This is a genomic window from Olleya sp. KJ81-1 (assembly GCF_055808135.1).
Genome location: NZ_CM147854.1, coordinates 2776723 through 2834393, shown reverse-complemented (window position 1 = coordinate 2834393; position 57671 = coordinate 2776723). Strand labels below are relative to the sequence as shown.

The following is a 57671-nucleotide window of genomic DNA, read 5'->3' as shown; positions in this document are numbered from 1 at the left end:
TGCGTCCAGAACTCCAGAACGTATTTTTGAATCTCCAGTTACTGTGGAGCGATTTGGATTAAAAGAAATTAAAAACACTGCATCTGCAGATTTTTATGATGGTTTAGAAAACCTAAAAGGTGTAGATGTTAACACTAACAGTTTAACCTTCAAATCTGTAAATACGCGTGGTTTTGCAACTTTTGCAAATACACGATTTATGCAATTAGTTGATGGTATGGACAACTCTACTCCTGCTTTAAACTTCCCTATTGGTAACTTAGTAGGTATGACAGAAACTGATGTATTAAGTGTAGAGTTATTACCTGGTGCATCATCTGCCTTATATGGTGCAAATGCATTTAATGGTATTTTATTTATGAGAAGTAAAAACCCATTTGATCATGAAGGTATTAGTGCTTCTTTTAAAAGAGGTATAACATCTCAAGAAGTTGCAGGTGACAATCCGTATACTGACTTAAGTGTAAGAATGGCACACAAGTTTAGCGATAAATTTGCTGCAAAAATTAACTTTGGTTACTTAAAAGGTACAGATTGGCAAGCGACTAGTGAAGTTGATAAACTTGACCCAACTAGAACAAGATCAAACACAAATTATGACGGAATAAATGTCTATGGTGATGAAGTTTCAACTAACATTAGAGCTGCATCAGGTCTAGGTGTTATACCAGATGTTGTAGTAAGTAGAACAGGTTATAATGAAAGAGACTTAACACAATATAACGCCGAAAGTGTAAAAGCTGATTGGGGTTTATATTACCGTCCAATTGAAGGTAACAGTTTAGAGTTTTCATATGTTGGTAAAGTAGGAACAGGTACCACTATTTATCAAGGAACAAACAGATATAATATTGATGGTTTTTTCCAACAACAACACAAACTAGAAGTAAGAAACGACAACTTTTTTGTTAGAGCTTATGAAGTGTCTGACAAAGCAGGAGATTCTTATGACATGGTGTTTACAGGAATTAACATAAACAGAGCTTGGAAAAGCGACGAAGACTGGTTTGGAGATTATATAGCGACTTATGCTGGGATTGAACTTGGTGGTAACCCATTAGGATTAACAGACCAACAAAAACATGATGCAGCAAGAGCAGCAGCAGACACAGGAAGATACGAACCAGGATCACCACAATTTAAAAGTGCATTTAACAAAAGTATAAATGATCCAAATTTAGCTACTGGGTCTAAATTTCAAGATGCATCAAAATATTTTCATAGTGATGCAAATTACAACTTTAGCCACTTAGTGGATATTGCAGATATACAAGTTGGTGGTTCTTATAGAAAATACACACTAAATTCTGGCGGTACAATATACACTGATGGACAAAGCCCAATTGAATATTCTGAATTTGGAGTATATTCTCAAATACAGAAAGATATTGAATTATCAGAAGAAATGGAGCTTAAATTAACCTTATCAGGTCGTTATGACAAATCAGAATTATTTGATGGTTTCTTCTCTCCAAGATTATCAGCTGGTTTAACTTTAAACAGAAATCATAATATTAGAGCTTCTGTACAAACAGGATTTAGAAACCCGACAACTCAAGATTTATTTATTGGATTAGATGCTGGTAGAGCAATTTTAGTAGGTTCTGCTCCTGATAACTTAAATAGATATACTAGAGATTTTAATGTTAGTTTTGAAGGTCAAACCATGTTTGGACAACCTAGTACAGTTACTCAAACAGGTGCGGCTGCATACAACAACTCATATTCAGCAAGTTCTGTTACAGCTTTTGCTGCTGCAGGAAACCCAGCTTTATTAACAGTTGCTAACCCTGAAATTATTAAACCGGAAAAAGTAACTTCTCTTGAAGTTGGTTATAGAGGAAAATACGAAAGTGTAATAGTAGATATTAGCGCTTATTACAACAAGTATGAAGACTTTATTTCTCAAGAAGTTGTAATAGCTCCTTTTTACGGAACCGTAAGTAATGGAGGACTTGGTGATGGAGGACTTTCTGCTCAAGCAATTGCTAATGGAGATTATCAAGCTTATAGTGCTTACACAAACTCTGATGCAGATGTTAACTCTTATGGAGCATCTATTGGACTTTCTACTAAAGTACTAAATGGATTTGACCTAGGAGGAAGTTATACTTTTACTAAACAAGATTTTGATCAAGCTGCTAACCCAGATTTCCAAACTAGCTTTAATACACCAGAACACAAATTTAAAGCAACTTTTGGTCATACAGATTTATTTGAAAACTTTGGATTTAACATCGCATATAGGTTTAGTGATGATTATTTCTGGGAAGCAACATTTGGAAATGGTATAGTACCAGAATTTCATGTATTAGATGCGCAAATTAATTATGAAGTACCTAGCATAAAATCAGTTATCAAAGTAGGAGCTACAAATCTTACAGGTAACGAGTACTTTACTGCTTTTGGTACAGGATTTATTGGATCTATGTATTATGCATCAATAACTATTAATAACTAATAATAATGAAGACTTTAAAAAACATAAAATACATTGGACTTATTGCTATTGCAATTGGCTTCACATCTTGTAATGATGAATCAGATTATGAAGAGTTTTTAGATGTACAACCAGACACAGGTGTTGTATTACCAACCCTAACTAATGGTTCTGTAGATTTTTCAAAATACGTCGCTTTAGGCGCATCATTTACTTCTGGATACACTGATGGCGCTTTATTTAAAGCAGCTCAAGAAAATTCATTTCCAAACACATTATCTAAACAATTTGTTAAGGTAAATGGTACTGCTATAACGCTACCATTAATGAATGATAATATTGGAGGTCTTGTATTTGGATCAACAGTTGTGGCTAATCCAAGATTATTTTTTAATGGATCTGGACCACAAGTTTTACCTGCTACACCAACAACAGATATTACAACTAGTTTAGCTGCAGATGGTAGCATCTTTACTAATGTAGGTGTTCCTGGAGCTAAAAGTACACATATAGATTTTAATGGATACGCTACTGCAAACCCTTACTTTGGTCGTATGGCTACAAGTTCAACAATTTCAATGTTAGAATATGCAATAGCACAAAACCCAACATTTTTTACACTGTCTGAAATTGGTGGTAATGATGTTTTAGGTTATGCAACTACAGGTGGAGATGGATCAGACCCTATCACACCTACTGCAACTTTTGATGTAGTTTTTACTGATATGGTTAATCAATTAACTGCTGTTTGTCCTAACGGAGTTGTAACTAATGTGCCATACATAACCGACTTACCACACTTTACAACTGTACCGCATAACCCATTAGATCCTACAAACCCTAGCTTTGGACCACAAATACCATTATTAAACTCAATATTTGGAGCTTTAAACCCAATATTTAATGCAGTAGATCCAGCTAGAGCAATTGTATTTTCTGAAACATCAGCAAGTCCTGTTGTTATTAAAGATGAAAGTTTAGCAGATATTTCTGGAATCATAATTCAACAATTAAATGCAAGTCCAACCTTCCCAGGTTTTATAGCACAATTTGGTTTACCTGCATCCGCAGCACCATTAGTAGCAAATTTATTAGGTGCTACTTATGGACAATCAAGACAGGCTACTGAAGCTGATTTATTGGTATTACCTAGCTCTTCAATTATAGGAACAGTTAATACTGCCAATGTTGCAACTTTAATGGGACAGGGTTTACCACAAGCCTTAGCAGGACAATTCTCTGTAGAAGGTGTTAGTTTACCTTTGGCAGACAAATGGGTAGTATTACCATCAGAACAAGCTGAAATCAAAACTGCAACAGATGCCTACAACGCAACTATTGCAAGTGTAGCAAACTCTAAAGGTTTAGCTTTAGTAGATTTAAACGCTATTTTAAGTCAAGCCTCTGTAATGGGAGTAGAATTTGATGATTACAACTTATCAACAAGTCTAGTTACTGGTGGTTTAGTAAGTTTAGATGGTGTACATTTAACAGCAAGAGGATACGCTTTAATGGCTAATAAATTTTTAGAAGCTATAGATGCAACTTACGGATCAAACTTTGTAGCTTCAGGTAATGTTGCTAAAGCAGAAGACTTTGGTGTAACATATTCTCCAGCACTACAATAAAAACAAAAATTATATAATTTATAAACACCTGTTATTCTGTGTTAAGATAGCAGGTGTTTTTTTATAGATAAAAAAGGAAATCCTCCTTTTTTTTAAATTAAAACACCTATCTTTGCACGCGAAAACAGAAGGTGTTTTCTTTCAATTAAATACCATAATATTAAATAGATAAGTAATGTCAAAAGTTACAGGTAAAGTTGCTCAAATAGTAGGTCCAGTTATCGATGTAGAATTCGCTGCTGGTTCTGAACTACCAAAAATTTACGATTCATTAGAAATTATCAAGACTGATGGTTCAAAATTAGTATTAGAAGTACAATCTCACATTGGTGAAGACACTGTACGTACAATCGCTATGGATTCTTCAGATGGTCTTAGTAGAGGGACAGAAGTTATTGCTACTGGTGCTCCAATACAAATGCCAATTGGTGGAGATGTTTACGGACGTCTATTTAACGTGATTGGAGATGCAATTGATGGTTTAGGAGAACTACCTAAAGCAGGAGATGCAGGATTACCAATACACAGATCTGCTCCAAAATTTGAAGATTTATCAACATCTACGGAAGTATTATTTACAGGTATTAAAGTAATTGACTTAATTGAGCCTTACGCAAAAGGAGGTAAAATTGGATTATTTGGTGGTGCAGGAGTTGGAAAAACAGTATTAATCCAAGAGTTAATTAACAATATTGCAAAAGGACACGGTGGATTATCTGTTTTTGCAGGAGTTGGAGAAAGAACACGTGAAGGTAACGATTTACTTCGTGAGATGTTAGAGTCAGGAATTATCAAGTATGGTGATGACTTTATGCATTCTATGGAAGAAGGTGGATGGGATCTTCAAAAAGTGGATAAAAATATAATGAAAGAGTCTAAGGCTACTTTCGTATTTGGACAAATGAATGAGCCACCTGGAGCTCGTGCTCGTGTAGCACTTTCAGGATTAACAATAGCAGAATACTTCCGTGATGGAGCTGGAGAAGGACAAGGAAAAGATGTACTTTTCTTCGTAGATAATATCTTCCGTTTTACACAAGCTGGATCTGAGGTGTCTGCATTATTAGGTCGTATGCCTTCTGCTGTAGGTTACCAACCAACATTAGCAACAGAAATGGGTGCAATGCAAGAGCGTATTACATCAACTAAAAGAGGTTCTATTACATCTGTACAAGCGGTATATGTACCTGCGGATGATTTAACGGATCCTGCACCAGCAACAACGTTTGCTCACTTAGATGCTACAACAGTATTATCTCGTAAAATTGCAGAGCTTGGTATTTATCCAGCAGTAGATCCATTAGATTCTACTTCTAGAATTTTAACAGCAGACATTTTAGGTGATGAGCACTACAACTGTGCACAACGTGTTAAAGAGTTATTACAACGTTATAAAGAATTGCAAGATATTATCGCCATTTTAGGTATGGAGGAATTATCTGAAGAGGATAAAATGGCTGTAGGTAGAGCAAGACGTGTACAACGTTTCTTATCTCAACCATTCCACGTAGCTGAACAATTTACAGGTCTTAAAGGTGTTTTAGTAGACATTAAAGAAACTATTAAAGGATTTAATATGATTATGGATGGTGGTTTAGATCACTTACCAGAAGCTGCATTTAACCTTAAAGGATCTATTGAAGAAGCTATCGAAGCAGGAGAAAAAATGCTTGCTGAAGCTTAATCTAAAAAATTAAAAACATGCATTTAGAAATTGTATCACCAGAAGCAACATTATTTAAAGGAGAAGTAACTAGCGTTACTGTTCCTGGAGTAAATGGTGACTTTGAGATGTTAAACAATCACGCACCAGTGGTGTCTTTATTAAAAGAAGGAACCGTTAAAATAGCTGGTAATATTGTACTAGATAAAGAAGTAGCAGATCGCTTTACAACAGGTGATAAAAACACAACTTTATTAAAAATAAACTCTGGTACACTTGAAATGAATGGAAACAAAGTAATAATATTGGCTGACTAATATTATTAAATCATAATAAAAAACGCGAAACATATGTTTCGCGTTTTTTTTGTTTTATAGCTAATATAAAAATTATACCTTTTTAATCACATTTGTAACTATTCCCCAAATTAAAAAATTATTATCCTCTGTAATTTTAATAATTGGATAATTGGGATTTTCTGGTTGCAACCACACTTCATCTTTAGAGACTCTTAAACGTTTTACTGTAAATTCACCATCTAAAAAACAAACTGCAATTTTATTGTTAGAAGGCTCTAAACTACGATCAATAACCAATAAATCGTTATCATCTAATCCAGCTCCTATCATAGATTGACCACTTACTTTAGCATAAAAAGTAGCCTCTTTATTTTTTACAAGTACTTCGTCTAATGATAAACGATGCTCCTTAAAATCCTCTGCAGGAGAAGGAAAACCTGCCGAAATTCCAGTATCAAAAAATTGTCCGGCTGCATTGTCTACAGCATCTGGTGTAAAGAAGGTTAAGCTTCCTGATTTATGTGCTATCATAGTTTTGTTTACTAAGGTATTATTTTTAACTATACTATTTAACGACTATAATATCGTTTATATTGGTTGTGTATTTTGGCGATAGTCTATCTTGGCGCATTTTCCAGGTATGCTTTAAATCTTGATTTGCTATTTTTACTTTATTATTTTTATACTTAGCATTAATGCTATCAATAGACTTCATTAGTGGTTGATGTTTTGGATTTTCTTGATCAAACAAATGTAGTTGATGATTATCCATTGGCACTAACCCTGTAACAATAACACCTGCTTTTTTGTACTGTATGCCTTTTTTAAAGATAGACATTAATGCACTGATGGCGCAATTACTTATAATTAAAGACGAGTTAGTGGGATAAGTCAAATTTATACTTGTACTAATGCGATGCTGTTCTAATTCTTTTTTATGCTTATCACTTTTTAACATAACTATTATTACGTAACAACTAGAGCCTTGTTTTCTTAATTTTTCGGCACAACTAACTGCAAAGGTCGCAACACGTTCTTTAATATATTCTATATCCGAATAACTATAATCAAAGCTACGTGTAGTTGCAATCATCTTTTTTTGGGTAACTATTTCATCTAACTTTAAAGTTGGAATCCCTTGTAAATCTCGTTTTAACTTAGACTCCACAACCGAAAAGTTTTTTTGAACCCAAGCGTCAGACAATTGTGTAAAATCGTAAGCAGTGCTGCAATCTTTTGCTAATAATTGCTTAGACAACTGCCTTCCCAATCCCCAAACATCCTCAATAGGCAGCCATTTTAAAGCTTTCAGACGACTTTCGTCACTATCTATAACGTGAACACCTTTAGTTTGATAAGGATACTTTCTAGCAATCTTATTAGCGACTTTACTTAAAGCTTTAGTTGGTGCAATACCGACACATGTTGGTATACCTGTCCATTTTAAAATTCGTGATTTTATCTCTAATCCATACTTAGTAAAATCGTAATTATCAAATCCTTGAAAGTATAAAAAGGATTCGTCTATACTATACACTTCAATATCTGGTGAATATTGCTTTAAAATAGACATAACACGACTACTCATATCACCATACAATGGATAATTTGAGGATAAAACGGTAACGTTATTAGCTTTACAAAAGGATTCCCATTTAAAAATTGGTGCTCCCATTGGCAAACCCAACGCTTTAGCCTCATCACTACGTGAGATAACACAACCATCGTTATTACTTAAAATAGCGACTGGCTTACCTATTAAATTAGGGTTAAAAACACGCTCGCAGGAGGCATAGAAATTATTACAATCTACTAATGCAAACATATGTGTAAAATTAAGTAAAATGTTTGAATAATTGTAAACTAAAACTTTGTGAAATGTTAAAGTTTTATTGAACTTAATATGCTAATAGTATTTCAAATATTCAATTAGTCCTCTACAAACTCTAATATATCTGCAGGTTGGCAATCTAAAGCTTTACATATAGCTTCTAAGGTAGAAAAGCGTATGGCTTTAGCTTTACCTGTTTTAAGTATGGATAGATTAGCTGTGGTTATACCAACAATTTCAGCCAACTCGTTACTTTTCATGTTTCGATTTTCTAGCATTATGTCAAGATTTACTATTATGGACATAGGCTATATAGTTAAATCGTTTTCTTGTTGTAATTGGTTACCAGATTTTAATAAGCTTGCTAAAACTAATAGTGATAATCCAATTAGAAAAAATGCGAAATCAAATTCTAATCGAGGATTCATAGATAGATCTAAGCCACCAGACAATCTTTTACCATCTATTAAAGTTTGTGTACTTATACGCCCATAATAAGACCCTAATAAATAGCTAATTAACAAACTTAGAGATTCTGAAAAAATAAACACTACACCTAAATACTTAACCTTCTTATTAAGGTTATGCGTAAAAGTCAGTGATTTATTAAGGCTGTAAAATATTCTTTCCATGAAAAAAAGCATTATAATTAAACTAATTATTCCACTATAAGCTTTTAATATCTGTTCTAAAATAATTATGGGATTATCAGATTTAGCAACAATGAAACCATCAGAATAAAAAATAGATTCTTTTGTGGTAAAATGCTCTATTTCATCATCATAATAAAAACTTAAAATAGTTTTTGTCCCTTTATTAATATCATCCGGAAGTTTATCTACATATTCCGGATTACTACTTCTCCATTTCATACCATTTTCATTAGTATGCTCCTTTATATTTAAGCTTATTTCATTATTAAAAATAGGATTATAAACTCTGTTATTAATTTTTACAGGAGTATAATAGCCTTTTGAATGATGACTCCCAACTCTAAAACTACCTACTTTTCCGTTATCCGTAAATAACTCAAACCCTATATTTACTAAAAATAAAAGAGATACAATTACTAACAAACCTGCAAATAATCGATGTAGTATATAAACTAAAATTTTATTTCTTCTCATAATTATATGGTTAAGTCATTTTCTTGTTTTGCAAACTTAGCTACCTTAAACACTTCGCTTAGTACCATAAAAAATAAACCAAAACAAAGCATAATTAAAAAAGAACTAAAACCAATTTCAAGCTCTAATTTCTGTTTGTACAAAATTTTATAAATAAAAGTTGGAACACCTTGTAAAAAAGCAGCGACCACTAACCAAATACCAATGTTATTTAGATTATAGATAACTACATTGTCAAACAAATTAATTTTACTAAAGTACCTCAAGACCTTTTTAAATAAAAATACACAATACATTAAAATTAAATAAGAACACATTAAGGTAATTAATATAGCTTTACTTAACCTATCAAAACTCTTAATTTCAATGCCATTCATTTTTATAGGAAATCCATCCAAACTATTATCAAATATTACAAACCCAATAAAAATAAGTAACACAGGAATTAATGGAAGTGAAACTATCCAAAAAAAGTCTACTATGGCTTTTAAAATACTTAATTTTCTCATAGTTATTATCGTTTAACAATAACAAATATATTAAAATTATCGAAAAACAATAATTATTTTCTTTAATTTCATTTTAAAAATGAAACAACACGTCGTATATTTAACAAAAACATCAAATCAATAGTCTATGTCTCAAACCTTTAAAACTATAGCTAAATTTCAATATACAGCTGAAGCCCAAATAATAAAAGGACGATTAGAATCTGAGGGTATTGAAGTCTTTTTAAGTGACAATATTACTATTGACACAGACCCATTGGTTAGCAATGCAATAGGTGGTGTTAAATTAAAAGTTTTGGCTACAGATGCTATGCAAGCACAGCACATATTAGAGAGTATTAATAAATACTCTATTGATGATGAAGGCAAAGCAATACACTGTCCAAATTGTAATAGTACTGAGGTTGCGATGTTTTCTACCATTAAAGATCTTAAATCTTTTTTCGCATTTATATTCGGGTTTATCTCTGGCACACTTCCCTTCTACTCTAAAGACAAATACAGATGTGCTAATTGTAACACGGAATTTGATGTAAAATAAATTATTGTTAAAATGAAATACACCATAGACTACATTAAAAAAGTACCAATATGGAAAACCATCCTTGGTATTACAACTGCAATACTGTGTTTGTACATTGTATTTTCAGGACTTATTTATGGCATTGTACCTATAGCATTTAGCATTTTATTATTACAAACGGAGGGCTGTCAAATAGATTTAAAATCTAATACCTACAGAAAAACTTACTCCATTTTAGGTCTTAACTTTGGTAAATGGCTACCGCTTCCAAAAATAGATTATGTTTCTGTGTTTTCAACTAGCTTAACTACAGCGGTTTGGGTTAGTGCAGCATCCACAAACATTACAGAAAAAATTTATGCTATCAATCTTTTTTGCACAAATAATAAAAAAATTGAAGCTAGCACTACACAAAATAAAAAAGAAGCCTTTAACCTTGCCTTACTACTTGCAGAAGCCTTAAACGCCAACATGCTTGATGCAACCAAAGCAGGCGACTTTAAGTGGATGGATAAAAAGCAGTACAAAGATCATGGTACAATAGTTTATACAGATTAATTAACCGATGGATGCTTTAGCGCCTGAAAACAACGCTTTAAAATATTAACAATGGTTTCAATTTCAGTCTCGTTTAAATGCCCAAAACCCAAACGTATAGCACAAACAGTTTTACTTTGATACAATATGGTTTTTGGCAAAAATAAATCGTACGTTTTTGCTTTTTCAGCTAATTTTATAAGTGATATACGAGGCTTAAAATTTATCCAAACCGCTAAACCTCCTGTAGGAACTTGCCAAGTAGCATCATCTTTAAACTGAGTCATTAAACAAGCACATAAATAATCACGTCGTTGCTTGTAAATAGTTATGTTTTTTTTAATTAACCTATGTATTTCGCCTTCAGATATTAATTCTGTCAGGATTTGCTTCTGAATTAAATCGCCTTGTTTGTCCAGAATTTGTAGGTAATTTTTAGCTTCATTTATAATGTTTTCTGGAGCCACTACAAACCCTATTTGAAAACTAGGAAAAAAAGACTGCCCTAAACGCCCTAAGTATATAACCACACCTTCTAAATCTGCACTAGCCATAGGTAACATTGCTGATCCTTCAAACTGAAAGTCGTAATCAAAATCATCTTCAATTATAGCAAAATTATAGGCTTTAGCTAATTGCAATAATTTTAAACGTCGCTCTGCTGTCAATGTCACTGTTGTTGGATATTGTCTATGTGCACACACATACACACATCTAATACTATTTTTAGTAAAGTTTTTTTCGATAAAATCCACATCAATACCATGTGCATCTACAGGAATAGTAATTAAATTTGCACCTGCTTGCTGAAAAATCATATTAGATTTATAATGACTTAAATTACCAACAAGCACAACATCTTTTTGCTGTATTAATAGTTGAGAAATGATATATAAACTCATTTCTGTACTACGTGTACTTACAATATTATTAGGCTTGATATAAAAACCTCGCGTCGCGTTTAGATAATTACACAGCTGAATATTAAAAGTAGTGTAGGATTGCTCTTGGGTTTGATTCCATTTAGATATTAAGGAAGTGCGCTTCATGGAAGCACTATACCATTTAGAAAATTGATAAGTTGGATGCAATCTTAAATCAGGTTGCCCATCGTTAACCACATAATTACTAACTGAAAACTCTTCAGTTGACGCCAAATTAAAAGACGACTGAAACCTAAATCCAGCAACCTCTGGATACGTTTTTAATTGCTCCACACCTTGCAAAACACCTTTTATAGTTGCAGTCTTACGTTCTGGCATTAAAACAAAAGTACCTTTATTGGCTATAATATCCACCCAACCTTGTGAGGCTAACTCGTCATAAACAGCAACAGCAGTGTTTCTATTTATACTAAATAAGTTACTAAATTTTCGTGTTCCTGGTAATGCTGTTCCTTCTTGTAAATAACCACGTTGGATAGCATTTATCATTTGTTGTGCTATCTGAATATAAATCGAAGTGTTTGGCGATTTTTCAAAATGAATTAACGTTTGTAATATATCTTCAACCGGACTACTCATTGTTTTAAAACTGGACTACTTTAGTGATCCGGAAAGTTACGAATTTTGCACTGCAAAAAATGCGAATATATTTTATTATGAAATTTACTTACTTATTTACTTTAATTGGGCTATTATCTTTAACATCTTATGCTCAAGATTTAGAGCAACAACAGCAATTAGACTCGGTTATAATTACATCCTCTAGAATTGAGCTTCCTTTTAAGGAAAACTCAAGAACTATTACTGTTATTTCGTCTTCTGACATAAAAAATAGTGCAGCAACCAATGTTGCAGATCTATTACAACAAGTTGCAGGAGTAGACATTAGACGTCGTGGGACTGCTGGTAGTCAAGCCGATTTATATATTAGAGGTGGTGGTTTTGACCAAACATTATTATTAATTGATGGTATAAAAATGGACGATGCACAAACTGGTCACCATACCATGAACGCAGCCTTACCTATTGAGGTTATTGAACGTATCGAGATTATAAAAGGTCCTGCTGCTAGAGTATTTGGTCAAAACGCATTTACAGGAGCAATAAATATTGTAACTAAAACTAATTTAAACAATTCGGTTTCGGCAAATTTAGAAACTGGTTCTTTTGGTCAATTAAATGCTGGTGTTACTGTTGGCACAGAATTAGACAACTCGTCACACATTATTCACGTTGGTAAAATGACATCTGAGGGTTACCGAAACAACTCAGACTACGACAATACTAACTACTTTATAAAAAGTGTATTTAACAAAAAAGCACAAGCTATAGAGATGATTACAACTTTTTCTGACCGTAAATTTGGAGCAGAAAACTTTTACACGACCAATCCAGCTTTTAATGAATATGAAGAAACTAAAAACAGTTTAATTGGATTTACAACAGCTTTTAATACAGAAAAACTTAAAATTAAACCTCGTATTTATTGGAAACGTAACGAAGATTTATTTTTACTAAAACGTGAGGATCCTTCATTTTTTAGAAACCTTCACATTACTGACAAAATGGGAGCAGAAGTAAATGCAGCTTATACATCAACAGCTGGTGTTACTGGTTTTGGTGTTGATGTTTCTAAAATATATATTAGAAGTAATAATTTAGGGAATCGTAATCGATTTATGACTAACCTATTTTTAGAACACCAATTTAAATTACTAGAGGACAAACTAGATATCACTCCAGGAATTGCAGTAACTTACTTTTCAGATTTTAAATTTCATGCCTTTCCTGGATTAGATCTTGGCTACCAAGTTAACGACAATATAAAATTTTACGGAAACATTGGTTATACTTACCGCATCCCAACCTATACAGACCTATTTTATAATGATTTCAGAACCTCTGGAAATGCTAATTTAGAGCCTGAAGAAGCGTTTGCACAAGAGCTTGGTATAAAATACAACACTAAAAATTTTTCCGGAACGATCGCTTTATTTAACAGAGATGCAAAAAACCTTATAGATTTTATTAGACCTAATGCTACTGAAACTATTTATACAGCGACCAATATTGCAGAAGTTAACACTAAAGGGTTAGAAGTAGATGCGTCTTACAATTTTAAAATCACAGATTTTAATCAATCCTTAGCTGTTGGATACACCTTTTTAGAAGATAATATTTTAGATCAAAATAAAGAATTATCACGTTATTCTTTAAACACTTTAAAACATCATTTTACCACACGTTTAAGCACGCAATTATTTAAAAATGTTAGACAAAACATAGTCTATAAACATGCCGAACGTACAACAGGACAAAGCTATAATGTTTGGGATGCCTCTTTAATTTTAACCGTTAAACAATTAGAGTTTACAGCTACTGCAAGTAATATTTTTGATGCAGATTATATCGAAACTGGTTTTACACCAATGCCTCCAAGTAACGTGTTATTTGGTATGCGTTTTAACTTTAACTAAAGTGTAACACAAACATTTACACTTTTTTTGGTAACGTTTTATTAACTTTGAACCCTAATTTTAAAAATTTGAGTTTAAACCTTCAAGACATACCAAGAGTTAAAACAATAACAAAACAGGAATTTATTAAAAACTATTTTAAGCCTCAAAAACCTGTTGTTATTGAGCAGTTTATAACAGATTGGCCTGCATATTCTAAATGGAATTTAGAGTATATTAAAACAGTTGCTGGAGACAAAACAGTCCCTTTATATGACGACAGACCAGTTGACCATAAAGATGGGTTTAATGAGCCACACGCTAAAATGAAAATGAGTGACTATGTTGATTTGCTTAAACGCGAGCCAACAAAATTTAGAATATTTTTATGGAATATTTTAAAAGAAGTCCCTCAGCTTCAAAAGGATTTTAGCTTTCCAGACTTTGGTTTAAGACTAATGAAGGGATTACCTATGCTTTTTTTGGAGGTCGCGACAGCTACACCTTCATGCATTATGATATAGATTTAGCAAATATTTTTCACTTTCATTTTGAAGGCGAAAAACAAGTTATTTTATTTGATCAACAACAAAACAAGCATTTATATAAAGTCCCATTTGCTTTAATTACACGAGAAGATATAGATTTTTCTAATCCAGATTTTGCAAAATGGCCTGCTTTAAAAAACGCTAAAGGTTGGCAATGTCAATTAAACCATGGTGAAGTTTTATACATGCCAGAAGGCTATTGGCATTACATGCGCTACATAACACCAGGTTTTTCTATGAGCCTACGTGCAATAGCCAGAAATCCAAAAAATTTAAGTAAAGCAGTATACAATGTCTTTATAATGCGTAATTTTGACAACTTAATGCGACGTATTAAAGGTCAAAAATGGATTAATTGGAAAAACAATAAAGCCATTGTTAATACAAACAAAAACTTTAAAGCAAATTAAAATGAAAAGAGGATTACTATTATTAGCTGTATTACTAACTATAGGATTAGTAAACGCTCAGTCTTTTGAAGGAAAAGGCGATCAAAAATTACAAATCGGAGCAAACTTTCAGGATAACGTTAACGGTATTACTGTAACTTACGACTATGGTTTAGGCGAAAACATATCTGTTGGAGTAGTAACTGGTTACGCATTAAACTTAAATAATGGTTTAAGTGCAGATTTTGAAGATCGAGTAGAGATTGAAGGTCGTTTTAATGCTAACTTAGGTAGCGTTTTAAACATCAGTGATAATTTTGATTTATATCCTGGTATTAGCTTAAGTTTAAAAAACTTTGGTGGACATTTAGGAATGCGTTACTTTTTCTCTAGTGGTTTTGGAATATTTTCAGAATTTGGAACAACGTTTGCCAAATACAATTCGGATATTTTAACTCCTGCTGAAAAAATTCATAATCAATTTACGGTAAATGTTGGTGCTGTTTTCAACTTATAGCACTTAAAATTACATCATAAAAAAACCTTTTAGTGTCATACATTAAAAGGTTTTTTTATGTCCTATTTTATCAATTCATTGGCTTTATCATATACCAAATGACTCTCCCAACCACGATACAATAAATAGTCAATAAGCTTCTTCTTTTTCTTGTATTTGTCGGTCTCTTTTAAAGTTTGTGCTTTTTTTTCGGCTAAATCATTAAAAACTTCGATGTACTCCGCTTCTTCAATTTCTCTAAACGCTTGATTTACATTATATTTGGATATATCCTTTTTCTTTAATTCGAGTAATAGCCGACGACGACCCCATTTTTTGATTCTAAACTTACCTCGAACAAAAGATTTAGCAAAACGTTCTTCATTAAGAAAATTATGGTCCATAAGGTGTACAATTATAATATCTGTTGCTTCAGGTATCATATGCATACTTTTTAGTTTTTGTCTAACCTCTTGGTGACAACGTTCTTGATACGCACAATAATGCTCTAGCTTTTTTTTAGCTTCGTCTACAGTAAAAGTATTAGTAGTGTTCATGTGCTAAAAATAACATTATAATAATATTTAAAGATATATTTAATTTATTTTTGAATAGTAGCTTTATAAGCTTATATACTACAACATTGAATCTCTTAACCTATGAAAAACATAAAATTACTTTGTTTACTCCTACTTGGCTCTGTAACTTTTGGATATGGACAATCTGAAGTAATAATTAGTCAATATATAGAAACAAACTCTGGTACAACTCCAAAAGGTATTGAGATTTTTAACGTCTCAGGCGCTCCAATAACTTTCTCTGGAGCTAATAATTTACAGGTTTATCAAGGAACTAATGGAGGAGCTTGTGGAGCAATAGCTGCAACAAATACAATAACTGGAACACTAGGAGTTGATGAGGTTTGGGTTATTGGTTCAACTGATCTAACTGATTATGCAACTGCTAATGGGACTGACCTAGCTGGTATAACGACTTATAACTTTAATTTTAATGGTGATGATGCTCTACAATTATATCTTGGTGGTGTTTTACAAGATGAGTTTGGAACATGTGGCTCAGATCCTGGAACATCTTGGACTGGTAGTGGTGTAGACACAAGCAATAATAACTTACAAATAAAGAATGGTTTCTGTGATGGTGATATTGATGGTTGGACAGATCCAAGTGTCCGCTTCGACGAAATAGCTAATGGATCAACAATGACTGGTTTTGGAAATGCTCCTGCTAGTTGTGCTACAGCTACACCAACAATAACACTAAACCCAACAACATTAACAAACTTAGACTATGTTATTGCAGCTGGTCCTTCAGCTGAACAAACGTTTACAGTAGAAGGTACGCTTCTTACAACAGATCTTGTTTTAACTGCACCTACAAATTTTGAAATTTCTACAACTTCTGGAGCTGGTTTTGGCACTACAGTTAATTTAACACCAGCTGTTGGTACAGTAACATCTACAACAATTTACACACGATTATCTGCTGGTTTGACAGTTAACACGTATTCTGGTAACATTACAGCTACAAGTACAGGTGCAACTACACAAAATGTAGCTGTCAATGGAGACGTTTTAACTCCTTTAGCAGAGGTAGTTATTACTGAATTATCTTATAACTCCTCTGGAGTTGATGATGAGTGGATAGAAATATGTAATTTGTCTGGAATCGCACAAGATTTAAGCAGCTATATTGTAGATAACGGAAGTGTATTGTTTACTTTTCCTGCTGCTACAAGTATTGCAGCTGATACGTGTATTACTGTATCATTAGGAAGTAATGGAGATGGATCATATAATAATGATTGCCCTTTCATGCCAGATTATGGTATAGGTGCTTCGACAAATAATACAAATAATCTTAATAATACTAGTGAGACTATTGTCCTATACGCTGCAAATGGAACATCTATTGTTGACTCAGTAGTGTTTAACAGTACTGATGGAGCAAATGGTAATGGCTCAACATTACATGTTATTGATGCTACTCTAGATAACTCTAATACTGGTAGTAATTGGCAAGAAGTTGCAACAGGTGGTTCACCTGGAGCAAACACTTTAATTTCTCCTTGTTCTATTCCAGAATTACAACTAGTTGACACCTCTAATACAGACCAAGCTTGTGGTTACTCTATAGCTTTTGGATCGCAAGCCACAGGATTTAATACAGATATTACTTTTGATATTGATAATGATGGTACTTTAGATTTAGATATCGCTTCCTTAGTACTAAGTGGTACAGACGCAACTAGCTTTAGTATTGTCACACCTGCAACACCTTTTACTGTTACAGCAGGTAGTACACAAACTGTAACTGTTAGATTTACGCCTACGACCATAGGTGTTAAAAACGCTACACTTACAATAAATAACAATGATGCAGATGAAGGTACTTGTACTATTTTACTACAAGGTACTGGTACTACACCAGAACAAGAGATTAATGTAGAAGGTGATCTAGGAGCCTTTCCAGATATTGCTAATGGAGATATTACACCAAGCAGCTTAGACAATACATTATTTGCTGCTCAAAACATAGGAAACTCTCAAACTAAGTCTTACAGAATTCAAAACATTGGAACAGCTAATTTAGATATTGCCAACATAACTGTTGGAGGAATTAATCCAGGTGATTTTACCATAAGTTTAAATCCTTCACCTTTTACGGTAACACCAAGTCAAAATCCACCAGGTCTATTTGAAATAACATTTTCGCCTATAGCTTCTGGAACCAGAACTGCTACCATTACAATAACTAATAACGATTTAGACGAGAATCCTTTTACGTTTACAGTACAAGGTAATGGATTATGCAATCCTGGAAGCATAACAATAGTACCAACATCTGGTCCAGAAAACACTATTGTAACAATAACAGGTACAAATTTAACAACAGCAACAGCAACCGTAAGCGGACTAGCTGCTACAGTTAATAATCTATCTGCGACCACAATGGAGGTTACAATTCCTACAGGAGCAACATCAGGAATTATTGAAATCACAGATGATTTAGGTTGTCCTGCAAGTACACCATTTACATTAATTGATAATTCTGGAAGCTGTGGTAGTACTACAGGATTAATGATGACTGAAGTCTATGATAATTCATCAGGATCTTTAGGTTATATTGAAATTTTTAACGGAACAGGAGCTACTGTCGATTTAACCTTATATGAAATTAATCGTTTTGCAGATATAGCTTCTGCCTCCTCTACTCATTCCTACACCTTTCCTGCTTCAGGAACAGGAAGCACAATAGCTGATGGTCAAGTATTAGTAGGAAAGATAAGTACAGACACAGGAAGCGCACATGATTTTATCTTTGGTGGCTCTACAGCAGGATTTAATGACGACGATAGACTTGAACTTACATTAGTAGCAACAGGGGTTGTTGTAGATGACTTCCATGACACTCTAGTTGGCGCTCCAGGCTATGTCTATAGAAGAAACACTGACGTAGTTAGCCCAAATACAGCATTTGATGCTACAGAATGGACAACAGCAACATCAGGTGACACAAGCAACTTAGGTACGTTTGTAATACTTGCTAATACACCTACAATAACCTTACAGCCTCTAGACATAAATAATTGTAACGACGCTATTGTATTTACTACAGCAGCAACACCTGGAAACTCAGGAACGTTAACATATCAATGGTATTATAACGATACGGTTTCTAATGGATGGACTAGTGTAATTAGTTCATCTTTTGCTCCAGGAACAGTCACTGGAGAAACCTCAACCACATTATCAATCGCAGGAGCAGACCTACAAGGTTACCAATTTTATTGCGAGGTGACTGAAGATGCATCTTGCAGTACTGCCACAAATGCAGCACGTATAAACGTAGGCACAACAACTTGGACTTTAGGCGCTTGGGACAATGGTACTCCAGACTTAAACACCAAAGTAATCATAAACGATAGTTATGATACTGCAACCTTTGGTAGTTTTAGCGCATGTTCTTTAACTATTAATAGCAATCCTTCTGGAACAGAATTTAGATTAACCGTAAATAATAACACTTACGTGGAAATTGAAAATGACGTTGTTGTTGACGGAGAATTATATGTCGAAACACAAGGAAACTTTGTTCAAAATAACGATGCAGCAACATTTACGCTAAATACTGATGGATTATCTTTAGTTAACAAACGTACTACACCACTTAATAGTATTTATGAATACACTTATTGGAGTTCGCCAGTTGAAAATACTACCATTGGACAAGGTTTAGCTTTTGCTAATCCAAGTCGACGCTATGTATTTAATGCTGTTAACTTTTTAGATAATCTAACTGAAATCAATAACACCAATACTTTTACTCCTGGACCAGACGGAATTGATGACGATGGAAATGATTGGGCATTAATACCAGGAAGCACAGTAATGACTCCTGGTGTTGGATACATATCTATGCATTCGCCAATTGGTTTTTCTGTCGGCTCACAATACACTTACACTTTTGAAGGCGCATTTAATACCGGAATTATTACTAGCCCAATTGCTTATAATGGAGCAAATGGAGATGAAGACTGGAATTTAATTGGTAACCCTTATCCATCTGCAATAGATGCTAATGCATTTTTAACTAATAACGCTGCTTCTATACAAGGTGTCGCTTATTTATGGTCACACAATACACCTGCAAATGCAAATGCAAGCGGAAATCAAGGCGCAAATTTTAATAGTAGTGATTACGCCATCATTACAACTGGAAGTGGTAACACAGCAGGAGGAGATGGTATTATACCAACCAGCTATATACCATCTGGTCAAGCCTTTTTTGTACAAGGAGTTGCTAACAGTAGTGTAACGTTTAATAATAGTTTACGTACTGCGGATGCCACAAGTAATGAGCAGTTTTTTAGATCTAGTAATACATTAAGCAACAGACTTTGGGTAAACCTAACCTCAGACACAGGTGTGTTTCATCAAATACTAGTAGCTTATGTAAATGGTGCAACAGATGGAAAAGACAGTAAAGCCTATGACGCTAACAAAACACTTTATAATAATAATGCTGCCGAAATTTTTACTTCAGTTCCTGGTGATTCTGATAAACTAGCAATACAAGGTAAAGCTCCAGAGAGCTTAACTATAGACGAAGTTATACCTGTAGGATTTAATACAAATATTACAACAGCAACGGTATACACGTTCTCAATAGCACAACTAGAAGGAGACTTTTTATCCAACAACACCGTTTATTTAAAAGACAACTTATTGTCAAGTCTTCATAACTTATCAAATAGCGACTATAATTTCACATCAGAGACAGGCACCTTTAATGATAGGTTTGAAATTGTGTTTAAAGACTCAAGCCTTTCCATTGACGAAGAAACAAGTGTAACACAAAATATTTCGATAATCGAAAACAAAAATAACGATATAACATTTAGCTTAACAAGTCAAAACTTAACCATAAAGTCTATTAAAATATATGATGTTTTAGGTCGATTATTATATGATTTAAAAGGAAACTCTAATACCGAAACTTATAACCTTTCAAACCTAAGTCAAGCTTCCTACATCGCACATATACAATTAAGTGATGGCCAATTAATTTCTAAAAAAGCTATCAAACAGTAATTACAACTTACACTTTATCATAGAAAAAAGAACTTCAACTAATAAAGTTGGAGTTTTTTGTTCTAAAAAAGTTTACAAACTATATTTAGCTTGCTATAATCTTTTTAAAAAACCCTCAATGCAAGTTAAATCTTTACATTTAATAGTATGCTTACTTACCGTTTCATTCTGTTTATCACAAACTAAAATCGCCGAATTAAATTTTGAAACTCCTGGAGGCTACACAACTAATATTACCGAATTTACAGACAATGTTCGCGACTACTTTTTAAGAACAGACGGAACAGACTTTAACCATGGTCCAAATGGAGTCTTATTTAATAATTTACAAGGAGGCTTTTACTTTGCAGCACAAGACACAGATGGTGAAGGTGCACCTTTACCTGCTAGACTGTTTATTGAAAATATAGACATAAGTAATTATACAAACTTAGAATTTAGAGTACACTTAGCGGAAGACGACCAAACTACTAACGGTGGAACTAGAACAGAACATTGGGATAATGGTGATAATGTAAGATTTACATACGAAATTGATAATAGCGGAACCAGCTCCAATTTATTATGGATAGAAAATGATAATGGTGGCGCAAACAGAGCGCCTTTAATAGATACTGATTTTGACGGTATTGGTGATGGTGTAGCAATTACAGATACTTTTACACAACATACTAGATCCATTACCGGAACTGGTAACCTTTTGGATATTGCTATTAGATTTAGACTTAATCAAGGTCAAGAGGATATAGCTATAGATAACATTGAGATTTGGGGAACTCAAAATTGCACCTCAACTGTAACTTGGGATGGCACAAATTGGCTACCAACAACTCCAAACAGATCTACCACTGCTATTTTGGCTAGCAACTACAACACTAGTACTGTTGGTCAACCTAGTTTTACTGCTTGTAGCCTAGTTATAAATCCTGGAGTTAATCTTACCGTTTCATCTAACGAGTATGTCCAAATTATTACAGATGTAACAAATAATGGTCGTATAGCTATTCAAAATACAGGCTCTTTTGTACAAGTAGACAACTCTGCAACTTATGATGATACAGGCAGTTCCTTTTTTACAACAGATAATGCAGCTGTAGTAGAGAGAAATACGTCCTTTATTAATCAATGGTATGAATACACCTATTGGAGTTCTCCTGTTGCTAACGAAACTTTTGGCAACGCCTTGTTTCAATCTAGTCAATATAGACGATTTGAATTTAACGCAGCAAACTTTGTTGACTCACAATACGAAACAAATAATGATAACACCTTAGTTAATGGTCCTGGAGTAGATGACATCGATGACAATGGAGATGTTTGGTTTTTAAAAGGATCTAGCGATTTAATGGCTCCTGGCGTTGGCTATACTGCTACACATTCTCAAGACGCTTTCATTTTTGGAGCTGGTAGTTATAGCTATTCATTTAGAGGTACTTTAAATAATGGAAATATAACGGTTCCTGTTGAGAGAAATGATACCGAAACAAATGACACCAACTGGAATTTAATAGGAAATCCATATCCTTCTGCTATTGATGTTGATTTATTTTTTGCAGAAAACAATTACCTATCTAATCCAACCAATGGTAAACTTGATGGCGAATTATATTTATGGTCACACGCAACAGCTCCTGATGGTACAGCTAATGGTAATCAAGCCTTAAATTTTTCGTTTAGTGACTATGCTAGAATTAATGGAACAGCAGAACTTACTGGTGGAGACGGAATAACACCTACTAGACACATACCTTCTGGTCAAGGTTTTTTTGTAACATATTCAGACAATCCTGCATCTACAACTGGTACTGTTACTTTTAATAATGCCATGCGTGTTACAAATAATAACACTCAGTTTTTTAGAGCATCCAATACAAATTCAGCTACAGCTACAATTACAAATAACAAATTATGGTTAAATATGACAACAGATACAGGTTTGTTTAACCAAACAGTTATTGGTTATGTTCCTGGTGCAACTGCTGCCAATGATGGAGCATATTACGATGCTAAAAAAAATGGTGCAACCATTGCTGATTTTTCATTTTACTCAGTATTACCAAGTGACTCAAAAAAATTAGCAATTCAAGGTAAATCACCAAGCGATTTAGATTTAAACGAAACTATAAATCTAGGTTTTTTCAATAACATTAATACACCAACAATTTATACTATATCTATTAATCAGTTTCAAGGTGAATTTTTATCAAACAACACGATTTACTTAAAAGATAATCTTACTAACACTTATCAAGATTTAAATGCAGGAGATTATTCATTTACTGCAGAAACAGGTGAATTTAATAATAGATTTGAAATTGTATTTAATCAACCTAGTTTATCTGTTAACGAAACACTTATTATATCTGAGAATTTAGTTATTTACGAAGACCAGAATGATACTGTGACGTTTTCATTAAACAACAAAGACCTGACCATAAAATCTATAAAAATTTATGATATGTTGGGTAGATTGTTATTCAATTTAAAAGGAGAAAATAACACCGAAACTTACAACCTTACTAATCTTAATCCAACTGCTTATATTGCACAAATTGAATTAAGTAATGGCATAATACTTAGTAAAAAAGCTTTAAAAAAATAAACTATAAAAAAACCTCAATATTTACATTGAGGTTTTTTTTGTTATAATGTGTATTGTAAGGAGACTATCAGGTTCCTACCTGGAGCCGCAATCCCTGAAGAATACGTTTTGTAGCGTTGATCTGTAATATTCTCTAAAGCAGCAGACACCACTACAGTATCACCAATTTCGTATTGCGTTCTTAAATTTAAAGTGTACCAAGATGGTGAGTAAGGCTTACCGTTTTGATCCAATGCGTATATGTAATCTTTTTCAGCTTCTGAAGGTGCTATTTGGTCAAATGACAACGCATTGTTATAATTAACAAAACCGTCTACTTTAACTTTATTTTTTTGCCATACTAAATGTGTGTTTCCAAAATTAGGCACAACATGTCTAACTGGTACTTCTACACCATCTGTTTCCTCTGTACCACCAATAATATTGTATTGGGATGTTAATTTAAAAGCATCCGAAAAATTAACTTGTGCTCCAACTTCAAAACCATATATCCAAGATTTAGAAGCATTTTGCATAGATTGCACATTACTTAACTCGCCATCATAGATAATCTGTGATTCACCATTTAAAGTACCATCTCTTCTAACCAAAGCATTATCCAAATAAGTATAATATGTTGCCATATCAAAAATAACCACTTTGTCAAAATTCAACTTTAAACCTAACTCTCCACTATAGGCATATTCTGGGTCTAAATCATCATTTGGTACTACAACAGATCCTGGTTCTGAGTCAAATACCTTTCCTGTATCATCAACATTTGGTGCTCTAAAAGCAGAGGACAAGTTAAATTTCCATTGTAATGTCTCATTAGGCACAAACGTTACACCTGCAGTCCCTGTTAAAGCATTTGCGGTATTATTAGATTCTGAAAATGGTAAATCTAAAAACTGGTTATTATCTGTAAAATCTACCTTTTGGATTACTGTATTATATCTTAAACCTGTCTGAAAAACAAACTTTTTAGTTGGTCTAAATTTGTAGCTAGCATAAAGAGCTGTACTTTGCCAAGTGGCACCATCTGGATAACGAGACACTGTGTTTAAAGTAGTATTATTCTCTACGTTTTCAGTAAAACCAATTGATCCTACTTTATTGTATACATATTCAAAACCATAAAATATTTTTGATGTCGTGCTTAGTTCTTTTTCAAAATCTATATTAAACGAAACCGCATCCACAGACTCTTCTCTAACATTTCTATCAGTATCCTGAAAATCTCTATCCATTCGACTTTCTTGAAAATTTTGATACGCTAAAGTTGTTTTTATGTTGTCATAAAACGTTGCATTACTGCTTCTTTTTGTAACGCTTAAATTAGACATAAACCATTTTTGTGGTCCATAATTCCATTCTGCAGATCTTAAATCATCACCTCTATAACGTATCAACCTATCATATCTTGAGTAATCAGAGGTTGTGGTATAGAACAATCCTAAATCAAAATCTAAATCATCGTTAGCTTTATAACTAACCTTTTGCATAACATTAATTTGATCATAACCTGTTGTTTTTTGAATTTTGGGATTATCATTAGGTACTACAACATCTTGATTATTATTTGTCACTACAAACTCTGGTCTTAGATATTCTGAAGGACCATGACTACCCATTCTTAAATCTCCAAAATCCGTATAGCTAACATTAGTTAAAAACGCCCAATTTTTCAGACCAAAATTTAAATCAATATGTCCCGTTTTTTCTTTACTAGCAGTGGCATAACGCATCAATACATTGCTTTTTACGTTAAGCGTATCTGTATAAGAAAACTCAGGTTTTTTAGTATAAAAACTCATTACACCACCAATTGCATCACTACCATAAATAATAGAACCTGCACCTAAAGTTACCTCTGTATTTTGAATAGATAAAGGATCTATAGAAATAACATTTTGAAGATTTCCACCTCTAAAAATAGCGTTATTCATTCTTACTCCATCCACAGTAATTAGTAATCTGTTGGTAGAAAAACCTCTAATCATTGGACTACCACCTCCTAATTGACTTTTTTGTATATATACTTGACCTGTTCCCTCTAATAAATCTGCACTAGTCTGAGGATTAGTAAAGCTTATATCCTTGGCATTTATGGTAGCTATTGTTTTAGGAATCTCCCTTTTTGTTTGTCCAAAATTTGAGGTAGAAATAACAATTTCGTCCAAACCTTGTTCATTAGACTCAAGGAAGACTTTACTATTAGAAATATTACTTTTTTTAACTTGATGTATTGTGTGTGAAATATGCTGAAAGAATAGCACCTCTGAAGCATTAAAATTGCTTAAATCAGCCATACCATCTATATTAGTAATTTGACTTTTGGATTGACTTTTATTGTAAATAGCTACGCCTGCAATGGGTTGATTAGAGTCTATATCAATCACTGTAATTGATTGAGCAGACAAGGAAAGTGTAAAAAAAGTTATTAGAAATAAACTTAATAATAATTTCATATTTTTAATTAAAAACATCATTGAGGATTTGTAAAGATTTTGGTTTTTTAAAGTTGCCTAAATGTAGTTCAAAATAGACTAAAATTATAGTTAAAAATGATTGCCTCTGTTTTGCACTAATTTTAATGGTTTTTATATCATCAAATGTCATGCCTAACAACTGTTTTAATAGTGTTAAATTTTCGCCAGTAATGGCATATTTAGAATTGTTTTCATGCTGAAACTCGCCATCCATTAAATTAAAATATGAACCTGTATCAATCTCTGTTTGATCTGGATAAAAACCAAGATACTTAGTTAAATCCAAAAGAAATAATAGATGAAAATTTGAATAACTATCATTAGCATCTAACCACTGTAATGTGATTTGTATATATCTATAAAGTGCATCATTTTGTTCTTCTTCTTGTAATGCCTGAGCTAAGATTTCTGCCAAAAACATTACAATTGCACTTTTTAATATATTTGTATGAAGTGAAGTATACAAAAAATCTGTTTTTACATCTTTTATATATTGCAGCGACCTATTAGACTTGTAGTCTGTGTTTAATTGGAGTTGAGATAACGATTGAAAGTAAGCTACTTTTTTATTTCCTTTTTTGGAGGATAAAACCCCTTTAAGCAAGTAACTAACCGCACCTTGATTTTGAGTATAACACTTAACAATTAAGTCGTTATCTTTAAATCTAAGTTTTGAGAGAACAATAGCGTTTGTTGTTGTTAACATTATCTAACCACCATCACTTTTAACACTTTAGTTTCAAAGGTATCTAAATCGTTTAGCATGATTAGATAAACACCAGATGCCACAATATTACCTCCTAAATTTTTACCATTCCATAGTGCTGTACCACCATCTATTTCAAGGTTATAACCTTTAAATCTAGAGTTTGTTCTAGACTCTGCTTCTGCTACCAAATTGCCTTCAATATCAACAATTTTAATATTTACGTTTTCTGATATGTCTCTAATTTTAACCTTCTCGGTTAGGATATTAAAATTAGGTCGTACTGGATTTGGGTATACGTAAGCATCTTCTAAGGTGCTTTTAGGTTTAGAGGCATCTGACTGAAAGGACACCATACCTTTGTCTGTAGCTATATATATAATACCGTTTACACTATCAATATCTACATCTAAAACATCGTTTGTAGGTAAAGGTGAATTATCTTTTGTAAAATGAAAGATGGTTTCTTGACCGTCTGACGAAAAATAATACAAACCTGTATCCAAAGTAGCAATCCATTTATTATTAGATCCATCTACCTCGATATCTGTTATGTATTGTTGAAATAATAACTCTCTAGCAATACCATCATCTAACACCACAATATTATCAACTTCTGGAGATCCTGACATAAATTGCTCTGTATTATACACAATTCTTAACCCTGAATCTGTACCACACCAAAGTTGACCATTTCGATCAATTGCTATTGCTTTTACTCTAGGTGATGGCATATTCTGTTCTGTATCTACAACATGTTCAAAAATATAATTTCCTCCATTTTCATTAAACCCTACAAGGCCATATTGGTGTGTACCCATAAAAATATTATTATTAGAGTCAAATACGATAGAAGAAAAACCATTATTACTCGTAGCTGGATTCATTAAATCCAAAAAGCTATATGAAGTCCACTCACCATCCTTGTACTTATTTAAAGGGGCATCATATCTTGCATTTAACACCCAATAAGTTCCGTTTTCATCAAAAGTTGAGGCAAAAACAAAGTGATTGTCTGTAAAAAAGGGTTGTATAGTACTGTTTTCTCCGTTAAAAAATTCCGTTGGCTCATTATTCTCCAAAGCTAAGACGCCATATACAGAAGAACTAATATATGCTAAGTTAGGATTAAAGGGATTAATAGATATATGAGAAAAAGACCATGGAAAAGCAGTAATTGGCTGAATAGAATCGTAGGTAATATTTTGCCAAGCATCATCAAAATAATGACTAATCCCAGATTTTCTAGTAGTAATTGCATAAGGATTATACGAAAAATCATAACCTCCATGTGTTCCATAAATATGACCTGCTAAAGTTTTTATTTTAAAAAACTTATTTAATAATGGACTGTCAGGATGTATTTCCTCTTGAATAGAGGTATCTGTAACATTTGTTTTTAACAAACCATAACCAGGTTTAGCTGTTGAAAGTGTTCCTTCAGTACCTACGTAAATCTGATTAGTCTCATCAATTACAGCACATGTGTACTTAGTAATATATTCTGGTATGTTTCCGACTTGCGCTAAATTTACAAATCCCTCTGGATTATATACATTAGCTTCTTTCTCTGTAGTAACAATTAATTGATTGTCAAAAGCTCTAATATCTACAATATTATTTGAATAAGTTGCTTTAAGCTGAACACCACTAGTTGTATATTCATAAACACTTCTATTTGTTCTTGTCGCAAACAATTTATCACCAACTGCCTGTATACCTAACCAATAAAACCCTACTAAATGGTTCCATTCTTGATAATCTATTAAATTTGGATTTGACAATGCACCACTTTTAATACCTATAGAGGTTGCTGCAAAAATTTTATCTTCAAAAATAGTGGTTTGCGAAACAACTATTTGCGTACCATTTGATCCTATATAATAAGTGTCACCAAACTCTAAATTATTTATGTCGTAAACAGAAATTCCGTAATCTGTAGCAACATATGCTTTGCCATCAAAAACATTAAAATGATTAATTTTTTTATCACTAGGTGGAATTGTTGGCTTTTCAAGAATATCTACAACAGATAGAATAGTATTATCACTTTCTTTATAAATTTGAATTAAACCATTTTCAAAACCTAGTAGTATCAAACTACTGTCCTCTATATATTGTATAGCAGAAATAGTCTCTCCAGATAACCCATTAATTGTAGAAAGTTTATCTATTACATTAGTGTTTTTGTCATAAATAAATACAGCATTTTCTGCAGCAGCAATAATTTTAGTGCTTCCTTGAGACACATCCTTAATGTCTAAATATGAGAAATGACCCTTCCAAGAGTCAGAAAAATCTTGCGCATTAGTCTTAACCACAAAAAGACAACTAAGCACTATAACAAACAGATTGAAAACTATTTTGATTTTAGACATTTATAAAAGTAAATTAATAAAACTCAAAAATACTATAATTTATTGTATTGTGTGTCTGTTTTATACAACAGAAAACCCCTTAGTTACATTAAGCAACTAAGGGGTTTTTATAAAAATTACAATAAAATCTTAAACGACTCCTTGTGCTAACATAGCGTCTGCAACTTTAACAAATCCAGCAACATTTGCTCCTTTAACATAATCTACGGTTCCATCTTTTTGAGTTCCATATTTTACACAAGATGCATGTATATCATCCATGATTTGATTTAGTTTAGCATCTACTTCTTCTCTAGTCCAATTATAACGTAAAGAGTTTTGACTCATTTCTAAACCTGAAGTAGCAACTCCACCTGCATTAGATGCTTTACCTGGAGAAAACAATACTTTAGCTTTTTGAAGCACTTCAATTGCTTCTGGTGTTGTTGGCATGTTTGCACCTTCTGCAACAGCAATAACATTATTATTTACCAAAGTTTCAGCTTCAGATTTGTCTAACTCATTTTGCGTAGCACATGGCATAGCAATATCACATTTAACACTCCAAGGTCTTTCTCCTTCATGGAAGGTTGCTGAGCTATACTTATCTACATATTCACTAATTCTACCTCTATTAACATTTTTGATTTCCATGATATATGCTAATTTATCTGCATCGATACCATCTTTATCATAAATATACCCAGAAGAATCAGACATAGTTACTACCTTACCTCCTAACTCGGTTGCTTTTTCACAAGCATATTGTGCAACATTTCCTGATCCAGAGATAACAACTGTCTTACCATCAAATGAATCGTTTTTAGTTGCTAACATGTTTTTTGCAAAGTATACTGTACCATAACCAGTAGCTTCTGGTCTGATTAAAGATCCACCATAAGATAATCCTTTACCAGTTAATACTCCTGTAAATTCGTTTTTTAAACGTTTGTATTGTCCAAACATATATCCTATCTCACGTCCACCAACTCCTATATCTCCTGCTGGCACGTCTGTGTTTGCTCCAATATGTCTAAATAATTCTGTCATAAAAGATTGACAAAAACGCATGACCTCGTTATCGCTTTTTCCTTTAGGGTCAAAATCACTTCCTCCTTTTCCTCCACCCATTGGCAAAGTTGTAAGAGAGTTTTTGAATAATTGTTCAAATCCTAAAAATTTTAAAATACTTAGGTTTACTGATGGATGAAAACGCAATCCACCTTTGTATGGCCCAATTGCCGAGTTAAACTCAACTCTAAAAGCTCTGTTAACTTGTGTATTTCCTTTATCATCAATCCAAGGTACTCTAAAAATTATTGTGCGTTCTGGCTCTACCATACGCTCTAACAACATCTTACCTTGATATTTTGGATTTTCTTCTATAAACGGAATTACAGTTTCTGCAACTTCGTGTACTGCTTGTAAAAACTCTGGCTCATTGCCATTTTTTTGTTTTACTAAATCTAAAAATGCTTCAATTTTATCTTTCATTATGTAAATAATTACGATAGTGTTATACAATCCATAAAAATGTGATACAAAGATACATTATCTTTATTTGTACACCTATTTTTTTTTAATTTTCGCAAACGTTATAGTAGAATTAATAAATATTAAAATTTAAAATAAAAGGCTACGTGTTATCTGTAAAATTTGTATGTTCGTCGTGATTTTATATATTTGCTTAATAAATAGCCTCTAAACCATAGCCTTATTATGTTTAACCTTAAACAATTGATACTAGTCATACTTATATTGTTAAGTACTAGTAACGCATTTTCTCAGTTAGGCTTCTCTCATGAAATTGGGATAATTACTGGACCTGTTGCTTTTAAATCTGATTTTGGAGAACGTAATGATTTTTCGACTAACTCTGGTAACACAGGTTTTGGTATTGGATTGGTGCATTATATTAATTTTGCTTATCAAGCAGATTGTAATTGCTACACTACAGACAATTACTTTAACGATCACTTTAAATTACGTACTGAAATTTCTTACAACAAGACTAAATTAGATCATCTTGGTTTATTTGTGCAACCAGAACAAACTAGTGCTGATGCTGATAGATTAAGAGCACACTCTGGTGAAGCCAATAACTTTGATATTGGAATGCAAATAGAGTATTTTCCGCTAAGCATTAGATCTTTTCAAGCGTTTGGTTACCGATTTGCTCCATTTGTTAGTTTAGGTGCGCATTATGTATCTTTTAATCCTAAAGTTAGTACGTCATACCTTGGCGAAGGTGACCCTGGAAATATTAATAACTTAAATAATTTTTATAACCCTTGGTCTAGACCTCCTTTAGAAAACCCTATTGACATTAGTGGTGGCAGCACTTGGTCTGTTGTATCTAGTATTGGTGTACGATATAAATTAAATACAATTTCTGACTTAATGTTAGACCTGAGAGGTCAATATTATTTTAACGATTGGATTGATGGTTTAAACCACCAGTTAGAATATAACAAATACAATGACTGGTTAGTCTGGTTAAATGTTGGATACATTTATTACCTTGATTAATTAATTAATTAATTAATTAATCAAATTACAATATATAAAAACGGTCAAGTTAAAAACTTGACCGTTTTTATGTTTACAGCCTAGATATCAACCTAAGGCTTGTTGTAAATCATTAATTAAATCTTCAGCATCTTCTATTCCAACACTTAGCCTTATCATACTATCAACAACACCTATTTTTTCGCGTTCTACTTTTGGTATACTAGCATGCGTCATACTTGCTGGATGTCCACACAGTGACTCGACACCACCTAGGGATTCGGCTAGTGTAAATACTTTAAGGTTTTCAACAAATTTAATCGCTTGATCATAGTTATTTCCTTTAGTAACAAAGCTAACCATGCCTCCAAAATCTCTCATTTGTTGTTTAGCAATGGTATGATTTGGATGCGTATCAAATCCTGGCCAATAGACTGTTTCAACTTTAGGATGCGACTTTAAAAATTCGGCTACAGCCTTACCATTTTCACAATGACGCTGCATCCTAACGTGTAATGTTTTAATTCCGCGTAAAGCTAAAAAAGCATCTTGAGGACCACAGATTGCTCCACTAGCATTTTGTATAAAATATAGTTTTTTAGCCAAGTCTTGATCTTTTACTATTAAAGCTCCCATGACCAAATCACTATGTCCACCAAGATATTTAGTTGCAGAATGCATAACAATATCTGCTCCAAGATCCAAAGGTTGCTGCAAATAAGGTGTAGCAAACGTATTATCGACTGCCAATAGTACGTTATGCTTTTTGGAAATTTTTGAAGCTGCAGCAATATCAATAATATTTAACATTGGATTAGTTGGTGTTTCTACCCAAATTAATTTAGTGTTTGCGTTAATGTACTTTTCTATATTAGCAGCATTGTCCATACCAATAAAATGAAATTTAATACCAAAGCCTTCAAAAATTTTGGTAAACAAACGGTAGGTGCCACCATACAAATCGTTAGTAGATATAACTTCGTCTCCAGGTTTTAATAATTTCATAACTGCATCAATAGCTGCCAATCCAGATCCAAATGCTAATCCAAAATTGCCATTTTCCAAACTAGCAAATGCATTTTCTAAAGCCTGCCTTGTTGGGTTATGACTTCTAGAATACTCAAACCCCTTATGACCTCCAGGTGTTGATTGTGCATATGTTGATGTTTGATATATTGGTGGCATTACTGCACCATAAGCTGGATCAGGTTTTTGACCACCATGTATTGTTTTTGTATTAAATTTCATGAAGAAAACTTTTGTTAACAATAAAAATAGTTTTTAATTCGCTGTATTCAAACTAGAACAATATCTTTAGTCTATGTTTAACACTTTATCCAACTCTAAATCGTTACTTATTACTGTAGTTTACTGCTTAATAATGACAACCTCTTGTCAAAAAGACAAGACTATTACTTTTTCTGAAACCCAAATATCCAAAGAAAAAGAAACCTTTGTAGAAATCGTTTTGCCTAAAGCAAATGGTAAAACCAAGACTGCAAAAAACATAAATGCTACACTTAACAATTTTGCTTGTCAGATATTAAATATAGATAGTGCTAAAAGTAAAAAAGAAACTATTGAAGAAAGCATTGCAGCATTTAACGAGGCTTACACTAATTTTAATAAATCATTTTTATCCGATTTTGACAGTAAATTTCCAAGATGGGAAGCTTTAATTGATGGAGAAGTATCTTACCAAAACGAAGCGTTAGTTTGTATATCCATGAATGGAAGTATCAACACAGGAGCTGCAAGTAGCAACTTAAAGTTTAAGTTTTTTAATTTTGATTTAACCAATGGAAAATCATTAACAACAAAAGAGCTTATTAACGATATTGACGCTTTTAAAGCTATTGTCAAAAAGTATTATGACAAGGAGTTAATGACGACTTATACAAGCATAAACAACGACACTAGCGACTTTAAACTACCAGAAACCATTGGCTTTAATGACAACGGAGTAATTATAATTTACGACAATTTTGACTTAGGTCATGTCAACACACAGTTACTAGAGTTTACCATACCTTTTACAGTCATAGATCAATATATTAACTACTAAATATTTTTTTAAGCGCTAGGATATAACCCAAGTGGATCCCTTCATGAAAGCTATTAAATACGATAGCATCTGCTGCACTTTTTAATGTACTTTTTGTAGACACAGTATACTCTTGATAAGATTTAAAGACTCCGTTTTTATAATCTTCCTCAGTTTTTTCAATAGTACTAAATAGTAAATCCTTTATTTCATCAACTTCAGCTTGACTAACCGCTCGTTCTGTTTTTGTTCCTTTTTTGTATGCCTCAACAAGTGCATCACTAACAACCATAGGTAACCCAGAAAACTTATACACTAGCAACTGTTGCGTTACAACAGTATGCGCAATGTTCCAAAAAATATTATTACTATAACCATTTGGGACTTTATTTAATTGCTCTAGCGTAAAAGTCTCTAAAAATTGTTTAAAAATTGCTCTGTTTTTTAGCGTAACATCAAATGTAAAGTCCATAGTTTTTAATTTTTGCACAAGAAAGTAAATTAAAAAAAATAAAACTAATTAGACTTCAATTTTTAACTTTAGTGTATAAACTTAAAACATGAAAACACACAACTATAACACAACCGTTACATGGACAGGTAATCAAGGCAAAGGAACAACTAATTACAAAAGCTATAATCGCAATCACACCATAGCAAACCCTAATAAATCGCACACTATACTAGCAAGCGCAGACCCTACCTTTTTAGGCGATGACACACGTTATAATCCAGAAGAGTTACTACTATCATCTATCTCATCATGCCACATGCTATGGTACTTACACCTGTGTGCAACCAACAATATAATAGTTACAGACTACACAGACCATGCAGAAGGCATAATGCAAGAAAACAAAGATGGAAGTGGTCAATTTACCAGCGTTACGCTACACCCAAAAGTCACAGTTGCAGACGCAAGCATGATTACTAAAGCCAACCAATTACATCATAAAGCCAATACCATGTGCTTTATAGCACGCTCATGTAATTTTCCAATTATACATAACGCTTTCGCGGAAGCTTCGCCTTGCAAGGACTAGTTTTAATAAAAAAATGAAGTAGTTTTTAACAAAAAAAACGACCTTAGCAAAAAATAAAATGTACCATGAAAAAAGTATACTATCTTAAAACTTGCAGTACTTGTTTACGTATTTTAAAAGAGCTTAATCTACCATCAGATTTTGAATTACAAGACATAAAAGCAAACCCTTTAACCGTAAAACAAGTTGAAGATTTAGCAGCATTATCAGGTAGTTACGAAGCCTTATTTAGCAAACGTGCTAAACTATACAAGGAAATGGGACTTAAAGATCAAAACCTAACCGAAAAAGATTACAAACACTACCTACTAGAACACTACACCTTTTTAAGTCGACCAGTTGTACTTATTGATCAGTCTATTTTTATTGGTAATTCTAAAAAAACCACAGCATCGACCAAATTAGTACTTAATGAAAACTAGGTATTGGGCATTATTAGCAGCCTTTATGGTCCAAGTACTTTACGGACTAAACTACACCTTTGCTAAAGACGTTATGGTTGGTGGTTTTATAAAACCATTTGGTTTTATTGTGCTACGTGTTGGTGGCGCAGCAATATTATTCTGGTTATTTAGTAGCTTAGGACCAAAAGAAAAAATAGAACGAAAAGATTTTTTAACTCTAATCTATGCAGCCTTTTTTGGAGTGGCAACAAATATGCTTTTATTTTTTAAAGGATTAGCATTAACCACACCAATACATGCTTCTGTAATAATGATAATAAGTCCTATTATCGTATTATTACTATCTTCATTTTATTTAGAAGAAAAAATTACAAAAATCAAAATATTAGGTGTTCTTTTTGGATTTGCAGGTGCAACAATACTTACAATCTATGGTAAATCCGCGAGTCCAGGTGATAATGTCTTTTTAGGAAATATCATGATATTACTAAATGCTATTTCTTATAGTATATACATTATAATAATTAAAAAACTAACCTATCGCTATCATCCATTTACATTTATAAGATGGTTATTTTTAATAGGCTTTTTTATGGTTTTACCTTTTGGATTTAATGATATTCTAGCCATAAATATAACGACCTTTACACCATACATATGGTTTTCTGTAGTGTTTGTAATAATAGGTGCAACCTTTGGCACTTACCTTCTTAACCCACTGGCATTAAGACACCTAAGAGCCTCTACTGTCACTGTGTTTATATACTTACAACCATTAATTGCTGGTATTTATGCAGTAATAGCAGGTAGTGACGCAGTTACAATAGTTAAACTAACAGCGTCATCGTTAATATTCTTTGGCGTGTATTTGGTAACTAAAAAACCTAAAGTACTAAATCCTTAGGTAAGCGTCCATGCTTACGCATGTCTTCTTTAGTCAATATGGCAAAATCTGCAGTTCTAGGAAATTTATTAGCCATGTCTAATAAGTCTTCAGATAAACCAGTAAGCTTTCTGGTATGTAAATCTATCCAAGCTCCCGAGATTTCGCAAAACGCTAAATTTTGTCCTTTACTATTGTAAAAATTATGGTCAAATTTAAAAAACATACCATCTTCACTTAATCCTGACACCTCTAAACTAACCGTAATTGGCTGTCCTAAAAACGCTTCTTTAAAATAATGAACATGCTCATGGAACACCACAGGACCAATACCAGCTTTACTTAAAGCCATTAAAGAAAATCCATGATCTTGTAAAAAAGCGGTTCTGGTATGCGACATAAAATTAATGTAAGCTGAGTTTGCTAAATGTCTATTAGCATCAATATCACTCCATCTAATTTCAAAATCTTTTTTGTACATAATAATTAACTTTTGTTATTTCAAAATTACAATATTATATTCTGCATGCATAATAAAATTTGGATTTCTTAGGCGTTAACATTTTACTTACCTTTGTAGCAATTAATTAGTGTTTATATGATATATTCAATGACAGGTTATGGTAAATCTGTATTACAATTACCAACAAAAAAAATAACTATCGAGTTAAAATCGCTTAATAGCAAAAACCTAGATTTGAATGCACGTATGCCTTCAATTTACAGAGAGAAAGAGCTAGACTTACGTAAACTAATGGCTAAGCAATTAGAACGTGGTAAGGTAGATTTTTCTATATACGTCGAAACCACTGCAGATGATACCTCAACACAAATTAATGCTCCTGTTGTTAAGCAATATATAGAGCAATTAAAAGCAGTTTATAATGATGGTAATGAGATTGAGTTACTTAAAATGGCTGTGCGTTTTCCTGATGCTTTAAATACTGTTAGAGAAGAAATTGATAACACTGAGTGGAAACAAATTGAAGCCGAAATTAATGTCGCTTTGGATAGCTTAAAAGACTACAGACTTAATGAAGGAAAAGTGTTAGAGCAAGACTTTAACGACCGTATTAAAAACATTGCAGATTTATTACAACAAGTTATTGCAATGGATCCTGATCGTGTTGAAGGGGTTAAAGAACGCCTACGTAAAGGGGTTGAAGAGCTTAAAGAAAAATATGACGAAAACCGTTTTGAACAAGAACTGGTGTATTACATTGAAAAATTTGACATTACTGAAGAGAAAGTACGTCTAGACAACCACCTAAATTACTTTATAGAAAGTATAAACAGTGTAGACTCTAACGGAAAAAAACTAGGTTTTATCGCTCAAGAAATTGGTAGAGAAATCAATACCATTGGATCAAAAAGTAATTACGCACCTATGCAGCAATTAGTTGTGCAAATGAAGGACGAATTAGAAAAAATTAAAGAACAATTACTTAATGTTCTTTAACAGATAAAAAACACAAAAAACAACCACACTAACCACCATTACACGAGTTGTAATAGTAGTGTCCAACATTAAAAATTATTAGCACATTGACTAAAAACACTAAAAAACAAGGTAAACTAATCGTATTTTCAGCTCCTTCGGGATCCGGAAAAACAACCATTGTTAGACATTTACTAAAGCAAGACCATTTAAATTTAGCCTTTTCAATATCTGCAACCTCTAGAGAAAAACGTGGTACTGAAGAGCATGCCAAGGATTACTATTTTTTATCTGCTAAAGATTTTAAACAGCACATAAAAGATGACGATTTTTTAGAGTGGGAAGAGGTATATAGAGATAACTTTTATGGAACTTTAAAAACCGAAGTCGAGCGTATTTGGGCTTTAGGCAAAAATGTGATTTTTGATATTGATGTGTCTGGTGGCTTACGTATAAAACGTAAATTTCCAGAAGAAACCATTGCTATTTTTGTAAAGCCACCAAGTATTGACGAGCTTAAAATACGTTTAAAAAAACGTAAGACAGAAAGTGACGACAAAATTAACATGCGCATCAGTAAAGCCAGTGCAGAACTAGCTACAGCACCTTTATTTGATGTTATTATAGAAAATGATAATCTTGAAAAAGCCCTAAACGAAGCAGAGCATTTAGTTAGCGATTTTATAAATAAATAATTACAACCAGATTATACCAGGATTGACAACGCAATGAAAATAGGCTTATACTTTGGATCTTTTAATCCAATACATATTGGACATTTAATAATTGCTAACCAATTGGTGGAAAATAGCGACTTAGACCAAATCTGGTTTGTGGTAACACCACATAATCCATTTAAGAAAAAAACTCGTTGTTAGATAACCATCATCGTTTAGAAATGGTGTATCTAGCGACTAAAGACTACGATACGCTTAAAGAAAGTGATATCGAGTTTAACTTACCACAACCCAATTATACAGTCAATACATTAGCCTATTTAACAGAGAAATATCCTGAAAAAGAATTCTCGCTAATTATGGGAGAAGACAATTTAAAAAGCTTCCATAAATGGAAAAACTATCAGGTTATTTTAGACCACCACAACATTTATGTCTATCCTAGAATAAGTGATGGTAAAGTAGAAACCCAATTTGATAACCACCCAAAAATACACCATGTTGAGGCTCCAATAATGGAGATATCGTCTACTTTAATACGAAACAGCATCAAAGCTGGTAAAAACATAAAACCGTTACTGCCAGAACATGTTTGGTCTTATTTAGATGAAATGAATTTTTATAGGTAGGATTAAACCTTCAGATTAGTTTCTAATATTTTTACTAAATTGGATGTAGTAACAATCAACACTGTATGTACAAAGAATTTTTCAAGAATTTAGCCGAAAAAGAAAATGGACAATTTTATTTTACAGATGAAAACATATCAATTGGTATGGGAGTCCGCAGTCCTAAAGTTATTTACAAAATAACCTTTACCTATAAAGGCAATCTTTTTACCATAATAAATCAGACAGGAACCAATTATATTGCAACTATACGCTGTCAACTAAATGATACACTTCATCCAATACCTTTTACTGTAAATACCACATCTCATTTAAAAAATCTGTTTTTACAAAAAAAGCAGACTGAATGTTACGACAGAACATTTAAATCTAAAGTACTTCTTAAGTAAAAACAACGCATTAAACATACTGAGTAAAATTGCTAATAAAGAAAAATTTGATCCAAATATAACTTGTCAATATGACAATGTTTGGAGCATTGAAACTAACTATCATCTAGAATTTGATAATTGGACTGACCCAATAGAACCAATTATAGAATTATATAAAAACCTAATTAATCATTTTTAAAAAAGAATGGTATATGAATTCAAATAATATCTATATTAAAATATTAATAATTGTTGGTCTAATAATTGGGATTAACAAATCTATCAATTCATTTATTCAAGTATATAGTTTTAAAAATACTATAAACACAAATGAAGAATGGCGGTTTTATTTTTCTATAGTGGAACTTATATCGTTTTCGCTATTAACAGTAATATTATTAATATTGATTTTGAAAAAAATTCTAAAAATCAAATACTCTAAACTCAAAAAACATGAAAACATTAAAAAAGTTAACACTTTAATATATCATATCATTTATTGCTACTCTTTTTGGTTATGGATTTTTTTGGTTAGTTAATAATCATATGTTAAGAGGTGACTACAAATTTAATTATATACCTATTCTAGTAGTCGTATTTATAACATTTCCATTTTTTATATATTTTAAAACAGAAAAAAAATAAGATAAAACTTGACACAACCATGAAATACATTTTTACAATAGGCTTAATTTATGTGATTTACACTATCTCAGTTAACATCAAACAAAACTTAAAATCAAACAACAAAGTTGTTTGGTTAAATATAGTTGGATTACTAATTATGCTAGCTTATTTTACTAAACATGTTATTAATATTATAAATGACGTTAAGTAAAAAACAAAAAAAAACGCCAACTATTAAGTTGGCGTTTTTTATATAATATATAATGCGTTTAGTCTAAAGCAGGTATACGTAATACTTGTCCAACATAAATTTTATCTGGATCTGTAAGCATAGGTTTATTGGCTTCAAAAATTTCTGGATATTTCATAGCGTTACCATAATAATGCTTCGCTATTTTACCTAAAGTATCTCCACTTACTACAGCATGAAACTGTGCTTCTGGCACCTCAACTTCTGCTACAGCTACTGTCATCTGGTCGTCTACAGTTGCAATACCATCACTATTACCAACTAATAATACTACTTTTTCTTTGGTTGCTTGATCTGCTGCTACTCCAGTAATGGTTGCTGCATCATCATCTATAAAGATACTTAAACTCTCTACTTGTAAATCTAAATCGCTTGCTGTTTCTTCTAATTTTCTAGCAGCTAATGTTTCCATTTTAACCTCTGCTGCTTCGGCTGCTGCAGCTTCTTCTTTATCAGTTTTTCCTATTCCAAAAACTTTAGCTCCTGCATTTTTAATAAATGAAAATAATCCCATAATTATGATTGTTGTTTAGTGTTATTTAATATTTATAAAGTTAAAAAATTAGTTGTCTAACTGCAACTTATGTTAACAACTCTTATGCCAAGTCTTTGTTAAAGTATACAATAAAAAACCGCTTAAAGACTTGCTCTAAGCGGTTTTTAAACTAACTAAATGACTAATTCAATATATTAAGCTCTAGAGTTTTCTCTAGGATTATCTTGTTTTTTAGTGTGTTGTACACGTTTTTTAAGACCAGAAGTTTTAGCTCTATTAAGTTCTGTACCAACCTTTAAATATTGGATATATCCTCTACCAGTAAACTCGTAAACGGTTCCAGAACTTGGATGGAATAACTCTATACGTTGATCATTGATAATACTTAACTCAAACTGTTCATTATCAAAATAATCATAATCTAATACTAATGACTTTAAGTACATGTTTCCGCTAAAGTTTCCTACGTTATAAAATCCTGAGTAATCCCAATATAAATTGTTTGGATTAATTCCGTTAGGATCCTGACTGCTTCTAAACGTGTTATCGTTTCCGCCTGATAAAAATTGTAAATAATTTTCGTTATCAAACTCATTTAAAGCACCATAGTTACTTGTGTATGTTTTTTCCCAAGCTTCATATTCTTGTAAAAAGTATTGTAGGTTGTCGTAAAACACATAATCATAATCAAAAGTGCTACGTTGGTAACCATGTAAAAAGTATGAGGTGTCTGTAAACGGGTTGTACAACTCAATAGTATTATTATCTATTTGATACACATCAAAGCTATCGTAACCATCAATATCATGGTCTACGTCTAATATCATGTTGTAAGCATTATAATTTCCAATTGGAATACCAAAACCGTTACCTTGACTACCAATACCAACTAAATTATTATTAGCGTACAGCGTACCGTTTCTAAAAGAAATGGTGAATGCTATCTGTAAAAAAGGAGACTCGCTATAACCTATAGTTTCATCCACTGCAACGTACCATAACTCATGCGAGTTAAGCACTTGGTTAATACTAACTGGTACTGGCTCATTATAACCATTATAGTCGTCTACAATAACCTCGCTATAACAAGAGGTAAATAATATTGCTATTAAAGCAAAACCTGAAAGTAGTTTTATTGTCTTCATAATGTGTCGTTTTAAGGATTGATAATAGACTATTTTCAAAAGGCGTGCCAAAAATGATAATGGTTTGTTAAATAGATAAAATTAAAGAAGTAAAATTTTATGTATTTTTGATATAGAATTTAATCCCTTATATGAGTCAACAATTAAAATACGCTGTTTTTGGATCCGGAAGTTGGGCTACTGCAATTGTAAAAATGCTGTGCGAAAACCTGGAAGAAGTAGGATGGTACATGCGTAGCGTTTATACTAAAGAGCATTTATTAAAAGAACAACATAACCCAAGTTACTTAAGTTCTGTCGAGTTCCATTTGGAACAACTTAAACTAAGTAATGATATTAACGAAATGGCTGCCTATGCAGATGTACTAATATTTGTAGTACCATCCGCTTTTATACATTCTGAGTTACAAAAACTTACCGTAGACATTACCAACAAAACCGTAGTCTCTGCAGTAAAAGGTATTATACCAGAAACCGGAAAACTATTAGGCGAGCATTTTCATGATAACTACAACATACCCTTTGAAAACATAGGTGTCATTGCAGGACCTTGTCACGCAGAAGAAGTCGCTTTAGAGCGTTTATCTTACCTAACCATATCTTGTGCAGACCAGAAAAAAGCACAACAAATTGCAGATGTATTATCCAGCGATTATATAAAAACTAAAACCAGCGACGATGTTATTGGTACAGAATACGCAGTAATGCTTAAAAACATTTACGCAATTGCAGCAGGTATAGCACACGGTTTAGGTTATGGAGACAACTTCCAAAGTGTATTAATGAGCAACGCGATACGCGAAATGAAACGCTTTATCAAGAAAATGCATAAAATGAAACGTAACATAAACAACTCGGCTTACTTAGGCGATTTATTAGTTACAGGCTACTCCACGTTTTCTAGAAACCGCATGTTTGGAAACATGATTGGTAAAGGCTACACTGTAAAATCTGCACAAATGGAAATGAGTATGGTAGCAGAAGGTTACTATGCCACAAAAAGTGCCCATTTACTTAACGAGAAAAACAAAAAGAAAACACGCTTACCCATTGTAGATGCAGTATACGCTGTATTATACGAAGGTAAGGACGCCAAAAAAGTGTTTCAAAAACTAACCGATAAATTAGATTAAAAAAAGTCCCTTTGCATTAAACAAAGGGACTTTTTAATTTAAACCATTTTTATTTTGGGCGTTACCCAAGGGTCGCGCTTTACGTTACAATCTTTTTAATCGTGCCTCATAAAAAGGATTTCCGCTACAATCGCTAACGCAAGTATCAGCCAAGTTAAAGACTAATCACAATTTGTTTTAAACCGTATTATGTAATCTTTTATATTTTTATTTAACTAAAACACCACGTGCTTCCATTAAGGGTATTGGTTGTAAAGCCTTTAAATTAATTGTGTTTTTTCTAAAAGTATACGTTTTGTCAAACATAGTATTACCTTCAAAAAAGGTAACCTTAAATTGATTATTTAAAGCAAATAAATCCTCCTGCATCAACTCGATTTTAGCGTAGCTTTTTTTAGGTAGCTTGTCTAGTTTTTTTCTAAAAACAGAAGTCATTTTATCCTCCGAAAAACCACTAGTTACAATCAATACCATGTCTAAATCAACCGCTTTATCATTTATAATATAAGCGTTCCAGTCTTGTGTTTTGTATATGTCATTATACTCGTTAACAATAGCAACATATACGTTTTCAACAACTGGTATTTGGATATCCTTTTTCATGACTTAAAAAACTCTAAAATAGTATTAAGCTGCAAATTTAAGATAATAATAAATTTTAAGCTATTCTAGTTAACAATATAAGTGTAATCTATATCGTCTACATTAAGTAATCTATCAAAAACTGCTTTGTTTTTATCACTAACCAGTACTTTAAGCTCTTTAATTTCTTGCCTATCAAACATTAACACTAAATTGTCTTGCAAGGTTGGGATTGGTATTTTACGCTTAACATTTGCACAAGCATATTTATGTTCCCAATAGTCTGCTTCAACAAATAAAATGTAGGCTTTAAATTGCTCAAATTGTTCTGGCGTAAACTCAAAATAAATATTATTAAACTCAAAATGAAACTGCTTGCATCCTTTACAGTAGTTTAATGCGCCTTGTGAGGTTTTTGAAATAGCTTCTATATTAGTGCACATAATTTAAGTTTTACAAGATTAATAACAATCGGTTTTTACCACCTTATTATCTAAATAATAGCTAATAGGTTGTTGCAATTTAGTTATGGATATATGGTTTAAAACCTCCAAAACATGGTTTTGCATTGCTACAGAACCACAAATCATAATAACGCCATCGTCTTTTAAAACTTGCGTAATTATCGCTTGGTTTTTAGCCACAATATCTTGCACATAAATTTTCTCCTTTTGTGATTGAGAAAAAGCGACATTAAAACTGCTTAACGTATTATTTTGTAATCCACTATCTATATATTTTTGATATAAACTTAAAGATTGCTTGGTACGTCCACCCCAAAATAAATGTTTTTCAGTTTGTGGATTCGTGTTTATCATTCCTAAAAAAGGACCAATTCCTGTTCCGTTTGCAATTAAGACTGCACGTTTAGTTTTATTTGGAAGGTTAAACGTAGGATTAGGTTTTATTACAGCATTAACCAAGTCCTTTTTTTCTAAACTATTAAAGTAAGTAGAACACACACCAAACTCGTGTTTTTTGACACTTATAACAATTTGATTATCTATTTTACCTATAGAGTAAAGCCTTTCTACACCATCTTGTTTTGGATACACAGCTAACAAATCACCAGATTTAAAACCGCTTTTTTTATTAGGCTCTAGCTGCAGTAAAAAAGTGTTATCTACATTTAATGTCGACTTATTTACCACATTAAAAACTTGCTGATTTTTTAATTTTAAAACTTGAGTATCAAGTATTACATTAACTTTAAAGTCTACCACTGTATTCCATTGTTGCAACCAATCTTTAAAAGCAGATTGTGATTGATTATGGATTTTATGTAGCTGTAAGTTAGGTGTAAAATTGGGATGTATTTGTAAACTAGCATCCACCATTTGGGCATACTTACAATACGCTTTGTACTTTAAAGACCCAAAACCAACAACTGCATATTTTATAGTCTGCTCTTGTGGTACGCTTTTTAAAAGTGAAACAAAATTTTTAGCGTTTATAGGAGCTTCTCCTTCGCCATAGGTGGAAGTAAACACAACAAGCTGCTTGGCGTTTTTATACGTAGAATAACTGTTTAAATCTGATATGTAAACCGTTTTACCACTAGCTATTACTCCCTTATAAAACGCTGTAGCTAAAGCATAAGATTGTCCTGTTTCTGAGCCTACAAGAATAATAACCTCAGCTTTATCCTTAGTAAATTTATTTTTAGGTAATGCTTTGTTTTTTCTTCTTTCAATAGTCATTTTAAATCCAGAATAGATAAAAAATAAAATATTAAGACAAGCAATCAATAATACTATTGACCAAACTGTACTACCCTTACCTGTATGCCATGTTAGACTTAGGTTAGATAAAAATGTAACCATTGGATAGTCCACCTGACTTAAAACTTGCCCAGAATATTGATGGACCAAGACTTCTTTATCTTTTAATTTTAAGGTGTAATAGTCTTCTTCATCTTCGGAAAACGGGAACTCTAAATTAACAACTTCAGTTAATCGTGTGGTATTAAAAATATTTATATCAGGCTGCTTTTCAGCGAAAGCTGTAGTTTGAAAATCAATAGTATGCTTTTGCTTTTTTTCTGAAATTAAATCAAATTTAAGCAGTGACAAATACACACCAGTTAACGTGATAATTATAATAGGAATTAAGGATAATCGTCCTAAAACCACATGCCAATATTGCGAAAAATTCTCGTTAACCACTTTTGCAAAAAAGCGCTTAATTCCGCTTTGACGTTTAATAATTAAAATAGAACCTGTAACTGCTATTAACAATAGTAAAAACGAACCTAAACCCACAAAAAAGCGTCCTATTCCTTTTAAAAATAACGAACGATGTAAATTTGTAGTAAATTTAAAAAAGGCTGAAATCTCTGGTTTTTCGCCTAAAAAAGCAGCGGATTTTGGATTAAAATAACCATTTAACGAAGTACCATCTGCGGTAATTACAGAAGCAGACACAAACTGATTTGCATCTACTTCTATATTAATAATTTCGGGATATTTATCCTTAAACGTTGTTATCGTTTGGTCTACATCCAACTGATTAACACTTTCTGTTTTAAAGGGTTGCATCTGCTCTGATATTGGCTGAAAAGCAAGTATAATACCAGTTATTGTTGCCAGAAAAACAAATACAAATGAGGCTATAGCTAGTGTAAGGTGACTATATCTCCAAATAGAAAGGGTCATAAATATGGGATTAATTTGGCATTAAACGTACGTAACGTATAAATCCTGAGCCTTCTGTTTTACTTTTTACACTCTCTGAGGTTAGCAAAAACTGGACATCTTTTGTGTAATATTCTTGATCCTCTACTGCTGACTCAAAACGTATACTGTAACCAGCATCTATTTTAGAATCTTCGATTTGAATAACGCTTATGGCACGTTCTCCTCCAGAAATTGTAGCTCCTGTTAAGGCATCAATATCTGCTCTAACTTTACCTTGAAACTTCCACCATTCTGTGATGTCGTTATACCACTCTTCATCATCTCCTTGGACATATAAGGTTTTTTCATAGTGTCCATCTGGATTAATTAACGAGATGACTACGTATGCACCTTCACCAACATAATTGGTCATTTGTACCATGCATTTGTACTTTGTGCTTGTATTTATTGTTGTAAAAGAAAGCAAGGCTATACTAAGTATAGCAATGCTAAAAATTAGTTTTATTTTTTTCATTATATCTTATTTTAAAAAGTCTAGCGCTACTTTTTTATTCTTTAAAATTTCGTTTTCTGATGCTAAATCAAATGCAGTTTCGTCAAAACCTGTTGTCGCTTTTTTATTTGCTCCAATAGCTATTAAATACTTTAAAATAATAGTATCCCTAGCCTTCATTGCTGCTAAGTGTAAAGGTGTGTACCCTTGGTTATTTGCTGTATTTACATCGATACCAAATTGATTAATTTGTTTTAAAAATTCGACATTATTTTTGTCTAAAGCTAAATGGAATAATGTGTTACCATTTTTTTGAGGCGTTGTAAACTCAAACCCTTTACTTTCTAAAAGCTGTAATTTAGTGGTGAAATCTTTTTCTTTACTTGGGTTAAAAGATTGGATTAAATAATAAGCTAAATTATTTCCGTAAGTATCAACAAGATCTGTTTTTGCATCATTAGACAGTACTAATTTAACCACGTCTGCAGTATTGTTTTGGATGGCTAACATTAAAGCTGTTTCTCCTTTTTTATTAGCGTAATCAATATCCTTAACTTGTTTTAAAAGCATCGATATTACTTCGATATTATTTTGACTAACTGCATTTAAAAAAGGTGTATTTCCGCTTTTATCGGTAGCGTTTACATTATTTCCTTTTTCAATAAAATAATTTAAAACCTCTAAATCTTTACTTCTTGCTGCTACATTATGTAAAGGTGATACATCATCTGGAGAATTAGTATTTGGGTTTAAACCAATACTTTCTAAATAACTATAAACAGGTAATCCGTTGGTTTTACCTCTAGTCCCTTGACTTGCAAAAATAAAGGCTTGATCTGTACCTTTTAATCCTTTTTCCATTAAGCCTTTTAGCAATTCTACATCACCTGTTTTAGCAACATAATTAAAAATTCCGTTACCATTATTATCTACGCTTTTTAGACTTAAGCCCTTAGACACAAAGTAGTTAGTTAATGTAATATTGGTTGGAGCTGCTAATAGTAAAGCATTAGCTCCATTATGGTCTAAATCTTTTTTTAAGTTTGCGCCATTTGCCAAACAAAGCTCATATACTTTGATGTTTGTTTGACCTGCATTAGCAGCAAAATTTAAAGGCGTATAACCATGGTCGTCCAAAATATCTGTTTTAGCACCTTTGCTAATAAAGTATTCCATTATAACATCATTACCTATATAAGCAGCCCAAAAGATATAGGTACGACCATCGTGCGTTAATTTATTAACATCGTTACCATCTAATGATTGTATGTATTTAATAACATCGTTTGGTGCAGATTGCAGGATAGCATAGACAACTGGGTCAAAATTATTGTCGTTTAATTCGGCTGGATTATTACCCTCTGCTATTTTAGATTTAACGTCTTGGATGGTTACTGATGGTCCCCAAAAACCTCTACCTAAAAAAACATTGTCTTGCGCATTAACTGCGATACTAATTAATAGTAGGCAAACTGTAATTACTTTTTTCATTTATACTTTATTTTACTTTATTATAAAACTTTCGATTATTGGATTTATTTGTTCTGATGTAGAGTAGTTTTCGTCATCAAACAAATATTTATATAATACTTTATTATCTACCTTAGCTTGTAAAGCTAGATCTTGATGTCTTGCAAAAACAGATTCCCATTTTGTACGGACTTTAGACCATTTTATCTGATTAGTTTTCCACCAATCTTGAGCAGCTTGACATTTACTATCCTCAACTTTTACGTACGTATTATAACCTTTTTCTTTAGCTAATATCACGTCCTCTTTTCCGTCTTCTCTTAGCACTTTTTCATTGTCTTGGTCGTGTACCCAACCTGTATCTGTTGTTTGATGTCTATTCCCTCTTAAAGTAATATTATAATCATTTCTTTTAGTGTACTCTCTTCTTGGCAAAGGTGCTGTTGTAATGTTTTCCCAAAAACTTTTACCATCTACATGAACCCAAGTTGCAGAGCCTTCATAACGTGGACTATCATCTACCTGATATACTTTTTGTGACCATTGATTTTTAACTTCTTTTTTAGGCTTAGACACAAAGGTCCATTTATTGTCGCCATTGTATATATAAAAATCTGTGTTTTCAAATAACCAATCTTGTCTCCAGTGCTTTACAACATATGGAGACTCAGGACTACCAACTTGTAATAAATGCTGAATCACAATTTTATTGTCGCTATCCTCTACTAATTGTGCCCACTCTAAACCTTTATCAACTTTAGTTTCTGATGACTTGTATAATGAATCTTGACTATAGTTAAAAGTCTCTGCAAAATTAAAGGTGACTTCATAACAACCACACATATTTTTAATAGCATCTTGGTCTTGCTTTTTTTTGTTTTGTGCATTAATTGTGGCTGTAAAGGTCAAAAATAATAGTGATAAAGTTGTTAAAGTTTTCATATTTAATGGGTTGTTTTTTTATTTGAAAATATATTGTTCTTATTTAGACTGAATTAAAATAACGTTTATATTTGCAGCAAATTTAATCAAGAATGATTCTAAATAAAAAATATTTAACGGTTTATTTTACTTTTTTTAATCGGAATTACAGCTGCTCAAGACAAAGCAATTACAGCTAATGACTCCACACTAGTCCAAAAGCTTGAAGAAGTAGTCATTACAGGTCAATATAATCCACAATCCATTAAAAAATCCGTACATAATGTTATATTAATTGACCGAAAAAAAATAGACCAACAAGCTGCTAATAATTTAGCAGACCTACTAAATTTTAATCTTAATCTAAACATTATTCCAAGTGCCCAAACTGGACGATCAACCATATCATTTTTTGGATTAGATGCGCAATACTTTAATATTCTTGTTGATAATATACCTTTAGTAAGTGATAATGGCATTGGTAATAATATTGATTTAACTCAAATAAATTTAGACGATATCGAGCGCATAGAGATCGTTGAAGGTGCAATGGGAGTGGAATATGGTGCCAATGCAGTCTCTGGTGTTATTAATATAATTACTAAAAAAACGGTTAACCATGACTGGGAAATCCAAAGCTTTATACAAGAAGAAACTGTTAGTAATGAATATGCCTTATTTGATGAAGGCAGACATATACAAGGCATAAATATTGGCCACAATTTTAACGAAAAATGGTCTTCAAAAATTGGGTTTAACCGAAATCAGTTTGCAGGATTTTACAACAATAGACAAGGACAAAATTACTACAACAATGATGGATTAAGAGGTTACGACTGGTTACCAAAAACCCAATTAAACACTAAAGCAAGCTTAAATTATAATTCAGATAAATTTAGATTGTTTTACAAATTCGAGTTTTTTAATGAAGATTTAAATTTCTATGATGCTGCTGTTAGAGCCAATATAAATGTGCAAACACAAACCAGTAATCCATCTGCAACAGATAAAATATTTACTACAAATCGTTTTGTAAATAACTTAAACATTAGTGGCTCACTAACGTCTGGCGCTAATTATAATGCGTCCTTATCTTATCAAACACAAAAGCGTGACTTAAATCAGTTTAACTATTTTATTATCACAAAGGACAAGACAAATCAAACTGATCAAACCTACCAATCCAGTAATGTGCTTTTCTCCAAAGGAACTATTAACAACCTATCCAAAAAAGACTTTTACAATTATCAATTAGGTTATGAAGCTAGATTTATAAAAGGGTTTGACACACAAGCTTCAGGAGAAATCACGCAACAAGATCAAACGCAAAAACAGAATAACTATGCAGTATTCTCCTCTTCAGAATTTAAATTATCTAGTAAATTATCCATTCGTCCAGGATTGCGATATGAATACAATTCTAAATTTAAATCTCAAATATTAGGATCGTTTAGCACTAGGTATTTATTAAATAAAGGTTACGAACTAAGAGCGAGCATTGGATCATCTTACAGAACTCCAAATTTTGAAGAGTTGTACTACTATTTTGTAGATTCTAACCACGATGTTAGAGGTAACGAAAATCTAAGTCCAGAAGAAGGGTTTTCAGCTTTTTTAAATATTAAAAAACGAAGTTGGTTTAAAAACATATCCTTAACTAACAATTTAAAATTAAGCTACATAACACTTAAAGACAAGATTGAGTTAGCACTAGTCAACCCTTCTCCTTTGCAATACCAATACATCAATATTGATGCCTATAAACTATTTGGAATAACCACAGAAAACACTATTAAACATGAGCATTGGACTTTTAATTTAGGTGCAACTTTACAAGGCGTGTCTAGAGTAATGAATGATGAAGTTAATGCAGAAAATGACTTTTTATACGCATTGCAACTTAATACAAGTGCTAGTTATTTAATTAAAAAATGGGACACTGCTTTAACCGTCCTTTTAAAATATAACGGAAAACAACAAAACTACATTGCAGAAGGTACAGATGATAGTGGAAACAACACCTTTAAAAAATATAATACTGATGCTTATAGTTGGATGGATGCCTCAATAAAAAAATCTTTTTTTAATAACAAACTACAAGCTACAATTGGTGGTAGAAACCTATTGGATGTCACTAGCGTTGCTATTAATGGCGCAAATACAACAGGAACACACAGTACTACTAACAGTAGCCTACTACTAGGTTACGGAAGATCATATTACCTAAAACTATTATATAATTTAAATTTTTAAAAACAAATACAATGAAAAACAAACTATTTACTCTAGCACTTTGCATGACAGCAATAGTATTTACTAACTGTAGTAGCGACGACGATAATACACCAACACAACCGATAACAGTTGTTATTGAAGGAGCAGCAGTAGCGCCAACAGTTGGTGGTCCAAATCAGCAAAACCAAGTATATGTAGACTTAAGTACAAATACAACCACAAGCGTACAACGTGACTCTTGGGATTTAGGATTTTATTCAGGAACAGAATTTAGAGTGGTCATAAATGGATCTATTGCTATGGCTGCAGCACAATTAACCACTGCAGATATTGATGCGGTAAACTCTACAAATCAAGAAGTACTAGACTTACAACCTATGGTTAAAACCAATACTTATAACCAAGCTAGCATGCAATATGTTGATGCGCCAAATGGAGCATTAAATGGTACTGCATTTTCTGCTATTACAGCAACAGATGCAGATAATCCAGTATACCTAGTAAACTTAGGTTACACTGTCGGAACAGAAACTCCTGCCACAGGTAGTATTGACACTACGGATGACGAGAGAGGTTGGAAAAAAGTTAGAGTATTACAAGATGGTACAAACTATATCTTACAATATGCAGATTTAGATGATACGACACACCAAGAAGTAATCATCTCTAAAAACACCTCTTATAACTATACGTTTTTTAGCTTTGATGCTACTAGTGAAATAGTAATTGAACCTACTAAAGAAGCATGGGATTTAAACTTTACTACGTTTACAGACGAAGTATTTATAGGCTCAGATAGTTATGGTCCATACTTTTATTCTGACTTTGTAGTTACAAACACTAAACAAAGTACTAATGCGTATGTAATAGATACGGAAATACAATCTGAGTTTTCCTATGATAATTTTACGCTTGCAGATGTTGATAACACACAATTTTCTGACGATCAAAGAAGTATTGGAAGTAGTTGGAGAAACAGTGGTGGACCAAGTTCATCTCCATCACTAAAAGACAATGTATTTTATATTATTAGAGACACAGATGGAAACTTATATAAACTCAAGTTTTTAGCACTATTTAATGAAGCTGGAGAACGTGGTTATCCTGAGTTTGTTTATAGCTTACTACAATAATTTCTTTAAAATTTAATGAATCCCTAACAAAATGCCTTAACAGATTATCGTTAAGGCTTTTTAATTTTTATAAGATTTTTTATTCTTAAAATATGTTTTCTAAATGTGTATTGGAATAATCATTACTTACTATCCCTTTTAAATTATATAACACCAAATGTTTAAACAGCATATCTTTTGTATAAATTTCAAATAAGTTATTCTCTTTAAAAACAAGATTATCAATTCTAAAAAAATAGATTTTCACTATTAATTCAATATTAATTTCGGGTCTTATATCGCCTTTTAATTGTGCCTCAATAAGTAAATCTTGTATGGTTTTATGTGCTAATTCTTCAGAGAAATTATCAAATAACAAACTTGCTTTAGGGTAGTATTTTTGTATTCCAAAAATAAAAGAGGGTTTAAAGTATTTTAAATACTCAAACCCTCTACGGTAAATTAAAATAACACACAAAACAGGATCTTTACCATTGCTATTAACAATCCCATTTATATCGTTTTTATACTCGTTTAATAAACTGTCTAGACTTGATGTTACTAAGTCTTCTTTGTTTTTAAAAAAAGAATAAATTGTTTTTTTAGATATACCAAGCTCAGTTGCTAAATCGTCTAAAGTCACATGTTTACTACCAAATCTAGTAAACTTAGCAATAGCACATTGCAGCAATTGAGCTTTGGTTATCATTTCATTTAGATTAAAATATTATCTCCATCCACCACCAAGTGCTTCGTATAAATCTACGATAGACACTAGTTGCTGTAATTGGCTGTTAATAATATTAAGTTCCGCATTTAAAGCGCTTTCTCTAGCTGTTAATAAGTCTAAATAGTTAGCGTAACCATTTTTAAGTAACTCGTTAGAATTAGCTTCGGCTGTACGTAAAGCTTCGACTTCATTTTTTCTAAATTCAAACTTTTTAGTTTCAGCCTTATAAGTATATAACGCATTAGATACTTCACTTCCTGCCACTAACAATGTTTGCTTAAATCTAAGTAATGCTTGTTCTTGTTGTACAAAAGCAACTTCTCTTTGAGTTTTTAACTTTCGTTGATTAAAAATAGGTTGCGTAATTCCGCCTATAATATTTGCAAAAATCGAATTTGCATTAATTAAATTATCTACATCTAAGCTTTCTAAACCACCAGAAGCAGTTAATGTTAAAGAAGGATATAAGTTACTTTTGGCAACATTACTTAACTCAAAAGAATTTATTAAGCCATACTCTGCAGCCATAACATCAGGTCTGTTACTTAATAATGTTGCAGGAACACCCAATACTATATCTTGATCTATATTTTGGATATCTAAACTACTTCTTTCAAAAGTTTGAGGTGATTTTCCTAATAAAATACTTAGCGTATTTTCAGTTTTAAAAATAGCAACTTCAATATCTACCTGTAACGCTTTGGCACTGTTATATTGTGCAATATTTTGGTCTACCGCAACTTGTGTTACTTGTCCAGCGTCTTTTAAAGCTTTAATGGTTTTTACACCACTTTCTCTAGTTAAAATAGTTTGTTTAGTCACTTCTAATTGCGCATCTAATGCCAATAAATTATAGTATGTATTAGCAATACTAGAAATTAATTGCGTTTTTACTGCTTGATGTCCTGCGACACTTTGTAAGTAAGCAGCTTGTGTTGCACGCTTATTACTTCTAATTTTTCCCCAAATATCTGCTTCCCAAGATAAGTTAGCTGTAATATCATAAGTATCTAATCCACCACTAAATAAAGCTCCAAATTGACTGTTTTCTGACAACTCTTGGTGTGTTGCATTTGCGCCAACACTTACGGATGGTAAATAACCAGCTTTACCTTGTTTTGCATAAGCTTGAGCAGCTAATATTTGCTGCAAAGCAATACGTACATCCATATTATTTTGAAGACCTTCTTCTATATATTTTTGAAGGTATTGGTCTGTAAATAAATTTTTCCAAGATACATCTGCAATAGATACGCTATCTGTTGGTAAATTATCGGTTCTGTAAAGTGCTTGCGTTTCAGCATCTAAATCTGGTCTCACATAATCTTGAGCTACAAAACAACTTTGTAGTGTTAATGCAACAACTAGTATTAATGCGCCTTTACTAAAGTTTCTATGTTTTAATATTGATTTCATTGTTTTAGTCTTCAATAGTTTGTACTGCTGGTTTACCCGAAACTTTTTCTTGTAACCATTGGAATAATATAAATAAGATTGGAATAACAAATACTCCTAGAATAGTACCAATTAACATTCCTCCTGCTGCTCCAGAACCAATCGAGTTGTTTCCTTCAGATCCAACACCTGTTGCTAATGCTAATGGCATTAAACCTAAAATAAAAGCGAACGAGGTCATTAAAATTGGACGTAAACGTGATTTGGCTCCATGGATTGCTGCATCTACAATACTCTCGCCATTTTTTCGTCTGGCCAAAGCAAACTCGACAATAAGTATGGCATTTTTGGCTAATAGACCAATAAGCATGATTAAAGCAATTTGGAAATATATGTTGTTTTCTAATCCTAAAAACTTAGTTGTAATATAAGCTCCAAAGACACCAAATGGTAATGAGAATATGACAGCAAATGGTAATAAATAACTTTCATATTGTGCACTTAGTAAAAAGTATACAAACAGAATACTAAGTATAAATATAAACGTTGTTTGGTTTCCTGCATTAACCTCTTCACGTGTTAAACCAGAATATGCCACTGTATAATTACTTGGTAATTTTGCAACTTCTTCTTCAATAACTCTAATAGCATCACCTGTACTAAAACCTTCGTTTGTAGCACCAGAAATCATGGTAGAATTAAATAAGTTGAAACGCGTTACCGATTGTGGTCCATACACACGCTCTAACGTTACAAACTGTGTTATTGGTGTCATCTCGCCAGAATCTGTACGTACATACATGCTATTTAAAGCGTTTTCATCTGCTCTGTCTTCTGGTAAAGCCTGAATGTATACTCTAAATTGTTTTCCAAATCTAGAGAAATCTGAAGCATAAATTCCACCAATATAACCTTGTAATGTTGAAAATATACTACTTACAGATACACCTTTTTCTTTAGCTAATGGTACATTAACTTCCATTTCGTATTGTGGATAACTTGTACTAAAAGATGATGTTGCATATTTAATTTCTGGATGACTCATTAAAGCCATAGAAAAATCTTTATTAGCTTGATCTAAATCTGTAAACTCACCACCAAATTTATCTAATAAGTTAATTTCAAAACCTGCTGAATTACCAAAACCACGTATACTTGGAGGCGAAAAGAATATAATATTGGCATCAGGTATTCCTGCTGCTACACCAAATAATTTTCCAGTAATTGCTTCCGCAGAAAGTGAAGCATCTTCACGTTCATCCCAGTTTTTAAGTTTTATAATACCAAAACCAAAGTTACTACCTGCACCACTAATTAAACTTCTACCTTTAATAAAGTTTACAGCTTCAATACCATCAATGTTTTCTATTTGAGCGTATAGTTTTCTTGCTACAGCATCTGTTCTATCTAATGATGCTCCAGGAGGTAATTCGATATTAGCAAACACAATTCCTCTATCTTCATTAGGTACAAAACCTGTTGGAGTTGTTGTTGAAGCCCAATAAATACCAACTACTGCAATAATTAATAGTAATACTGAAATAAATTTCTTTTTGTATAAAAACTGCAGCGATTTTCCATACTTATCAATTGTTGCATTAAATCCACGATTAAATAATGTATAAAAACGCTTTAATGGACCTTTTCCTTTTAACTCTTCATCTTCTTTATGTTCTTTTAATAATAAAGCACATAATGCTGGACTTAAGGTTAAGGCATTTACTGCCGAAATTAAAATGGCAATAATTAAAGTTACACCAAACTGCTCATAAAATACTCCTGTTGGTCCAGTTACAAAGGTTACAGGAATAAATACTGCTGCCATAACTAACGTAATAGAAATAATGGCACCAGAAATTTCACTCATTGCAGTAATGGTTGCTTTTTTCGGGTTGTGTTCGCCTTCATCCATTTTAGCATGGACAGCTTCCACAACAACTATGGCATCATCTACTACAATACCAATAGCAAGTACTAAGGCAAATAGCGTTAATAAGTTGATAGAATACCCAAATACATTCAAGAAAAAGAAGGTACCAATAATAGATACAGGTACTGCAATTGCAGGAATTAATGTAGAACGGAAATCTTGTAAGAATATAAATACTACCAAGAATACCAGTAAAAAGGCTTCTAATAAAGTAGTTATTACTTTATCTATCGACGCATTTAAGAATAAACTTGTATCGTATGGTACAAATATGTCTAAGCCTTCTGGAAGATCTGCTTTTACATCTTCTAAAGTAGACTTAATATTTTCAATAATTTCTTGTGCGTTAGAGCCTTTAGTCTGGAAAATTCCCATAAAAACTGCAGGATTACCCATGCTCATCGCGTTAGATGCGTAAGATTGTGCATCCAACTCTATAGTTGCTACATCTTTTAAACGTAAAAATTCTCCGTTTCCTAAGGCTTTAATAACAATATCACTGTATTGTGCTTCGTCTTTAAAACGACCACTATAAGTTAAAGTATATGAAAATGATTCACCATTATTTTCTCCTAACGATCCAGCTGCTGCTTCTAAGTTTTGTTCAGCTAAAGCTGCAGAAATATCTGAAGGTATTAAATTATAAGATGCTAATTTTTCTGGGTTTAACCAAATACGCATCGCGTAATCTTGTTGCGAGAATACACTAACATCTCCAACACCACTAATACGTTGCATTGCTGGAATAACGTTTATTTTTAGGTAATTCTGAATAAAAGTAGCATCGTAATCGTCACTCTCAGAATACATTGAGATAAACATTAGTGCACTTGTTTCTTGCTTTTGAGTGGTAATACCTGTTTGTATTACCTCTTGCGGTAATAAAGGTGTTGCTCTAGACACACGGTTTTGTACGTTTACAGCTGCAATATCTGCATCAATTTCTTGATCAAAATACACGGTAATTTCGGCTGCACCTGTGTTAGATGCTGTAGAGGTGATGTATGTCATCCCTTCTACACCATTAATTTGTTCTTCGATAGGTATTATAACACTCTCTAAAACGGTTTCGGCATTTGCTCCTGTATAATTTGCAACTACTTTAATGGTTGGAGGTGCAATATCTGGATATTCCTCTATAGGTAAGCTAGTTATACTAATAACTCCTAGTAAAACTATGATAATAGAGATTACTGTTGAAAGCACTGGTCTTTCAATGAATGTTTTTAACATGATAAATATGTTTGGTGGTTATCTAATTTCTAAATAAAGTTGGAACTGGTTTAATTGCTTCGTCAAAAGACGTGTCCTGAGGTGCAATTGCCATACCGTTTCTTAACTTTCCTACTCCTGAAATAATAATCTTATCGTTAGCCTCTAA

48 protein-coding genes and 3 pseudogenes (2 of these 51 only partly in view) are annotated in these 57671 nt (G+C 32.5%); 25 read left to right on the top strand and 26 right to left on the bottom strand.

The features are described 5' to 3' along the window. The 4 genes from AC0L3M_RS13300 to AC0L3M_RS13285 form a co-directional block, all read left to right on the top strand. Positions 1 to 2461: the 3' portion of a TonB-dependent receptor gene (locus tag AC0L3M_RS13300; protein WP_473431082.1), read on the top strand. The gene continues 317 nt to the left of window position 1, outside the view; 2461 of the gene's 2778 nt are visible here — the last part of the coding sequence; its start codon lies beyond the left edge, outside the window; the stop codon is at positions 2459 to 2461. A gap of 5 nt (positions 2462 to 2466) precedes the next feature. Further along, positions 2467 to 4068, top strand: a complete 1602-nt coding sequence (locus AC0L3M_RS13295) for an SGNH/GDSL hydrolase family protein (RefSeq protein WP_473431081.1) — start codon at positions 2467 to 2469, stop codon at positions 4066 to 4068. Positions 4069 to 4243: 175 nt separating this feature from the next. After that, positions 4244 to 5752 (top strand): F0F1 ATP synthase subunit beta, encoded by a 1509-nt coding sequence (gene atpD, locus AC0L3M_RS13290; protein ID WP_341587235.1) that lies wholly within the window; start codon positions 4244 to 4246, stop codon positions 5750 to 5752. Between the two features lie 17 nt (positions 5753 to 5769). Continuing rightward, a complete protein-coding gene (locus tag AC0L3M_RS13285; RefSeq protein ID WP_099568195.1) occupies positions 5770 to 6048 on the top strand; it encodes a F0F1 ATP synthase subunit delta/epsilon in 279 nt (92 codons plus the stop codon). 72 nt (positions 6049 to 6120) lie between these two features. Here AC0L3M_RS13285 and AC0L3M_RS13280 read toward each other — a convergent pair whose 3' ends face one another. The 5 genes from AC0L3M_RS13280 to AC0L3M_RS13260 all read right to left on the bottom strand — a co-directional run bounded on the left by AC0L3M_RS13280 (position 6121) and on the right by AC0L3M_RS13260 (position 9497). Beyond that, positions 6121 to 6561 (bottom strand): LexA family protein, encoded by a 441-nt coding sequence (locus AC0L3M_RS13280; RefSeq protein ID WP_473431080.1) that lies wholly within the window; start codon positions 6559 to 6561, stop codon positions 6121 to 6123. Between the two features lie 34 nt (positions 6562 to 6595). After that, a complete protein-coding gene (locus tag AC0L3M_RS13275) occupies positions 6596 to 7855 on the bottom strand; it encodes a Y-family DNA polymerase (RefSeq protein WP_473431079.1) in 1260 nt (419 codons plus the stop codon). Positions 7856 to 7959: 104 nt separating this feature from the next. Further along, a complete protein-coding gene (locus AC0L3M_RS13270; RefSeq protein WP_473431078.1) occupies positions 7960 to 8166 on the bottom strand; it encodes a helix-turn-helix domain-containing protein in 207 nt (68 codons plus the stop codon). A gap of 3 nt (positions 8167 to 8169) precedes the next feature. Next, a complete protein-coding gene (locus tag AC0L3M_RS13265; RefSeq protein WP_473431077.1) occupies positions 8170 to 8988 on the bottom strand; it encodes a DUF2975 domain-containing protein in 819 nt (272 codons plus the stop codon). Between the two features lie 2 nt (positions 8989 to 8990). Continuing rightward, positions 8991 to 9497 carry a DUF2975 domain-containing protein gene (locus AC0L3M_RS13260; protein ID WP_473431076.1) on the bottom strand — a complete coding sequence of 169 codons (507 nt, stop codon included), beginning with the start codon at positions 9495 to 9497 and terminating at the stop codon, positions 8991 to 8993. Positions 9498 to 9624: 127 nt separating this feature from the next. On the opposite strand from AC0L3M_RS13260, the gene AC0L3M_RS13255 reads away from it, so the two are divergent. Then, on the top strand, positions 9625 to 10038 hold the full coding sequence (locus AC0L3M_RS13255) for a putative signal transducing protein (protein ID WP_473431075.1): 414 nt from the start codon (positions 9625 to 9627) through the stop codon (positions 10036 to 10038). Positions 10039 to 10050: 12 nt separating this feature from the next. Further along, the gene (locus AC0L3M_RS13250) at positions 10051 to 10578 is read left to right on the top strand and encodes a hypothetical protein (protein WP_473431074.1); all 528 of its coding nucleotides are present in this window, start codon (positions 10051 to 10053) and stop codon (positions 10576 to 10578) included. Here the strand turns inward: AC0L3M_RS13250 and AC0L3M_RS13245 are convergent. Then, positions 10575 to 12080 (bottom strand): aminotransferase-like domain-containing protein, encoded by a 1506-nt coding sequence (locus AC0L3M_RS13245; RefSeq protein WP_473431073.1) that lies wholly within the window; start codon positions 12078 to 12080, stop codon positions 10575 to 10577. The genes AC0L3M_RS13250 and AC0L3M_RS13245 overlap by 4 nt on opposite strands. 77 nt (positions 12081 to 12157) lie before the next feature. Between AC0L3M_RS13245 and AC0L3M_RS13240 the strand changes: the two genes are divergently transcribed. The 3 genes and pseudogenes from AC0L3M_RS13240 to AC0L3M_RS13230 all read left to right on the top strand — a co-directional run bounded on the left by AC0L3M_RS13240 (position 12158) and on the right by AC0L3M_RS13230 (position 15411). Further along, positions 12158 to 13978: a TonB-dependent receptor plug domain-containing protein gene (locus AC0L3M_RS13240; protein WP_473431072.1), complete on the top strand. Its 1821-nt coding sequence runs from the start codon at positions 12158 to 12160 to the stop codon at positions 13976 to 13978. A gap of 68 nt (positions 13979 to 14046) precedes the next feature. After that, positions 14047 to 14915, top strand: a pseudogene (locus AC0L3M_RS13235) (cupin-like domain-containing protein). 1 nt (position 14916) lies between these two features. Continuing rightward, complete coding sequence (locus AC0L3M_RS13230) at positions 14917 to 15411, top strand: DUF6646 family protein (protein ID WP_292943170.1); 495 nt, start codon at positions 14917 to 14919, stop codon at positions 15409 to 15411. A 62-nt stretch (positions 15412 to 15473) separates the two neighbouring features. On the opposite strand, the gene AC0L3M_RS13225 is transcribed toward AC0L3M_RS13230, so the two are convergent. Beyond that, positions 15474 to 15947, bottom strand: a complete 474-nt coding sequence (locus tag AC0L3M_RS13225; protein WP_473431071.1) for a regulatory protein RecX — start codon at positions 15945 to 15947, stop codon at positions 15474 to 15476. A gap of 102 nt (positions 15948 to 16049) precedes the next feature. Here AC0L3M_RS13225 and AC0L3M_RS13220 point away from each other — a divergent pair, with 102 nt between their 5' ends. Beyond that, entirely contained in the window at positions 16050 to 21002 is a 4953-nt protein-coding gene (locus AC0L3M_RS13220) for a choice-of-anchor D domain-containing protein (protein WP_473431070.1), read from the top strand. A 118-nt stretch (positions 21003 to 21120) separates the two neighbouring features. Continuing rightward, on the top strand, positions 21121 to 23604 hold the full coding sequence (locus tag AC0L3M_RS13215; RefSeq protein WP_473431069.1) for a T9SS type A sorting domain-containing protein: 2484 nt from the start codon (positions 21121 to 21123) through the stop codon (positions 23602 to 23604). A gap of 41 nt (positions 23605 to 23645) precedes the next feature. On the opposite strand, the gene AC0L3M_RS13210 is transcribed toward AC0L3M_RS13215, so the two are convergent. From AC0L3M_RS13210 to gdhA, 4 genes are all read right to left on the bottom strand, one after another. After that, the gene (locus tag AC0L3M_RS13210; protein WP_473431068.1) at positions 23646 to 26054 is read right to left on the bottom strand and encodes a TonB-dependent receptor; all 2409 of its coding nucleotides are present in this window, start codon (positions 26052 to 26054) and stop codon (positions 23646 to 23648) included. 4 nt (positions 26055 to 26058) lie between these two features. Then, the gene (gene recO, locus AC0L3M_RS13205) at positions 26059 to 26781 is read right to left on the bottom strand and encodes a DNA repair protein RecO (RefSeq protein ID WP_473431067.1); all 723 of its coding nucleotides are present in this window, start codon (positions 26779 to 26781) and stop codon (positions 26059 to 26061) included. After that, entirely contained in the window at positions 26781 to 29159 is a 2379-nt protein-coding gene (gene porZ / locus AC0L3M_RS13200; protein WP_473431066.1) for a type IX secretion system anionic LPS delivery protein PorZ, read from the bottom strand. The genes recO and porZ overlap by 1 nt, the downstream gene beginning before the upstream one ends. Positions 29160 to 29288: 129 nt before the next feature. Further along, entirely contained in the window at positions 29289 to 30632 is a 1344-nt protein-coding gene (gene gdhA, locus AC0L3M_RS13195) for an NADP-specific glutamate dehydrogenase (protein ID WP_473431065.1), read from the bottom strand. Between the two features lie 225 nt (positions 30633 to 30857). Between gdhA and AC0L3M_RS13190 the strand changes: the two genes are divergently transcribed. Continuing rightward, positions 30858 to 31667, top strand: coding sequence for a THC0290_0291 family protein (locus AC0L3M_RS13190; protein WP_292943148.1), 810 nt, complete (start codon positions 30858 to 30860; stop codon positions 31665 to 31667). An 87-nt stretch (positions 31668 to 31754) separates the two neighbouring features. On the opposite strand, the gene AC0L3M_RS13185 is transcribed toward AC0L3M_RS13190, so the two are convergent. Beyond that, positions 31755 to 32894 carry a cystathionine gamma-synthase gene (locus AC0L3M_RS13185; protein WP_473431064.1) on the bottom strand — a complete coding sequence of 380 codons (1140 nt, stop codon included), beginning with the start codon at positions 32892 to 32894 and terminating at the stop codon, positions 31755 to 31757. A 73-nt stretch (positions 32895 to 32967) separates the two neighbouring features. Between AC0L3M_RS13185 and AC0L3M_RS13180 the strand changes: the two genes are divergently transcribed. Beyond that, on the top strand, positions 32968 to 33711 hold the full coding sequence (locus AC0L3M_RS13180) for a PdaC/SigV domain-containing protein (RefSeq protein WP_473431063.1): 744 nt from the start codon (positions 32968 to 32970) through the stop codon (positions 33709 to 33711). Here the strand turns inward: AC0L3M_RS13180 and AC0L3M_RS13175 are convergent. Then, a complete protein-coding gene (locus AC0L3M_RS13175; protein ID WP_473431062.1) occupies positions 33701 to 34162 on the bottom strand; it encodes a DinB family protein in 462 nt (153 codons plus the stop codon). The two genes, AC0L3M_RS13180 and AC0L3M_RS13175, sit on opposite strands and share 11 nt — an antisense overlap. Positions 34163 to 34250: 88 nt before the next feature. On the opposite strand from AC0L3M_RS13175, the gene AC0L3M_RS13170 reads away from it, so the two are divergent. From AC0L3M_RS13170 to AC0L3M_RS13160, 3 genes are all read left to right on the top strand, one after another. Then, positions 34251 to 34733: an OsmC family protein gene (locus AC0L3M_RS13170; protein ID WP_473431061.1), complete on the top strand. Its 483-nt coding sequence runs from the start codon at positions 34251 to 34253 to the stop codon at positions 34731 to 34733. 65 nt (positions 34734 to 34798) lie between these two features. After that, positions 34799 to 35155, top strand: a complete 357-nt coding sequence (locus AC0L3M_RS13165) for an arsenate reductase family protein (RefSeq protein WP_473431060.1) — start codon at positions 34799 to 34801, stop codon at positions 35153 to 35155. Next, positions 35145 to 36041 (top strand): DMT family transporter, encoded by an 897-nt coding sequence (locus tag AC0L3M_RS13160; protein WP_473431059.1) that lies wholly within the window; start codon positions 35145 to 35147, stop codon positions 36039 to 36041. The genes AC0L3M_RS13165 and AC0L3M_RS13160 overlap by 11 nt, the downstream gene beginning before the upstream one ends. Here the strand turns inward: AC0L3M_RS13160 and AC0L3M_RS13155 are convergent. Then, positions 36022 to 36501 (bottom strand): acyl-CoA thioesterase, encoded by a 480-nt coding sequence (locus AC0L3M_RS13155; protein WP_473431058.1) that lies wholly within the window; start codon positions 36499 to 36501, stop codon positions 36022 to 36024. The two genes, AC0L3M_RS13160 and AC0L3M_RS13155, sit on opposite strands and share 20 nt — an antisense overlap. Before the next feature lie 117 nt (positions 36502 to 36618). Here AC0L3M_RS13155 and AC0L3M_RS13150 point away from each other — a divergent pair, with 117 nt between their 5' ends. From AC0L3M_RS13150 to AC0L3M_RS13130, 5 genes and pseudogenes are all read left to right on the top strand, one after another. After that, a complete protein-coding gene (locus AC0L3M_RS13150; RefSeq protein WP_145005505.1) occupies positions 36619 to 37479 on the top strand; it encodes a YicC/YloC family endoribonuclease in 861 nt (286 codons plus the stop codon). Positions 37480 to 37565: 86 nt separating this feature from the next. Further along, on the top strand, positions 37566 to 38153 hold the full coding sequence (gmk, locus tag AC0L3M_RS13145; RefSeq protein WP_341587209.1) for a guanylate kinase: 588 nt from the start codon (positions 37566 to 37568) through the stop codon (positions 38151 to 38153). A gap of 33 nt (positions 38154 to 38186) precedes the next feature. Beyond that, a pseudogene (gene nadD, locus AC0L3M_RS13140) lies at positions 38187 to 38764 on the top strand (nicotinate (nicotinamide) nucleotide adenylyltransferase). Between the two features lie 65 nt (positions 38765 to 38829). Beyond that, on the top strand, positions 38830 to 39153 hold the full coding sequence (locus AC0L3M_RS13135; protein WP_473431057.1) for a hypothetical protein: 324 nt from the start codon (positions 38830 to 38832) through the stop codon (positions 39151 to 39153). A 646-nt stretch (positions 39154 to 39799) separates the two neighbouring features. Then, positions 39800 to 39973, top strand: coding sequence for a hypothetical protein (locus tag AC0L3M_RS13130; RefSeq protein ID WP_473431056.1), 174 nt, complete (start codon positions 39800 to 39802; stop codon positions 39971 to 39973). A gap of 58 nt (positions 39974 to 40031) precedes the next feature. Here the strand turns inward: AC0L3M_RS13130 and lysM are convergent, their stop codons facing one another. Together lysM and AC0L3M_RS13120 are read right to left on the bottom strand one after the other, a co-directional pair. Continuing rightward, the gene (lysM, locus tag AC0L3M_RS13125; protein WP_473431055.1) at positions 40032 to 40526 is read right to left on the bottom strand and encodes a peptidoglycan-binding protein LysM; all 495 of its coding nucleotides are present in this window, start codon (positions 40524 to 40526) and stop codon (positions 40032 to 40034) included. Between the two features lie 176 nt (positions 40527 to 40702). Next, positions 40703 to 41653 (bottom strand): nicotinic acid mononucleotide adenyltransferase, encoded by a 951-nt coding sequence (locus AC0L3M_RS13120; RefSeq protein WP_473431054.1) that lies wholly within the window; start codon positions 41651 to 41653, stop codon positions 40703 to 40705. A 131-nt stretch (positions 41654 to 41784) separates the two neighbouring features. Here AC0L3M_RS13120 and AC0L3M_RS13115 point away from each other — a divergent pair, with 131 nt between their 5' ends. After that, positions 41785 to 42786: an NAD(P)H-dependent glycerol-3-phosphate dehydrogenase gene (locus AC0L3M_RS13115; protein ID WP_473431053.1), complete on the top strand. Its 1002-nt coding sequence runs from the start codon at positions 41785 to 41787 to the stop codon at positions 42784 to 42786. 207 nt (positions 42787 to 42993) lie between these two features. Here the strand turns inward: AC0L3M_RS13115 and AC0L3M_RS13110 are convergent, their stop codons facing one another. The 6 genes from AC0L3M_RS13110 to AC0L3M_RS13085 all read right to left on the bottom strand — a co-directional run bounded on the left by AC0L3M_RS13110 (position 42994) and on the right by AC0L3M_RS13085 (position 48909). Beyond that, positions 42994 to 43389 carry a hypothetical protein gene (locus tag AC0L3M_RS13110; protein WP_473431052.1) on the bottom strand — a complete coding sequence of 132 codons (396 nt, stop codon included), beginning with the start codon at positions 43387 to 43389 and terminating at the stop codon, positions 42994 to 42996. Between the two features lie 65 nt (positions 43390 to 43454). Beyond that, positions 43455 to 43811, bottom strand: coding sequence for a DUF6686 family protein (locus AC0L3M_RS13105; protein WP_473431051.1), 357 nt, complete (start codon positions 43809 to 43811; stop codon positions 43455 to 43457). An 18-nt stretch (positions 43812 to 43829) separates the two neighbouring features. Then, positions 43830 to 46022: a PepSY domain-containing protein gene (locus tag AC0L3M_RS13100; RefSeq protein WP_473431050.1), complete on the bottom strand. Its 2193-nt coding sequence runs from the start codon at positions 46020 to 46022 to the stop codon at positions 43830 to 43832. Between the two features lie 10 nt (positions 46023 to 46032). Continuing rightward, positions 46033 to 46518, bottom strand: coding sequence for a DUF2271 domain-containing protein (locus tag AC0L3M_RS13095; RefSeq protein ID WP_473431049.1), 486 nt, complete (start codon positions 46516 to 46518; stop codon positions 46033 to 46035). A 6-nt stretch (positions 46519 to 46524) separates the two neighbouring features. After that, positions 46525 to 47988, bottom strand: coding sequence for an ankyrin repeat domain-containing protein (locus AC0L3M_RS13090; RefSeq protein ID WP_473431048.1), 1464 nt, complete (start codon positions 47986 to 47988; stop codon positions 46525 to 46527). Positions 47989 to 48000: 12 nt separating this feature from the next. Further along, positions 48001 to 48909: a DUF6607 family protein gene (locus AC0L3M_RS13085; RefSeq protein ID WP_473431047.1), complete on the bottom strand. Its 909-nt coding sequence runs from the start codon at positions 48907 to 48909 to the stop codon at positions 48001 to 48003. Between the two features lie 123 nt (positions 48910 to 49032). Here AC0L3M_RS13085 and AC0L3M_RS13080 point away from each other — a divergent pair. The 3 genes and pseudogenes from AC0L3M_RS13080 to AC0L3M_RS13070 all read left to right on the top strand — a co-directional run. Further along, positions 49033 to 49416 (top strand): annotated as a pseudogene (locus tag AC0L3M_RS13080) (TonB-dependent receptor plug domain-containing protein); the annotation flags it as partial. 21 nt (positions 49417 to 49437) lie between these two features. Further along, positions 49438 to 51141 carry a TonB-dependent receptor plug domain-containing protein gene (locus tag AC0L3M_RS13075; RefSeq protein ID WP_473431046.1) on the top strand — a complete coding sequence of 568 codons (1704 nt, stop codon included), beginning with the start codon at positions 49438 to 49440 and terminating at the stop codon, positions 51139 to 51141. A gap of 11 nt (positions 51142 to 51152) precedes the next feature. Then, positions 51153 to 52256 carry an HmuY family protein gene (locus AC0L3M_RS13070; protein ID WP_473431045.1) on the top strand — a complete coding sequence of 368 codons (1104 nt, stop codon included), beginning with the start codon at positions 51153 to 51155 and terminating at the stop codon, positions 52254 to 52256. 85 nt (positions 52257 to 52341) lie between these two features. Here AC0L3M_RS13070 and AC0L3M_RS13065 read toward each other — a convergent pair whose 3' ends face one another. The 4 genes in view from AC0L3M_RS13065 to AC0L3M_RS13050 are tightly spaced (at most 22 nt apart) and all read right to left on the bottom strand, a layout consistent with a single transcriptional unit that may run on beyond the window. Next, positions 52342 to 52944 (bottom strand): TetR/AcrR family transcriptional regulator, encoded by a 603-nt coding sequence (locus AC0L3M_RS13065; RefSeq protein ID WP_473431044.1) that lies wholly within the window; start codon positions 52942 to 52944, stop codon positions 52342 to 52344. A gap of 18 nt (positions 52945 to 52962) precedes the next feature. Continuing rightward, entirely contained in the window at positions 52963 to 54381 is a 1419-nt protein-coding gene (locus AC0L3M_RS13060) for an efflux transporter outer membrane subunit (protein ID WP_473431043.1), read from the bottom strand. Between the two features lie 4 nt (positions 54382 to 54385). Next, positions 54386 to 57523 (bottom strand): efflux RND transporter permease subunit, encoded by a 3138-nt coding sequence (locus tag AC0L3M_RS13055; protein ID WP_473431042.1) that lies wholly within the window; start codon positions 57521 to 57523, stop codon positions 54386 to 54388. A gap of 22 nt (positions 57524 to 57545) precedes the next feature. Beyond that, positions 57546 to 57671: the final stretch of an efflux RND transporter periplasmic adaptor subunit gene (locus tag AC0L3M_RS13050; protein ID WP_473431041.1), read on the bottom strand. It continues 1005 nt past the right edge of the window; only the last 126 of its 1131 coding nucleotides appear in the window; its start codon lies off the right edge, out of view — the gene reads right to left on this strand; its stop codon occupies positions 57546 to 57548.

What these genes read in the sequence shown, in the direction of transcription:
- AC0L3M_RS13295 (WP_473431081.1), top strand. Translation starts at nt 2,467, where the DNA reads ATGAAGACTTTAAAAAACATAAAATACATTGGACTTATTGCTATTGCA.
- atpD (WP_341587235.1), top strand. Translation starts at nt 4,244, where the DNA reads ATGTCAAAAGTTACAGGTAAAGTTGCTCAAATAGTAGGTCCAGTTATC.
- AC0L3M_RS13285 (WP_099568195.1), top strand. Translation starts at nt 5,770, where the DNA reads ATGCATTTAGAAATTGTATCACCAGAAGCAACATTATTTAAAGGAGAA.
- AC0L3M_RS13280 (WP_473431080.1), bottom strand. Translation starts at nt 6,561, where the DNA reads ATGATAGCACATAAATCAGGAAGCTTAACCTTCTTTACACCAGATGCT.
- AC0L3M_RS13275 (WP_473431079.1), bottom strand. Translation starts at nt 7,855, where the DNA reads ATGTTTGCATTAGTAGATTGTAATAATTTCTATGCCTCCTGCGAGCGT.
- AC0L3M_RS13270 (WP_473431078.1), bottom strand. Translation starts at nt 8,166, where the DNA reads ATGTCCATAATAGTAAATCTTGACATAATGCTAGAAAATCGAAACATG.
- AC0L3M_RS13265 (WP_473431077.1), bottom strand. Translation starts at nt 8,988, where the DNA reads ATGAGAAGAAATAAAATTTTAGTTTATATACTACATCGATTATTTGCA.
- AC0L3M_RS13260 (WP_473431076.1), bottom strand. Translation starts at nt 9,497, where the DNA reads ATGAGAAAATTAAGTATTTTAAAAGCCATAGTAGACTTTTTTTGGATA.
- AC0L3M_RS13255 (WP_473431075.1), top strand. Translation starts at nt 9,625, where the DNA reads ATGTCTCAAACCTTTAAAACTATAGCTAAATTTCAATATACAGCTGAA.
- AC0L3M_RS13250 (WP_473431074.1), top strand. Translation starts at nt 10,051, where the DNA reads ATGAAATACACCATAGACTACATTAAAAAAGTACCAATATGGAAAACC.
- AC0L3M_RS13245 (WP_473431073.1), bottom strand. Translation starts at nt 12,080, where the DNA reads ATGAGTAGTCCGGTTGAAGATATATTACAAACGTTAATTCATTTTGAA.
- AC0L3M_RS13240 (WP_473431072.1), top strand. Translation starts at nt 12,158, where the DNA reads ATGAAATTTACTTACTTATTTACTTTAATTGGGCTATTATCTTTAACA.
- AC0L3M_RS13230 (WP_292943170.1), top strand. Translation starts at nt 14,917, where the DNA reads ATGAAAAGAGGATTACTATTATTAGCTGTATTACTAACTATAGGATTA.
- AC0L3M_RS13225 (WP_473431071.1), bottom strand. Translation starts at nt 15,947, where the DNA reads ATGAACACTACTAATACTTTTACTGTAGACGAAGCTAAAAAAAAGCTA.
- AC0L3M_RS13220 (WP_473431070.1), top strand. Translation starts at nt 16,050, where the DNA reads ATGAAAAACATAAAATTACTTTGTTTACTCCTACTTGGCTCTGTAACT.
- AC0L3M_RS13215 (WP_473431069.1), top strand. Translation starts at nt 21,121, where the DNA reads ATGCAAGTTAAATCTTTACATTTAATAGTATGCTTACTTACCGTTTCA.
- AC0L3M_RS13210 (WP_473431068.1), bottom strand. Translation starts at nt 26,054, where the DNA reads ATGAAATTATTATTAAGTTTATTTCTAATAACTTTTTTTACACTTTCC.
- recO (WP_473431067.1), bottom strand. Translation starts at nt 26,781, where the DNA reads ATGTTAACAACAACAAACGCTATTGTTCTCTCAAAACTTAGATTTAAA.
- porZ (WP_473431066.1), bottom strand. Translation starts at nt 29,159, where the DNA reads ATGTCTAAAATCAAAATAGTTTTCAATCTGTTTGTTATAGTGCTTAGT.
- gdhA (WP_473431065.1), bottom strand. Translation starts at nt 30,632, where the DNA reads ATGAAAGATAAAATTGAAGCATTTTTAGATTTAGTAAAACAAAAAAAT.
- AC0L3M_RS13190 (WP_292943148.1), top strand. Translation starts at nt 30,858, where the DNA reads ATGTTTAACCTTAAACAATTGATACTAGTCATACTTATATTGTTAAGT.
- AC0L3M_RS13185 (WP_473431064.1), bottom strand. Translation starts at nt 32,894, where the DNA reads ATGAAATTTAATACAAAAACAATACATGGTGGTCAAAAACCTGATCCA.
- AC0L3M_RS13180 (WP_473431063.1), top strand. Translation starts at nt 32,968, where the DNA reads ATGTTTAACACTTTATCCAACTCTAAATCGTTACTTATTACTGTAGTT.
- AC0L3M_RS13175 (WP_473431062.1), bottom strand. Translation starts at nt 34,162, where the DNA reads ATGGACTTTACATTTGATGTTACGCTAAAAAACAGAGCAATTTTTAAA.
- AC0L3M_RS13170 (WP_473431061.1), top strand. Translation starts at nt 34,251, where the DNA reads ATGAAAACACACAACTATAACACAACCGTTACATGGACAGGTAATCAA.
- AC0L3M_RS13165 (WP_473431060.1), top strand. Translation starts at nt 34,799, where the DNA reads ATGAAAAAAGTATACTATCTTAAAACTTGCAGTACTTGTTTACGTATT.
- AC0L3M_RS13160 (WP_473431059.1), top strand. Translation starts at nt 35,145, where the DNA reads ATGAAAACTAGGTATTGGGCATTATTAGCAGCCTTTATGGTCCAAGTA.
- AC0L3M_RS13155 (WP_473431058.1), bottom strand. Translation starts at nt 36,501, where the DNA reads ATGTACAAAAAAGATTTTGAAATTAGATGGAGTGATATTGATGCTAAT.
- AC0L3M_RS13150 (WP_145005505.1), top strand. Translation starts at nt 36,619, where the DNA reads ATGATATATTCAATGACAGGTTATGGTAAATCTGTATTACAATTACCA.
- AC0L3M_RS13135 (WP_473431057.1), top strand. Translation starts at nt 38,830, where the DNA reads ATGTACAAAGAATTTTTCAAGAATTTAGCCGAAAAAGAAAATGGACAA.
- AC0L3M_RS13130 (WP_473431056.1), top strand. Translation starts at nt 39,800, where the DNA reads ATGAAATACATTTTTACAATAGGCTTAATTTATGTGATTTACACTATC.
- lysM (WP_473431055.1), bottom strand. Translation starts at nt 40,526, where the DNA reads ATGGGATTATTTTCATTTATTAAAAATGCAGGAGCTAAAGTTTTTGGA.
- AC0L3M_RS13120 (WP_473431054.1), bottom strand. Translation starts at nt 41,653, where the DNA reads ATGAAGACAATAAAACTACTTTCAGGTTTTGCTTTAATAGCAATATTA.
- AC0L3M_RS13115 (WP_473431053.1), top strand. Translation starts at nt 41,785, where the DNA reads ATGAGTCAACAATTAAAATACGCTGTTTTTGGATCCGGAAGTTGGGCT.
- AC0L3M_RS13110 (WP_473431052.1), bottom strand. Translation starts at nt 43,389, where the DNA reads ATGAAAAAGGATATCCAAATACCAGTTGTTGAAAACGTATATGTTGCT.
- AC0L3M_RS13105 (WP_473431051.1), bottom strand. Translation starts at nt 43,811, where the DNA reads ATGTGCACTAATATAGAAGCTATTTCAAAAACCTCACAAGGCGCATTA.
- AC0L3M_RS13100 (WP_473431050.1), bottom strand. Translation starts at nt 46,022, where the DNA reads ATGACCCTTTCTATTTGGAGATATAGTCACCTTACACTAGCTATAGCC.
- AC0L3M_RS13095 (WP_473431049.1), bottom strand. Translation starts at nt 46,518, where the DNA reads ATGAAAAAAATAAAACTAATTTTTAGCATTGCTATACTTAGTATAGCC.
- AC0L3M_RS13090 (WP_473431048.1), bottom strand. Translation starts at nt 47,988, where the DNA reads ATGAAAAAAGTAATTACAGTTTGCCTACTATTAATTAGTATCGCAGTT.
- AC0L3M_RS13085 (WP_473431047.1), bottom strand. Translation starts at nt 48,909, where the DNA reads ATGAAAACTTTAACAACTTTATCACTATTATTTTTGACCTTTACAGCC.
- AC0L3M_RS13075 (WP_473431046.1), top strand. Translation starts at nt 49,438, where the DNA reads ATGGGAGTGGAATATGGTGCCAATGCAGTCTCTGGTGTTATTAATATA.
- AC0L3M_RS13070 (WP_473431045.1), top strand. Translation starts at nt 51,153, where the DNA reads ATGAAAAACAAACTATTTACTCTAGCACTTTGCATGACAGCAATAGTA.
- AC0L3M_RS13065 (WP_473431044.1), bottom strand. Translation starts at nt 52,944, where the DNA reads ATGATAACCAAAGCTCAATTGCTGCAATGTGCTATTGCTAAGTTTACT.
- AC0L3M_RS13060 (WP_473431043.1), bottom strand. Translation starts at nt 54,381, where the DNA reads ATGAAATCAATATTAAAACATAGAAACTTTAGTAAAGGCGCATTAATA.
- AC0L3M_RS13055 (WP_473431042.1), bottom strand. Translation starts at nt 57,523, where the DNA reads ATGTTAAAAACATTCATTGAAAGACCAGTGCTTTCAACAGTAATCTCT.